The sequence below is a fragment of the Streptomyces sp. NPDC093795 genome (assembly GCF_044764665.1).
Classification (GTDB): Bacteria; Actinomycetota; Actinomycetes; order Streptomycetales; family Streptomycetaceae; genus Streptomyces.
In genome coordinates this window covers 996,922-1,042,145 of sequence record NZ_JBIWIO010000001.1, presented here as the reverse complement: position 1 = coordinate 1,042,145, position 45,224 = coordinate 996,922, and the positions used below count along the sequence as shown (strand labels likewise).

45 protein-coding genes, 1 rRNA gene and 1 pseudogene (1 of these 47 running past the window's edge) are annotated in these 45,224 nt (G+C 71.0%); 22 read left to right on the top strand and 25 right to left on the bottom strand.

Annotated elements, in window-relative coordinates; all coding sequences use genetic code 11:
• Nucleotides 1–93, top strand: a 5S ribosomal RNA gene (gene rrf / locus ACIRB7_RS05050); the annotation flags it as partial.
• A gap of 82 nt (nucleotides 94–175) precedes the next feature.
• Here rrf and ACIRB7_RS05045 read toward each other — a convergent pair.
• From ACIRB7_RS05045 to ACIRB7_RS05030, 4 genes are read right to left on the bottom strand one after another with little or no spacing between them, the layout of a single operon-like run.
• A complete protein-coding gene (locus ACIRB7_RS05045; RefSeq protein WP_403592409.1) occupies nucleotides 176–850 on the bottom strand; it encodes a response regulator in 675 nt (224 codons plus the stop codon).
• Nucleotides 847–2,091 (bottom strand): sensor histidine kinase, encoded by a 1,245-nt coding sequence (locus ACIRB7_RS05040; protein WP_403592406.1) that lies wholly within the window; start codon nucleotides 2,089–2,091, stop codon nucleotides 847–849. The genes ACIRB7_RS05045 and ACIRB7_RS05040 overlap by 4 nt, the downstream gene beginning before the upstream one ends.
• Nucleotides 2,092–2,104: 13 nt before the next feature.
• Nucleotides 2,105–2,890: an ABC transporter permease gene (locus tag ACIRB7_RS05035; protein ID WP_403592404.1), complete on the bottom strand. Its 786-nt coding sequence runs from the start codon at nucleotides 2,888–2,890 to the stop codon at nucleotides 2,105–2,107.
• Nucleotides 2,887–3,789, bottom strand: a complete 903-nt coding sequence (locus ACIRB7_RS05030) for an ATP-binding cassette domain-containing protein (RefSeq protein WP_403592401.1) — start codon at nucleotides 3,787–3,789, stop codon at nucleotides 2,887–2,889. Before ACIRB7_RS05030 ends, ACIRB7_RS05035 begins: the two co-directional genes overlap by 4 nt.
• A 136-nt stretch (nucleotides 3,790–3,925) precedes the next feature.
• Here ACIRB7_RS05030 and ACIRB7_RS05025 point away from each other — a divergent pair, with 136 nt between their 5' ends.
• Nucleotides 3,926–4,480, top strand: coding sequence for a GNAT family N-acetyltransferase (locus tag ACIRB7_RS05025; protein WP_403592398.1), 555 nt, complete (start codon nucleotides 3,926–3,928; stop codon nucleotides 4,478–4,480).
• Nucleotides 4,481–4,506: 26 nt separating this feature from the next.
• Here ACIRB7_RS05025 and ACIRB7_RS05020 read toward each other — a convergent pair whose 3' ends face one another.
• The 6 genes from ACIRB7_RS05020 to ACIRB7_RS04995 form a co-directional block, all read right to left on the bottom strand.
• Nucleotides 4,507–6,060, bottom strand: coding sequence for a type IV secretory system conjugative DNA transfer family protein (locus ACIRB7_RS05020; protein WP_403592395.1), 1,554 nt, complete (start codon nucleotides 6,058–6,060; stop codon nucleotides 4,507–4,509).
• Complete coding sequence (locus tag ACIRB7_RS05015) at nucleotides 6,061–7,455, bottom strand: ATP-binding protein (protein ID WP_403592392.1); 1,395 nt, start codon at nucleotides 7,453–7,455, stop codon at nucleotides 6,061–6,063.
• A 20-nt stretch (nucleotides 7,456–7,475) separates the two neighbouring features.
• The gene (locus tag ACIRB7_RS05010; protein WP_403592389.1) at nucleotides 7,476–9,029 is read right to left on the bottom strand and encodes an SCO6880 family protein; all 1,554 of its coding nucleotides are present in this window, start codon (nucleotides 9,027–9,029) and stop codon (nucleotides 7,476–7,478) included.
• A complete protein-coding gene (locus tag ACIRB7_RS05005; RefSeq protein WP_403592387.1) occupies nucleotides 9,026–10,333 on the bottom strand; it encodes a hypothetical protein in 1,308 nt (435 codons plus the stop codon). The genes ACIRB7_RS05010 and ACIRB7_RS05005 overlap by 4 nt, the downstream gene beginning before the upstream one ends.
• On the bottom strand, nucleotides 10,323–11,165 hold the full coding sequence (locus ACIRB7_RS05000) for a hypothetical protein (RefSeq protein ID WP_403592384.1): 843 nt from the start codon (nucleotides 11,163–11,165) through the stop codon (nucleotides 10,323–10,325). The genes ACIRB7_RS05005 and ACIRB7_RS05000 overlap by 11 nt, the downstream gene beginning before the upstream one ends.
• A 99-nt stretch (nucleotides 11,166–11,264) precedes the next feature.
• On the bottom strand, nucleotides 11,265–11,573 hold the full coding sequence (locus ACIRB7_RS04995; RefSeq protein WP_017242359.1) for a hypothetical protein: 309 nt from the start codon (nucleotides 11,571–11,573) through the stop codon (nucleotides 11,265–11,267).
• A 371-nt stretch (nucleotides 11,574–11,944) separates the two neighbouring features.
• On the opposite strand from ACIRB7_RS04995, the gene ACIRB7_RS04990 reads away from it, so the two are divergent.
• On the top strand, nucleotides 11,945–12,946 hold the full coding sequence (locus ACIRB7_RS04990) for an NlpC/P60 family protein (RefSeq protein WP_403592381.1): 1,002 nt from the start codon (nucleotides 11,945–11,947) through the stop codon (nucleotides 12,944–12,946).
• 238 nt (nucleotides 12,947–13,184) lie between these two features.
• Complete coding sequence (locus ACIRB7_RS04985) at nucleotides 13,185–13,907, top strand: phosphatase PAP2 family protein (protein WP_403592378.1); 723 nt, start codon at nucleotides 13,185–13,187, stop codon at nucleotides 13,905–13,907.
• Nucleotides 13,908–13,920: 13 nt separating this feature from the next.
• On the opposite strand, the gene ACIRB7_RS04980 is transcribed toward ACIRB7_RS04985, so the two are convergent.
• Nucleotides 13,921–14,085, bottom strand: coding sequence for a hypothetical protein (locus ACIRB7_RS04980; protein WP_351218687.1), 165 nt, complete (start codon nucleotides 14,083–14,085; stop codon nucleotides 13,921–13,923).
• Between the two features lie 133 nt (nucleotides 14,086–14,218).
• On the opposite strand from ACIRB7_RS04980, the gene ACIRB7_RS04975 reads away from it, so the two are divergent.
• Together ACIRB7_RS04975 and ACIRB7_RS04970 are read left to right on the top strand one after the other, a co-directional pair.
• Nucleotides 14,219–15,061, top strand: coding sequence for a hypothetical protein (locus ACIRB7_RS04975; RefSeq protein WP_403592375.1), 843 nt, complete (start codon nucleotides 14,219–14,221; stop codon nucleotides 15,059–15,061).
• 117 nt (nucleotides 15,062–15,178) lie between these two features.
• Nucleotides 15,179–15,364, top strand: a complete 186-nt coding sequence (locus ACIRB7_RS04970) for a hypothetical protein (RefSeq protein ID WP_403592372.1) — start codon at nucleotides 15,179–15,181, stop codon at nucleotides 15,362–15,364.
• 28 nt (nucleotides 15,365–15,392) lie between these two features.
• On the opposite strand, the gene ACIRB7_RS04965 is transcribed toward ACIRB7_RS04970, so the two are convergent.
• The gene (locus ACIRB7_RS04965) at nucleotides 15,393–15,749 is read right to left on the bottom strand and encodes a metal-sensitive transcriptional regulator (RefSeq protein WP_351218681.1); all 357 of its coding nucleotides are present in this window, start codon (nucleotides 15,747–15,749) and stop codon (nucleotides 15,393–15,395) included.
• A 193-nt stretch (nucleotides 15,750–15,942) separates the two neighbouring features.
• On the opposite strand from ACIRB7_RS04965, the gene ACIRB7_RS04960 reads away from it, so the two are divergent.
• Nucleotides 15,943–16,563 (top strand): DUF47 domain-containing protein, encoded by a 621-nt coding sequence (locus ACIRB7_RS04960; protein WP_403592369.1) that lies wholly within the window; start codon nucleotides 15,943–15,945, stop codon nucleotides 16,561–16,563.
• A 5-nt stretch (nucleotides 16,564–16,568) separates the two neighbouring features.
• Nucleotides 16,569–17,567 (top strand): anion permease, encoded by a 999-nt coding sequence (locus ACIRB7_RS04955; RefSeq protein ID WP_403592366.1) that lies wholly within the window; start codon nucleotides 16,569–16,571, stop codon nucleotides 17,565–17,567.
• A gap of 97 nt (nucleotides 17,568–17,664) precedes the next feature.
• Here the strand turns inward: ACIRB7_RS04955 and pstB are convergent, their stop codons facing one another.
• The 10 genes and pseudogenes from pstB to ACIRB7_RS04905 form a co-directional block, all read right to left on the bottom strand.
• Nucleotides 17,665–18,441: a phosphate ABC transporter ATP-binding protein PstB gene (gene pstB / locus ACIRB7_RS04950; RefSeq protein WP_403592363.1), complete on the bottom strand. Its 777-nt coding sequence runs from the start codon at nucleotides 18,439–18,441 to the stop codon at nucleotides 17,665–17,667.
• A 25-nt stretch (nucleotides 18,442–18,466) separates the two neighbouring features.
• Complete coding sequence (gene pstA / locus ACIRB7_RS04945; protein WP_351218673.1) at nucleotides 18,467–19,540, bottom strand: phosphate ABC transporter permease PstA; 1,074 nt, start codon at nucleotides 19,538–19,540, stop codon at nucleotides 18,467–18,469.
• On the bottom strand, nucleotides 19,537–20,511 hold the full coding sequence (pstC, locus tag ACIRB7_RS04940) for a phosphate ABC transporter permease subunit PstC (protein WP_351218671.1): 975 nt from the start codon (nucleotides 20,509–20,511) through the stop codon (nucleotides 19,537–19,539). The genes pstA and pstC overlap by 4 nt, the downstream gene beginning before the upstream one ends.
• 106 nt (nucleotides 20,512–20,617) lie before the next feature.
• Nucleotides 20,618–21,760, bottom strand: a complete 1,143-nt coding sequence (pstS, locus tag ACIRB7_RS04935; protein ID WP_403592358.1) for a phosphate ABC transporter substrate-binding protein PstS — start codon at nucleotides 21,758–21,760, stop codon at nucleotides 20,618–20,620.
• A gap of 234 nt (nucleotides 21,761–21,994) precedes the next feature.
• Entirely contained in the window at nucleotides 21,995–22,411 is a 417-nt protein-coding gene (locus tag ACIRB7_RS04930; protein ID WP_403592357.1) for an NUDIX hydrolase, read from the bottom strand.
• Nucleotides 22,408–23,412 (bottom strand): CHAD domain-containing protein, encoded by a 1,005-nt coding sequence (locus ACIRB7_RS04925; RefSeq protein ID WP_403592354.1) that lies wholly within the window; start codon nucleotides 23,410–23,412, stop codon nucleotides 22,408–22,410. Before ACIRB7_RS04925 ends, ACIRB7_RS04930 begins: the two co-directional genes overlap by 4 nt.
• Nucleotides 23,399–25,678: an RNA degradosome polyphosphate kinase gene (locus ACIRB7_RS04920; RefSeq protein ID WP_403592351.1), complete on the bottom strand. Its 2,280-nt coding sequence runs from the start codon at nucleotides 25,676–25,678 to the stop codon at nucleotides 23,399–23,401. Before ACIRB7_RS04920 ends, ACIRB7_RS04925 begins: the two co-directional genes overlap by 14 nt.
• Before the next feature lie 219 nt (nucleotides 25,679–25,897).
• Nucleotides 25,898–26,170 (bottom strand): hypothetical protein, encoded by a 273-nt coding sequence (locus ACIRB7_RS04915; RefSeq protein WP_403592523.1) that lies wholly within the window; start codon nucleotides 26,168–26,170, stop codon nucleotides 25,898–25,900.
• A 290-nt stretch (nucleotides 26,171–26,460) separates the two neighbouring features.
• Nucleotides 26,461–26,624, bottom strand: a pseudogene (locus ACIRB7_RS04910) (GntR family transcriptional regulator); the annotation flags it as partial.
• A 90-nt stretch (nucleotides 26,625–26,714) separates the two neighbouring features.
• A complete protein-coding gene (locus ACIRB7_RS04905; protein ID WP_403592348.1) occupies nucleotides 26,715–28,550 on the bottom strand; it encodes a bifunctional metallophosphatase/5'-nucleotidase in 1,836 nt (611 codons plus the stop codon).
• Nucleotides 28,551–28,831: 281 nt separating this feature from the next.
• Between ACIRB7_RS04905 and mshD the strand changes: the two genes are divergently transcribed.
• Nucleotides 28,832–29,767, top strand: coding sequence for a mycothiol synthase (gene mshD / locus ACIRB7_RS04900; RefSeq protein ID WP_403592345.1), 936 nt, complete (start codon nucleotides 28,832–28,834; stop codon nucleotides 29,765–29,767).
• 354 nt (nucleotides 29,768–30,121) lie between these two features.
• Entirely contained in the window at nucleotides 30,122–30,931 is an 810-nt protein-coding gene (locus ACIRB7_RS04895) for a BTAD domain-containing putative transcriptional regulator (RefSeq protein ID WP_403592342.1), read from the top strand.
• Nucleotides 30,932–31,035: 104 nt separating this feature from the next.
• Here ACIRB7_RS04895 and ACIRB7_RS04890 read toward each other — a convergent pair whose 3' ends face one another.
• Both ACIRB7_RS04890 and ACIRB7_RS04885 read right to left on the bottom strand, forming a co-directional pair.
• Entirely contained in the window at nucleotides 31,036–32,460 is a 1,425-nt protein-coding gene (locus ACIRB7_RS04890; protein WP_403592339.1) for an MFS transporter, read from the bottom strand.
• 11 nt (nucleotides 32,461–32,471) lie between these two features.
• Nucleotides 32,472–33,464 (bottom strand): bifunctional lysylphosphatidylglycerol flippase/synthetase MprF, encoded by a 993-nt coding sequence (locus ACIRB7_RS04885; protein ID WP_403592336.1) that lies wholly within the window; start codon nucleotides 33,462–33,464, stop codon nucleotides 32,472–32,474.
• 252 nt (nucleotides 33,465–33,716) lie between these two features.
• Between ACIRB7_RS04885 and ACIRB7_RS04880 the strand changes: the two genes are divergently transcribed.
• The 12 genes from ACIRB7_RS04880 (at nucleotide 33,717) to ACIRB7_RS04825 (ending at nucleotide 44,322) form a co-directional block, all read left to right on the top strand.
• Nucleotides 33,717–35,441: an aldehyde dehydrogenase family protein gene (locus ACIRB7_RS04880; RefSeq protein ID WP_403592333.1), complete on the top strand. Its 1,725-nt coding sequence runs from the start codon at nucleotides 33,717–33,719 to the stop codon at nucleotides 35,439–35,441.
• A gap of 28 nt (nucleotides 35,442–35,469) precedes the next feature.
• Nucleotides 35,470–36,606: an acyl-CoA dehydrogenase family protein gene (locus ACIRB7_RS04875; protein ID WP_403592332.1), complete on the top strand. Its 1,137-nt coding sequence runs from the start codon at nucleotides 35,470–35,472 to the stop codon at nucleotides 36,604–36,606.
• A 26-nt stretch (nucleotides 36,607–36,632) separates the two neighbouring features.
• Entirely contained in the window at nucleotides 36,633–37,886 is a 1,254-nt protein-coding gene (locus tag ACIRB7_RS04870; protein WP_403592330.1) for an aspartate aminotransferase family protein, read from the top strand.
• A 56-nt stretch (nucleotides 37,887–37,942) separates the two neighbouring features.
• Complete coding sequence (locus ACIRB7_RS04865; RefSeq protein WP_403592328.1) at nucleotides 37,943–38,452, top strand: type II toxin-antitoxin system RatA family toxin; 510 nt, start codon at nucleotides 37,943–37,945, stop codon at nucleotides 38,450–38,452.
• Complete coding sequence (locus ACIRB7_RS04860) at nucleotides 38,452–38,946, top strand: hypothetical protein (RefSeq protein WP_403592326.1); 495 nt, start codon at nucleotides 38,452–38,454, stop codon at nucleotides 38,944–38,946. Before ACIRB7_RS04865 ends, ACIRB7_RS04860 begins: the two co-directional genes overlap by 1 nt.
• Complete coding sequence (locus ACIRB7_RS04855) at nucleotides 38,943–39,503, top strand: flavin reductase family protein (protein WP_403592324.1); 561 nt, start codon at nucleotides 38,943–38,945, stop codon at nucleotides 39,501–39,503. Before ACIRB7_RS04860 ends, ACIRB7_RS04855 begins: the two co-directional genes overlap by 4 nt.
• Before the next feature lie 8 nt (nucleotides 39,504–39,511).
• Entirely contained in the window at nucleotides 39,512–40,477 is a 966-nt protein-coding gene (locus tag ACIRB7_RS04850) for a VlmB-like protein (protein WP_403592322.1), read from the top strand.
• Complete coding sequence (locus ACIRB7_RS04845) at nucleotides 40,474–41,475, top strand: beta-ketoacyl-ACP synthase III (RefSeq protein ID WP_403592320.1); 1,002 nt, start codon at nucleotides 40,474–40,476, stop codon at nucleotides 41,473–41,475. Before ACIRB7_RS04850 ends, ACIRB7_RS04845 begins: the two co-directional genes overlap by 4 nt.
• The gene (locus ACIRB7_RS04840) at nucleotides 41,472–41,660 is read left to right on the top strand and encodes a hypothetical protein (RefSeq protein ID WP_403592318.1); all 189 of its coding nucleotides are present in this window, start codon (nucleotides 41,472–41,474) and stop codon (nucleotides 41,658–41,660) included. Before ACIRB7_RS04845 ends, ACIRB7_RS04840 begins: the two co-directional genes overlap by 4 nt.
• Entirely contained in the window at nucleotides 41,657–41,905 is a 249-nt protein-coding gene (locus tag ACIRB7_RS04835; protein ID WP_403592317.1) for an acyl carrier protein, read from the top strand. The genes ACIRB7_RS04840 and ACIRB7_RS04835 overlap by 4 nt, the downstream gene beginning before the upstream one ends.
• Complete coding sequence (locus ACIRB7_RS04830) at nucleotides 41,905–43,143, top strand: beta-ketoacyl-[acyl-carrier-protein] synthase family protein (protein ID WP_403592316.1); 1,239 nt, start codon at nucleotides 41,905–41,907, stop codon at nucleotides 43,141–43,143. The genes ACIRB7_RS04835 and ACIRB7_RS04830 overlap by 1 nt, the downstream gene beginning before the upstream one ends.
• 63 nt (nucleotides 43,144–43,206) lie before the next feature.
• Nucleotides 43,207–44,322: a fatty acid desaturase family protein gene (locus ACIRB7_RS04825; RefSeq protein ID WP_403592314.1), complete on the top strand. Its 1,116-nt coding sequence runs from the start codon at nucleotides 43,207–43,209 to the stop codon at nucleotides 44,320–44,322.
• Nucleotides 44,323–44,496: 174 nt separating this feature from the next.
• Here the strand turns inward: ACIRB7_RS04825 and ACIRB7_RS04820 are convergent, their stop codons facing one another.
• Nucleotides 44,497–45,224, bottom strand: the 3' portion of a protein-coding gene (locus ACIRB7_RS04820) for a ScbA/BarX family gamma-butyrolactone biosynthesis protein (RefSeq protein WP_403592520.1). Its footprint extends 241 nt past the window's final position; 728 of the gene's 969 nt are visible here — the last part of the coding sequence; its start codon lies beyond the right edge, outside the window; its stop codon occupies nucleotides 44,497–44,499.

The following is a 45,224-nucleotide window of genomic DNA, read 5'->3' as shown; positions in this document are numbered from 1 at the left end:
ACGCCCGGTTACATTCCGAACCCGGAAGCTAAGCCTTTCAGCGCCGATGGTACTGCAGGGGGGACCCTGTGGGAGAGTAGGACGCCGCCGAACAATCATTGTGGGAAAGCCCCGCACCTTATGGTGCGGGGCTTTTCTGCGTTCACGGGCTCTTTTGAGCCCTTCCGGGCTTCTCTCAGGCCGGCGCCACCAGTTGGGTGTCGTACGCCAGGATGACCGCCTGGACGCGGTCGCGGGCGCCGGTTTTGGCGAGGATGCGGCCCACGTGGGTTTTCACCGTGGATTCCGCGAGGTGGAGGCGCTCGGCGATCTCCGTGTTCGTCCAGCCCTGGCCGATGACCGTGAGGATCTCGCGTTCCCGGTCCGTCAGGGAGGTGAGGCGGGGGTCCTCGGGGCTCGGGGTCGTCGCCGTCGCCGCCGACGGCGGCAGGTGGTGGATGTAGGCGTCCAGGAGGCGGCGGGTGAGGCTCGGGGCGACGACCGCGTCGCCGCTGGCGACCGCGCGGATGCCCGCGAGAAGCTCCTCCGGCTGGGCGTCCTTCACCAGGAAGCCGCTGGCGCCGGCGCGGAGGCCGTCGTACGCGTACTCGTCCAGGTCGAAGGTGGTGACGATCAGGATCCGGGTGCGGGCGCCGGTGGCGATGATGCGGCGGGTGGCCTCGATGCCGTCGAGACCGGGCATCCGGATGTCCATCAGGACGACGTCCGGGTGGAAGCGGTCGACCAGGCGGATCGCTTCGGCGCCGTTCGACGCCTCGCCGACGACGGTCATGTCGTCCTGGCTCTCCAACAGCATGCGGAAGCCGAAGCGTTGCATCGGCTGGTCGTCCGCGATGAGAACGGTCGTCACGAGGGGGAGTCCTCCCGGGGAAGTCGGAGCCGGACGGCCCAGCCGCCGGACGGCAGGGGGCCGCAGTCGAGTGTGCCGTCGTAGAGGGCCGCGCGTTCGCGCATGCCCGTGAGGCCCTGTCCCTGGCCGGGGGAAGGGGGTTGCTTCGCTGTTCCCGTGTCGGTGACCTCCGCTCGTACCTCCGTGGGGGTGTACGTGAGGAGCACGGTTGCTCTCGCGCCCTCGCCGGCGTGCTTCAGGGTGTTCGTCAGGGCTTCCTGCACCACCCGGTAGACCGTCAGTTGGGCTCCTGGGGCCAGTGGTTGGGCCGCTGGTTCGTCGCGGAGGTCGAAGCGTACCGGCAGGCCTGCGTTTCGTACGCCGGTGATCAGGGCGTCCAGGTCGGCCAGGGTGGGCTGGGGGTCCCGTACCGCCGCTTCCTCGTCGTCGCGCAGGACGCCGAGGAGGCGGCGGAGTTCTCCGAGGGCCTCGCGGCTCGTCGTGCCGATGGCGTCGAGGGCCTGGGCGGCGCGCTCGGGGTTCTTGGTGGCCGCGTAACGGCCGCCGTCCGCCAGGCCGGTGATGACCGAGAGGTTGTGGCCGATGATGTCGTGCATCTCGCGGGCGATACGGGTGCGTTCGGCCGCGGCCGCGAGGCGGACCTCCTGGTCGCGTTCGATCTCCAGGCGGCGGGCCCGGTCGACGAGGCCCGCCGTGTAGTCCCTGCGGGCGCGGACCGCGATGCCGAGGAGGGCGACCAGGGCGTACGCCCACAGGGCGGGGATCACGCGCTGGTCCCAGACCTCGCGGGAGAAACGGAGCGCTCCCGTCACCAACGGTGTCGCGACCAGCCCCAGGCACCACAGGAGTGCGCGGGGTGGCCGTATCAGCGCGATGTGGAAGACAGGGAGCAGCTGGAGGTACGAGGCCTGGAGGAAGGCGCCCGAGGCGTCGCTGACGAGTGCCGCGCAGGCCATCACGGCGAGGGCGGCCGTGGGGTGGCGGCGGCGCCAGTACAGGGGGAGGGTGAGGCCCAGGCTGAGGACGGTCACGAACCAGGTGGGCAGGGTCGGGTCGGGGGCGGTGTTCCGCCAGCCGCCGGCCGCGTCCACGAGCGCCGCCACCGTCCAGAGGATCGTCAGCGTGGCGTCCCACGGCCAGGGGTGCCGGGTGTCGAAGGCCCGGAGGCGGGTCAGCAGGCGCTGGACGTGGCGGCTCAGGCCCGTCGGGTCTGTCGGGTGCGGTATCTCCTCCGTGGTCACCCCGTCATCATCCTCATACGTCACGGCGCTTGAGCAACAGGGCGGGGACGGCGAGGGACGCGGCCGCCCAGAGGAGCAGGGCGAGCAGGGCGGCGCCGGGGGAGGCGGCGCCCGGCATGGGGGTCGCTGAGCCGAGGGCGCCTGCGGCCTGGGTGGGGAAGTACCGGACGGCGGTGTCCATGGCCTCGTACGGGAGCATGCCGAGGATCTCGGGGACGATCAGCACCCCGCCGACGAACGCGCCGATCGCGCCCGGGACCGAGCGGAGGGTGGCGCCGAGGCCGAGGGCGAGTACGCCGAGGAGGGTGACGCCTGCGGCGTTGCCCGCGAGGGCGGCGATGACGCCGTCGTCGGTGAGGGAGGCGGCCTGGTCGGTGTCGGAGAGGAAGAGCTGGGCGGTGAGGAAGGTCAGCAGGGCGGTGACGGAGGTGAGGGTGAACGTCACGGCGGTGAAGACGGCGGCCTTCGCCCAGAGGACCGGGAGGCGTCTCGGGACGGCGGTGAGGGAGGCGCGGACCATGCCCGTCGCGTACTCGCCGGCGGTGACGAGGATGCCGAGGACGGCGAGGGCGATGCCGCCGAGCTGGGAGCCGTAGAGGGAGAGGACGACGGTGTCGACGTCCGAGTCGCCGCCGTCGGAGGTGTAGGTGGCGCCCATGAGGATGCCGACGCCGAGGACGAGCGCGGTGGCGGTGACGACGGTGATCCAGGTGGAGCGGACCGTCCACAGTTTGTGCCACTCGGAGCGGAGTACGCGCGCGTGGGTGAGGGTCGGGGTGGTCGTCGACGTGGTGGTCATGCCGGGGCTCCCTGGTATTCGACGGAGTCGTGGGTGAGGGCCATGAACGCCTGCTCGAGGGAGGCGGCCTGGGGGGTGAGTTCGTGGAGGGGGAGGCCGTGGGCGGCGGCTGTGCGGCCGATCTCCGGGGCGTCCGGGCCGGTGACGAGGAGCGTGTCGGGGGCCTCCTCGGTGATGCCGGCGCCGGGCAGCAGGGTGCGCAGCCGGTCGGCCTCGGGGGTGACGACCTTGACGGTCGCGTGGCCGGAGGTGCGGACGAGCTCGTCGACGGTGGTGTCGGCGAGGAGCCGGCCCTTGCCGATGACGATGAGGTGGTCGGCGGTGAGGGCCATCTCGCTCATGAGGTGGGAGGAGACGAGGACGGTACGGCCCTCGGCGGCCAGGGACTTGAGGAGGGTGCGGATCCAGAGGACGCCCTCGGGGTCGAGGCCGTTGACCGGTTCGTCGAGGATGACGGTGGCCGGGTCGCCGAGGAGGGCGGCGGCGATGCCGAGGCGCTGGCCCATGCCGAGGGAGAAGCCCTTGACGCGTTTGTGGGCGACGTGGGTCAGGCCGGTGAGGGCGAGAACCCGCTCCACGCGGGCGCGGGGGATGCCGTGGGTGTGGGCGAGGGCCATGAGGTGGTGGTGGGCCGAGCGGCCGGGGTGCACCGAGCGGGCTTCGAGGAGGGCGCCGACCTGGGTGAGGGGCGCGCGGTGGGCGGCGTAGGGGCGGCCGCCGATGGTCGCGTGGCCGCGGGTGGGGGCGTCGAGGCCGAGGATCATGCGGAGGGTGGTGGACTTTCCGGCGCCGTTGGGGCCGAGGAAGCCGGTGACGGCGCCGGGGCGGACGGTGAAGCTGAGGTCCTGGACGACGGTGGTGGGTCCGTACCGCTTGGTGAGGTGCTCTGCTCGGATCATGCTTCGACGCTAGGGAGCGGGCGGCGGCGGGACGTCCGACCGGGGGCGGGAGCCGGGGCGGGGGCGTAGTACCGGGGTACGACGTACGGAGGAAACCCGCTTGTCACGCGGGAGGCGCCGTAGGGAGGATCCGGCCATGGACTTTTCGATACGTGTCATCCGCGCCGACGAGTGGGAGAAGGCCCGTGAGCTGCGGCTGACGGCGCTGCGGGACCCGGTCGCGCACCTCGCGTTCCTCGACACGTACGAGGCGGCGGTCGGACGGCCGGACGACTTCTGGCGGGAGCGGGCCGAGGGGGCGTCGGAGAGCGGTGACGGGAATGCGCGGCAGTTCGTGGCCGAGGCCTCGGACGGGAGTTGGGTGGGCACCATCTTGGTCCTGGTGGAGCGGCCGTCGGACGAGCTGCGCTTCGGGGAGCCGGCGAAGGTCGTACAGACGCACATCGTGGCCGTCTACGTGCGCCCCGAGGTGCGGGGGACGGGTGTGACGGAGGCGTTGTTCCGGGCCGGTGTGGAGTGGTCCTGGTCGATTCCGGTGTCGGTCGAGCGGGTGCGCCTGTACGTCCACGAGGAGAACGCGCGGGCTGCCGCCTTCTACCGCCGCTTCGGGTTCGTGGCGTCGGGGGCCCGGGTGGCGGTGCCGGGGCACGACACGGCGATGGAGGTCGAGTACGAGCTGCGGCGGGCCTGAGCGGCCGGTCTGGCCGGCGGGTCCCGTCAGTGGCTGAGGGAGGTCTCCGGCCAGCGGGTGCGTGCCTGTTCGCGGGAGCGGAGGAGCGCCAGGGTCGGGAGGCCCTGGTCGTGGCCGGTGGCGAGGAGCTGCGGGAGCTGGGGGAGCGGGGCCACGGCGGCGACGTCGTCGAGGACGAGCGTCAGTGGTGGGTCGAGCCGACCGTCGGATGACCGTGCGGCCATGCGGCGGCCGTGCTCGACCACGCTTGCGGCGAGCGCCGTCAGGAGCGGCATCGCGCCGGGGTGGGTGCGGGGATCCTCGATCGGTTCCCCCACCACGTAGAGGGTGCCCCCTTCGGGGAGGAAAGATGCCAGCGCCAGGGAATCCGTCCGATTCGGGGTGCAGGCCTCGCGGATGTGGATCGAGGACAGTGCCGCGAGCGCACGTGCCGTCAGTTCCTGGGCCAGGCGGCGGCTTTCGGGGTGGGCGGTCAGGGCCGATTCCAGGAGGCCCGCGTGGCCCGAGGCGGCCTTCGGGTGGCTGCGGAGGATCCGTACCGGCTCGTGGGCGCCGGTGCCCTGGGCCCAGCGGTGGACCTGGCGGAAGGGGCGCCCGTCGACGGCGGCGGCGTGCAGCCAGCAGCGCAGGAGCGTTTCCGCGGTGTCGGCGGTGGCCGCGTCGAGGCGGGAGTGCGGGCGTACGGGGGCGAGCAGGGCGACGGCCCGCTCCGTGGCCACGTCCGGGTCCTCGCAGTGTTCGGACGGTGACCAGTGGAGCCGCGCGGGGGTGTCGCAGAGGTGGCCGGGGTCGTGGACGAGGACCGGGCCGAGTTTGCCGCGCGCGTCCTTGGTGGCGGACCAGATGGCCGGGTCGGAGGTGACGACCAGGACCGGGCCCTCGGCGTCCTGGATCGCCTGGACGGCGGCGGGACGGCGGGCGTCCGGGGGGCCGTAGAAGGTGCGGGCCGGCGGGCCGGGGGCCACCGGGTGGGGAGCGGGCGCGGTCGGTGCGGGGACGACGGGGCCTGTGGCGGGCGCCGGGTGGCCGGTGGGCGGTGGCCAGGGGGCGGCCGGGGCCGGGGAGACGGGCGCCGGGGCCGGCGAGGCCGTCAGGGGCGTCTGGCCCGCTGGGGGCGCCGTGCTCTCCTCCGGCCGGGGCGGAGTGACCCGTACCGCCTCGGTGGGTGTCGACGGGGGCCGTTCCTCCCGTACTTGAGCGCCGAGGGCGTGTTCGTACGCTCCCGCCTTCCGGTTCGCCCTGACCGCTCGCCAGCGGGCCACCGTGCCGAGCGTGAAGATGGCGAGGACCAGCAGGATCATCGCCTCGCCGATCAGCAGGCCCCAGAAGAGCCCGTATCCCGAGAGCTGGCCCGGCGGGGTGGTGGGCCAGGCCGCCGGGAGGTCGGTCGGGGCGGTGACCAGGGAGCGCAGGGCGGACGGCGTGCCCGTGAGGGTGATGCCGTCCGGCCAGGCGCCGTGGGAGAACAGGCCGGCCAGGCCGGTCGCCGTCCACACCAGGACCGTGAGGCAGAGGAGGAGGCCGAACAGGCTGAGCAGCAGCCCGTCGGAGACTCCCCCGCCCTTCTGTGCCGTCTCCATCTACGCCACCGTCGACTGCGACGTGCCGTTCAGCTGCTGCTCGATGAGGATCGCGCGCTGTTCCGTCTCCCACTCCAGTTCCGGGTCGACGGCCGAGGACTCGGTCATGGCGCGGTCGGTGTAGACCAGCGGGCGTTCCTTCTCGGTGATGAGGTGTTTGACCACCTGCACGTTGCCGTTGACGTCCCAGACCGCGATGCCGGGGGTGAGGGTCGGGATGATCTCGACCGCCCAGCGTGGCAGGCCGAGGACCCGGCCCGTGTTGCGTGCCTCGTCGGCCTTCTGGGCGTAGATGGTCCGGGTGGAGGCCATCTTGAGGATCGCCGCGGCCTCCTTGGCGGCCGCTCCGTCGACGACGTCGGAGAGGTGGTGGACGACGGCGACGAAGGAGAGGCCGAGGCGGCGGCCGAACTTGAGCAGCCGCTGGAACAGCTGCGCCACGAACGGGCTGTTGATGATGTGCCAGGCCTCCTCGACGAGGAAGATGCGCTTCTTCCGGTCGGGGCGGATCCAGGTGTGTTCCAGCCAGACGCCGACGATCGCCATGAGGATCGGCATGGCGATGGAGTTGCGGTCGATGTGGGAGAGGTCGAAGACGATGAGGGGCGCGTCGAGGTCGATGCCGACGGTCGTCGGGCCGTCGAACATGCCGCGCAGGTCGCCGTCGACGAGCCGGTCCAACACCAGTGCCACATCGAGGCCCCAGGCCCGCACATCGTCTATGTCGACGTTCATCGCCTCCGCCGACTCCGCCTCGGGGTGGCGGAGGCGCTCCACGATGTCGGTGAGGATCGGCTGGCGGTCGGTGGTGTGGTCGATGACGTAGGCGTGGGCGACCTTGAGCGCGAAGCCGGAGCGCTCGTCGAGGCCGTGGCCCATCGCCACCTCGATGATCGTACGGAGCAGGGCGAGCTGCCCGGTCGTGGTGATCGACGGGTCGAGCGGGTTGAGGCGGATCCCCGAGTCGTTGGCGACCATCGGGTCCAGGCGGATGGGGGTTATCCCCAGCTCCTGGGCGATGAGGTTCCATTCGCCGACGCCGTCCTCGCCCTGGGCGTCGAGGACGACGACCTGCCGGTCCCGGAAACGGAGCTGGCGGAGCACGTACGTCTTCTCCAGGGCCGACTTGCCGTTGCCGGACTCGCCGAGGACCAGCCAGTGCGGGGCGGGGAGCTGCTGCCCGTACAGCTGGAAGGGGTCGTAGATGTACCCCTTGCCGCTGTAGACCTCGCGGCCGATGATGACGCCGGAGTCGCCGAGGCCGGGGGCGGCCGTCGGCAGGTAGACGGCCTGGGCCTGCCCGGTGGAGGTGCGGACGGGCAGGCGGGTCGTCTCCACCTTTCCGAAGACGAAGGAGGTGAAGGCGTCGGTGAGGACGGACAGCGGGTCTCGCATCGGTCTGTGCCCCTTAGGCCTTAGCGGCGGATACCGGTCGCGAACGGCAGGGTGTTCACAAAGGCCCGGTGGTGCTCGCGGTCGCACCACTCCAGCTTCAGGTACGACTTGCCGGCGGATGCCCTGATCGTGCGCTTGTCCCGGGCCAGGGCCTCGGGGGAACGCGACGACACCGTGATGTAGCCGACGAGGTTCACTCCGGCGGCGCCGCTGGCGAGGTCCTCGCCCCGCTGGTCGAGCCGGCCGTGGGCGGCGATGTCGCGCGGGTCGACCGTGCGGTTCATCTTGGCGGCGCGGCTGGCGTCGGCCTCGTCGTTGGTCTTCTCGGTGAGCATCCGCTCGATGGCGACCTCGGTGGGCTCCAGATCCATGGTCACGGCGACCGTACGGATCACGTCCGGGGTGTGGACGAGGAGAGGGGCGAGGAAGTTGACGCCGACGGGGGTCATCGGCCATTCCTTCACCCAGGCCGTGGCGTGGCACCAGGGGGCGCGGGTGGAGGACTCGCGGGTCTTGGCCTGGAGGTACGTCGGTTCCATCGCGTCGAGTTCGGCCGGCCAGGCGTTTCGCTTCGTCATGGCCTGGATGTGGTCGATGGGGTGGTCCGGGTCGTACATGGAGTGGACGAGGGAGGCGAGGCGGGACTGGCCGAGGGGCTGGCGTACGCGGATGTCGGCCTCGGCGAGACGGGCGCAGATGTCGGTGAGCTCACGGGCCATGACGACGGCGAGGCCCGCGTCGCGGTCGAGGCGGCGGGCGCCGGAGGCGTGCTTGGCGGCGCGGGCCATGGCGTTGGCCTCGGCGGCGAGTTCGCGCGTGTAGTGCATGCAGGCGACGAGGTAGGCGCGGTGCTGCTCGCTGGAGGTGGACACCATCGACTGGAGTTGGTCGTACGACTCCATGAGCCACGCGGGCGCGTGCGGGTCGCCGCGCTGGCCGACGTCCTTGGCGTGCGCGTCGGGGTCGGCGGGGAGGGTGCGGGCCAGCATCTGGAGGCGGGTGACGAAGCCGTCGCCGTTGGCGACGTGCTTGAGGAGGGTGCCGAAGCGGTCGACCAGGGCTTCCTGGTCCTCGCTGTCGCGCAGGCCGACGCCGGGGCCCTCGATCTCGATGGCGGCGGTGACGGTGCGGCGGTCGGCGTGCAGGAGGACGGCGATCTCGTCGGGGCCGAAGGGGGCGGCGAGCCAGCCGACGCGGCCGATGCCGGGCGGCGGGCCGACCTCGACCTCGCGGCCGTCGAGGCGGGTGCCGGCCTCGGTGACGACGGAGCGGTAGGCCGTGCCGCGCTTGAGCATCCGCTTGTAGCTGCGGTTGATCTCGAACCACTTGTAGAACGTGCGGTGCTTGTACGGGAGGTACACGGCGGCGATCGCGAGCATCGGCAGGCCGGCGAGGAGCCCGATCCGCAGGGGGAGGAGGGGGACGAGGAGTCCGCTCATCATGCCGAGGAAGGCACCGACGATGATCAGGGCGATCTCGCCGGTCTCGCGGTTCTTGCCGACGATCGCGTTCGGCCGGGCACGGCCGACGAGATACGTACGGCGGGGCGCGACCGGCTGGGACTGGGTCGTCAACGCCCTGCACCTCCAGAGTTCTTGCGGTTGCTGTGCGGGGTTCCCGCGGTGGGGCTGCTGCTACGGGGCGGGGGTGGGGGAGTCGCACCGCCGCCGCTGCCGCCGCGGCTGCTGTGGGCGGCCATGCCGCCGGAGACGGGGTTGGCGGGGCGGGCGGGCTGGGAGCCCTGGCCGCCGCCGTCGCCGCGGGAGCTGTGGGTCTTGATGCCCTGGGAGACGAGGGAGGCGGGGGAGGAGATGACGGCGGCGGCCGCGTTCTCGCCGGCGCGGTGGAGGCGATTGTTGCGGGAGGCGGCGATCTCGTCGCCGAAGCCGGGGACGAAGCGGTAGATCATCGCGGAGGCGAAGATCGCGAGCAGGATGATCGCGAGGCCGGAGACGACGGCGGAGAACGCGTCGGGGCCGGTGCCGGAGGAGAGCGCGCCGGCCAGGCCCAGGACGATCACGATGACCGGCTTCACGAGGATGATCGCGATCATGATGCCGGCCCAGCGGCGGACGTGGCCCCACATGTTCTTGTCGACGAGCCCGGAGTAGACGACGACGCCGAGGAGCGCGCCGACGTACAGCATGACGGCGCGGAGGAACAGCTCCAGGTAGAGGACGCCCGCGGCGATGACGGTCACCAGGGACACGATGATCAGCATGATGGGGCCGCCACCGATGCTGTCGCCCTTCTGCAGGGCCTGCTTGAAGCTGCCGAAGAAGACGTCGGTCTGCTGGCCGGTGCCGGAGGCGATGACCTCGGTGACGGCGTCGGTGGCGTTGACGACGGTGTAGAGGATCAGGGGGGTGAAGGCGGAGGCGAGGACCGTCAGCCAGAGGAAGCCGATGGCTTCGGAGAGGGCGGTGGTGAGGGGGACGCCGCGGATGGCTCGCTTGGCGACGGCGAGGAGCCAGAGGAGGAGGGTGAGGACGGTGGAGGCGGCGAAGACGATGGCGTACCGGCCGAGGAACTCCGTGTTGGTGAAGTCGACGTCGGCGGTTTCTTTGACGGCTTTGGAGAGGTAGTCGATGGTGGCGATGGCGGCGTCGGCGCAGCCGCGGGAGAGCGAGGCGAGGGGGTCCAGGGCCGTGGCGGGGTCGTTCACCGAAGGGGTGGAGCCGCCGCCTCCGCCGCTTCCGCCGCCACCCTCGCAGTAGTCCCGCGCGGAGTCGCGGAGGAGTTCGCAGGGGTTGTTGCTGGGGCTCGGGGTGGGCGTGGGAGCCGCGGAGGCACGGTCGGCGAACAGCATGACGGCCGCCTGGGCCAGACCGAGTACGGCGGTGATCCCGGCGCTGCGGACGAGGGGCTTACCGGGCATAGGTGAAGCCTCCGAACTGACCGACGGCGTCCGCCATGTCCTGGGCACCGGAGGCCCTCTGGTCGCGGCCGACGGGCACGGGGCCGTCCTTCTGGGTGGACTTGGTGACCTTCCAGTCGCCGTCGGCCCACCGAAGCTCGATCGTGTCGGTGTACCAGGCCTCGGAGACGGGGTTCTTCGAGCCCTCGCCCGCGAGCCCGAACAGCGACGTGTACCAGACGGACACCGTGGCCCGGTCCTCGGTGTAGTCCTCCATCTTGGCGCCCACCGGAACGGCCCGGGAGACGAACGTCATGCCCCGTGGTGCCGTGCCGTCCTCCTGCAGCCCGATGCGGGCGAGGATCTCCTTGTCGCCGTACGCCTTGTCGAGGTCGTCCTGGAGGGCGGCCGCGGCGTCGGAGGCGTAGACCGTGCTGACGATCTCGCCGCGCCCGGCGAGTGTGAACATCTCGGCCGAGCCCAGCGCCACCGCGTAGTTGGACGCCGCGCTCTGTGCTCCCTGTTCGTCGTGGGCGTAGCCCGTGGGGATCGTGCCGGTCTTGGCCTTGACCGGGCGGACGCCCGTCGCCGCTGTGGGGTCGCTCGCCGACGCGCCCTTGCGGGGTGGGGTGCCCGCCGTGTCCGCCGGGGCGCCGCCGCCTCGGTTGGCGAAGGCGATGGCCGCGACGAGGAGGACCACCACGCCCACGACCGTGATGAGGGAGCGGGAGCTGCGGACGGGGCGGCGGGCGCCTCCGTAGACGTCGCCGCTGTTGCCTTCGGGCAGGCGGGTCCGGGTCTGGCCCGAGCCGCCCACGCCGCCGAAGCTGTCGTGCTCGTCACCGGGACTCATGCCGGGTACGCCCCCTCACTGGTTCGCGGTACGGGCAGTGCTGCAACGTGACTGGACATCAGGGAACGCAATCTCAGGTGGACGGGGTCCGACGGGGTATCAGACGGCCATCCCGTACACGATCGTGAACAGCGTCCCCAGCGATCCGATGATGAAGACGCCGGTCAGTCCGGCCACGATCAGACCCTTGCCCTGTTCCGCGCTGAACGTGTCGCGGAGGGCGGTCGCGCCGATGCGCTGCTTGGCCGCGCCCCAGATGGCGATGCCGAGGCAGAGCAGGATGGCCACGGCCATCACGACCTCGATCATGATCTTGGCTTCGGCGCCCAGACTGCCGAAAGGCCCCCAGTTCGGGGCGATTCCACCGATGATGGTGGTGATGTCGCCCTTCTCTGCCGCCAGGTACATGTAACTCACCGCCCCTGTTGGGTAGTTAGTTGCCCCTGCCGGACGGCATGGGTCATCGCCCTATCTTCGCTGATGAAACCGCCCGTGTGCGACGGCTTGACGGGTCTCTTTACCCGATCCCCGCACACTTGACCGGTCTGACCGTCTTGACCTGCGGTGGTGTGGCCGGTTTCCATGCGAAGACGCGTATGGTCACTCTGTGTATCACGGAGAGTGACTCCGGGCAATGATTGTCGTTGTTGCACTCTTGGGGCCGCGTCGAACCGGTGGACGTCCCCACGGGGCCCCCGCCGCCTAGACTCGGTCGGCGGGGCGTACTGCCATGAGCCGAGGGGTGGTTGACGGTGCGTAGGGCTGGCAAGGGGTGGCTGGTGGCCGGGGGGTCCCTCGGGGTCTGTCTCGGGTTCGTCGCACTGCTCGTCGTCGGCACGTTCTCCGCCGCGGCCGGTCTCGTCGGCGGCGCCGGGAGCTCCAAGAACGGCACCGTGGCGCTGGCCAAGGGTGCGGTGCCCACGCTGTACCAGGGGCTCGTGCAACGGTGGGGGAACCTCTGCCCCGCCATCAACCCGGCGCTGCTCGCCGCCCAGCTCTACCAGGAGAGCGGCTGGAACCCGCGGGCCGTCTCCCCTGCCGACGCCCGGGGCATCGCCCAGTTCATCCCCGGCACCTGGGCCGGTCACGGCGTGGACGGCGACGGGGACGGCGACCGGGACATCTGGGATCCCAAGGACGCGATCCCGTCGGCCGCCTCGTACGACTGCGAGCTCGCCGGCTATGTGAAGAAGGCGCCGGGCGACCCGACGAACAACATGCTGGCCGCGTACAACGCGGGCGCGTACGCGGTCATCAAGCATGGCGGGATTCCGCCGTACACCGAGACGCAGAACTACGTGCGCATCATCCGGTCCCTGGAGAAGAGCTTCGCCCGGCCCCTGGGCCGCGTCGAGCCCTCCCGGCAGGCGGCGGGCGCGATCCACTACGCGCAGCAGAAGCTCGGCACCCCGTACCTGTGGGGCGGTACGGGCACGGCCGCGCAGAACGGCCGGTTCGACTGCTCCGGGCTGACGCAGGCGGCGTACGAGAGTGTCGGCATCGATCTGCCGCGCGTCGCCAACGACCAGTACAACGCCGGTCCGCACCCGAGCAGGGACGAGTTGCTCCCCGGGGACCTGGTCTTCTTCTCCGACGACCTGACCAACTCCCGGACCATCCGGCACGTCGGCATCTACGTCGGCGGCGGGTACATGATCGACGCGCCGCGCACCGGGGCGGTGATCCGCTTCGACCGGATCGACACCCCGGACTACTTCGGCGCGACCCGGGTCACCGCGGAGGGCGCGGCGGCGCTGCCGACCCATCTCCCGGGGGCCTGAGCCGAGCAGACGGACCGTCGGGTCGCCGGGGCGCCGGGCCGTGGGTCGTACCGGACATGGCCGGAACTCTCCGTCATGCAGAGGCCCTGAGCTGCGGTACGCCGTCACTCTTCGATAACGTCATCATGATCCACCGGAGAGAGCGGAACGTACGCCTCAGGCGGTTCGTTCCCTGATCCGACCACGCTGACCACGGGGGTTGGAAACCACCAGACACGAGAGCAAGGGGCCGCAGCAGATGGCTGGACTCGCATCGGACGGTTCGAACCCCGATGTCAGCCTGCTCTACGACATCAACGGGCTGGCCAAGGCCGCACCGCCGTGGTTCGACCGCGTCATGGAGTTCGTCGGCGAGTACGGGATCATGCTCGCGATGGCTCTCGTCTGCCTGTGGTGCTGGTGGAGCGTCCGCCGCCGCGGCACCCTCGCCGACTCCGTCTCGGCCGTCGCCGGGCTCGTCTGGGCCCCGCTGGCCGCCGGCATCGCCCTCCTGGTGAACATCCCCATCCGCGGTTTCGTCGAGCGGCCCCGGCCGTTCAAGGAGCACCAGGGGCTCGACGTGCTCATCGAGGGGAAGACCGACTTCTCCTTCGTCAGCGACCACGCCACCCTGGCGATGGCCCTCGGCGTCGCCGTCTTCGTCGCCCACCGCAGGTTCGGGCTCGCGGCCATCGGCCTCGCGCTCGCCGAGGGCTTCGCGCGGGTCTACATGGGCGTCCACTACCCGACCGACGTGATCGGCGGCTTCGCCCTCGGTACGGCGGTCGCGCTGCTCCTCGCCCCGCTCGCGCTCGCCCTGCTCACCCCGGTGGTCTCCGCCGTCGCCCGCTCGGGCCTCGGCGCCCGGCTCGTCCGCTCCGGCCGGGCCGAGGGGCCGCGGCGCCCGGAGGCGGTCGGCATCCCCGAGCCCCGTATCGGCGGCCCGGCCCCCGGGACGGACCGGAACGACCTCGCGGCCTGATCGGGCAGAAGCCCTAGGCCTCCGCGCCGGAGGTCGTACGGACGTGGTCCGCCGCGTCCGTACGGGCGCGGTCCCGGGACCGGCGGGCCGGGCCCGTCCAGCCGCAACTGCACCGTGCCAGCGCGAACGAGCCGCGCTCCGTCGTCGTGGCGGTGTGGGGGCTGGACTGCGCGTGCACACCACCACCGTACTGCGCGTGACGGCACGCCTCGGCCGTCGTTATGCGGATCGGGTGTCCCCCCGGGACCCGCAGCGCCGGGGAAGGGCGGGACCCGGGCGGACAGCGGTGAGGCGTTGGGGGTTGGCAGGCGATGGTGGTGCAGCGGTACGGGCGTCCGCACGGTCGCGGAGGCGGGGCGTTCGCCGTCACCGCCGTCCTGGTCGGCTCCCTCGTCGGGACCGCGGCGGTCACGGGGTGCGCGGCCCCCGAGGACCCGAAGCCCACGGTCGATCCCGCGCTCGCCGTACGCAGCGCCGCCGACGTCCTGACGAAGGCCGGCACCGCCAAGGCGAGCACCTCCATGGAGATGGCCACGGGCGGGACCCGGGTCACCATCCGGGGCGAGGGCGGCTACGACTTCCGGCGCCGCACCGGCCGGCTCCAGGTGGTGCTGCCGAAGGACCCCGCGGGGTCCAGCGGGCACCGGCCGATCACCGAGCTCCTCACCCCCGGCGCCCTCTACATGAAGAACCGGGGGGCCGGGGTGCCCGCCGACAAATGGGTCCGCGTCGACACCACGACGCTCGACGACGGCAACCTCGTCACGGGCGGGGCCACCGACCCGGCCGCCGCGGCGGAGCTGCTCCGGGGCGCCCGGAAGGTCACGTACCTCGGCGAGATCGAGCTGGCAGGGGTGAAAGTCAGCCACTACCGGGGGGTCGCGGACATGGCGCAGGCCGCCCGGGCCGCCTCGCCGCAGCTGCGCGGGGCGCTCGCCGCGGCGGCGAAAGGGTTCGCCGAGGACACGGTGCCCTTCGACGCGTATCTCGACGGGGAGGGGCGGCTGCGGAAGGTCCGCCACCAGTTCAGCTTCAGCAACCAGGGCCGTACCGTCGCGGTCGCGTCGACGACCCTGTTGTACGGGTTCGGGGTCCGCGTCGAGGTGGTGCTGCCGGACCGCCGGGACATCTACGCCGGGAAGATCAAGGCCTGACCTGGCCCGCTGCCGCGGGGGCCATCGGCAAATGGTCCGGACGTGTCATGCGCGGTCCGTGTCGTCCTCCCTACGCTGGGAGACCGCTGGGAGACCGACGCCGGCAGGAAGAGGTGGATGCGTGTGGCCCCGCCCGGTACAGCAACCGTGCCCGCAGACCCGGACTGCGTCGCCCTCGCCGAGATCGAACTCTGCGGCGAACTGATCATCGCCGCCTCGACCGCCGACGGGGAACGGCTCAGCGCCGACCGGATCGACGAGGTGCTGCGGGTGGCGGCGGAGCGGGCCGTGGAGGATCGCTGACGGTACGGCTCCGTCGGCCGGCCCGGCGTCAGGTGCGCAGCATGCGGGCGATGGCCTTCGTGGCCTCCTCGACCTTGGCGTCGATGCCGTCGCCCCCCTTGGCCGCCGCGTCCGCGACGCAGTGCCGCAGGTGCTCCTCGAGGAGCTGGAGCGCGAAGGACTGGAGTGCCTTCGTCGAGGCGGAGACCTGGGTGAGTATGTCGATGCAGTAGACGTCCTCGTCGACCATCCGCTGGAGGCCGCGGATCTGGCCCTCGATCCGGCGGAGCCGCTTGAGGTGCTCGTCCTTCTGCTTGTGGTAGCCGTGCACGCCGTGCTCGTGGTCGGCCGGCCCGACGGCCTCGACGGCCTCGGGGGTGACCTGGTCCGTCTCGGTGGTCGTCATGGCGTCCTCCCGTTGTCCATTAAGGGGGTGTATACCCCTCGTGGGTATATGGTACCGATCCCCGCCGATCCGGGCGGGGGTCCGTGCAGTTCACTGTGCCTGATGGGCGACACTGAGAGGACGCCGGTTAGCCGTGGCCGGATGATGCGCCTAGCATCAGCCTGACCGAAACCCAGCACCCCGAGGACCTCACGTGCGATTTCGTCTGACCCCCAGGGAGACGAGCTTCTACGACATGTTCGCCGCCTCCGCGGACAACATCGTCACGGGCTCCAAGCTCCTGATGGAACTGCTCGGAGCGGAGCCTTCCGCCCGGGCCGAGATCGCGGAGCGGATGCGGGCAGCGGAGCACGCCGGCGACGACGCCACCCACGCGATCTTCCACCAGCTGAACTCCTCCTTCATCACACCCTTCGACCGCGAGGACATCTACAACCTCGCGTCGTCCCTCGACGACATCATGGACTTCATGGAGGAGGCCGTCGACCTGGTCGTCCTCTACAACGTCGAGGAACTTCCCAAGGGTGTCGAGCAGCAGATCGAGGTTCTGAACCGGGCGGCCGAGCTGACCGCCGAGGCCATGCCGAACCTGCGGACGATGTCCAACCTGACCGAGTACTGGATCGAGGTCAACCGGCTGGAGAACCAGGCCGACCAGATCCACCGCAAGCTGCTCGCCCAGCTCTTCAACGGCAAGTACGACGCCATGGAGGTGCTCAAGCTCAAGCAGATCGTCGACGTGCTGGAAGAGGCGGCCGACGCGTTCGAGCACGTGGCCAACACGGTGGAGACCATCGCGGTCAAGGAGTCCTGAGCTTCGTGGACACCTTCGCTCTGATCGTGACCATCGGTGTCGCGCTCGGCTTCACGTATACGAACGGCTTTCACGACTCCGCCAACGCCATCGCCACCTCGGTGTCGACCCGGGCGCTGACCCCCCGGGCCGCGCTGGCGATGGCGGCGGTCATGAACCTCGCCGGTGCCTTCATGGGCAGCGGGGTCGCCAAGACGGTCAGTGAGGGTCTGATCGAGACGCCGCACGGCGACAAGGGGATGGGCATCCTCTTCGCCGCGCTCGTCGGCGCGATCATCTGGAACCTGGTCACCTGGTACTTCGGTCTGCCCTCCTCATCCTCCCACGCGCTGTTCGGCGGCATGGTGGGCGCGGCGCTCGCCGGTGGCACGGAGGTCATCTGGGGCGGGGTGCTCGACAAGGTCATCATCCCGATGTTCATCTCGCCGGTGGTCGGTCTCGTGGCCGGTTACCTGGTGATGTGCGCGATCATGTGGATGTTCCGCAAGGCCAACCCGCACAAGGCCAAGCGCGGTTTCCGTATCGCGCAGACGGTCTCGGCGGCCGGCATGGCGCTCGGTCACGGTCTGCAGGACGCGCAGAAGACGATGGGCATCGTGGTGATGGCCCTGGTCATCGCCGACGTGCAGCAAGCGGGCGACGACATCCCGGTGTGGGTGAAGATCGCGTGCGCCGTGATGCTCTCGCTCGGTACGTACGCGGGCGGCTGGCGCATCATGCGGACGCTCGGCCGGAAGATCATCGAGCTGGACCCGCCGCAGGGCTTCGCGGCGGAGACCACCGGCGCGTCGATCATGTTCGGCTCGGCGTTCCTCTTCCACGCGCCGATCTCGACGACCCATGTCATCACCTCCGCGATCATGGGCGTGGGTGCGACCAAGCGGGTCAACGCGGTGCGGTGGGGTGTCGCCAAGAACATCATCCTGGGCTGGTTCATCACCATGCCTGCGGCTGCTCTGGTCGCCGCCACGAGTTTCTACGTGGTGCAGCTGTTCTTCGGCTGAGACCACTTCTCGTACGGAAACGGGCCCGGCTCCCTGGTGGGGGAGCCGGGCCCTTCGTCTTACGGTGGCACCGCCATGCAGCACCGTAGGACGTTCCTTATCCGAAGCGGCCGGAGATGTAGTCCTCGGTCGCCTGGATGCTCGGGTTGGAGAAGATGCGCTCGGTGTCGTCCAGCTCGATCAGCTTGCCGGGCTGGCCGACGGCCGCCAGGTTGAAGAAGGCCGTGCGGTCCGAGACGCGGGCGGCCTGCTGCATGTTGTGCGTCACGATGACGATCGTGAAGCGCTCCTTCAGCTCGCCGATCAGGTCCTCGATCGCGAGGGTCGAGATCGGGTCCAGGGCCGAGCAGGGCTCGTCCATCAGCAGGACGTCGGGCTCGACCGCGATGGCGCGGGCGATGCACAGACGCTGCTGCTGACCGCCGGAGAGGCCGGAGCCCGGCTTGTTGAGGCGGTCCTTGACCTCGTTCCAGAGGTTGGCGCCCTTGAGGGACCTCTCGACGATCTCGCTCAGCTGGGCCTTCTTGTAGTTGCCGTTGAGGCGCAGGCCCGCCGCCACGTTGTCGAAGATCGACATGGTGGGGAAGGGGTTGGGGCGCTGGAACACCATGCCGACCGTACGGCGCACGGCGACCGGGTCGACGTTCGTCCCGTACAGGTTCTCGTCGTCCAGCATCACCTTGCCCTCGACGCGGCCGCCGGGGGTGACCTCGTGCATCCGGTTCAGGGTGCGCAGGAAGGTGGACTTGCCGCAGCCGGACGGGCCGATGAAGGCCGTCACGGAGCGGGGCTCGACGGTCATCGAGATGTCGTCGATCGCCTTGTGGGCGCCGTAGTACGCGGAGAGGCCGCTGACGTCGATTCGCTTGGCCATGTGAATCACTTCCAATTGCCGCTGGTCAGCGGGCGGTCTTCGGGGCCTTCCAGCGGGCGATGCCGCGGGCCACCAGGTTGAGGATCATGACGAAGGCGATCAGGACGAGCGCGGCGCCCCAGGCACGGGCCATCGCGGCGTCGGTGCCGACCGCGAACTGCTCGTACACGTAGAGCGGCAGGGAGGACTGCGCGCCTTCGAAGGGGTTCGGGTTGATGAGCTTCGTACCGAACACGAGGAGCAGGACCGGGGCCGTCTCGCCGGTGATACGGGCGACCGCGAGCATGACGCCCGTGGTGATGCCGCCGATCGCGGTGGGCAGGACCACCTTCAGGATGGTGCGCCACTTCGGGATGCCGAGGGCGAGGGAGGCCTCGCGGAGCTCGTTCGGGACGAGCTTGAGCATCTCCTCGGTGGAGCGGACCACGACCGGCATCATCAGGATGGACAGGGCCATCGCGCCGGCGAAACCGGAGGGGCCGAAGCCCAGGATCAGGTTCCAGGTGGCGAGGACGAAGAGGCCGGCGACGATCGACGGGATGCCCGTCATGACGTCGACGAAGAAGGTGACGGCCTGGGCGAGCTTCCCGCCGCCGTACTCGACGAGGTAGACGGCGGTGAGCAGACCGATCGGCGCGGCGATCACGGTCGCGATGCCGACCTGCTCGATGGTGCCGAGCAGCGCGTGGTAGACGCCTCCGCCGGCCTCGGCGTCGAGGACGCCGTTCATCGAGTGGCTCAGGAAGTAGCCGTCGAGGACGCCCATGCCCTTGCTGATCGTGACCCAGGCGAGGGAGAGCAGCGGGACGACGGCGAGGATGAAGCACACCCAGACGAGGCTGGTGGCGACGCGGTCCTTGGCCTGGCGGCTGCCCTCGACCTTGGTGGTCACGGCGTACGTGGCGATGACGAAGATCAGCGCGGCGATCATGCCCCACTGGACCTTGCTGTGCCAGCCGGCGGCGAGGCCGATGCCGATCGCCGCGGCGATCGAGCCGGCGGCGACGGCGGCCGGCGTCCAGCGGGGGAGCCGGGCGTGGGAGAGGGACCCCGGGCGGGGGGCCGCGGTGACCGGACGATCCTGAATGGCGTGGCTCATGCCGCTGCCCCCGAGTACTCCTTGCGGCGGCCGATGATCCAGCGTGCGGCGCCGTTGACCAGCAGGGTGATGGCGAAGAGGACGAGACCGGAGGCGATCAGCGCGTCCCGGCCGTACTCGTTGGCCTCGTTGAACTTGGCGGCGATGTTCTGCGCGAAGGTGCCGCCGCCCGGGTCGAGCAGGTGGCCCGAGATCAGGAAGCTGGGGGAGAGCACCACGGCGACGGCCATGGTCTCGCCGAGCGCGCGGCCGAGGCCCAGCATGGAGGCGGAGATGATGCCGGAGCGGCCGAAGGGCAGCACCGACATGCGGATGACCTCCCAGCGCGTGGCGCCGAGGGCGAGGGCGGCTTCCTCGTGCATCTTCGGGGCCTGGAGGAAGACCTCACGGGTGACGTTGGTGATGATCGGCAGGATCATGATCGCCAGCAGGATGCCCACGGTGAAGAGCGACCGGGCGGGGCCCTCGTTGGCCTTGTCGAAGAGGTACGTCCAGCCCAGGTACTCGTCGAGCCAGAGGTTCAGGCCGTCGAGGTACGGGACGAGGAAGATCGCGCCCCAGAGGCCGTAGATGATGCTGGGCACGGCGGCGAGCAGGTCGACGACGTACGCGAGCGGCTTGGCCAGCCTGCGCGGCGCGTAGTGCGAGATGAAGAGCGCGATCCCGATCGCGACGGGCACGGCGATGAGCATCGCGATGATCGACGAGACGACGGTGCCGAAGGCGAGGACGGCGATGCCGAAGACCGGCGGGCTGCCCGCCGGGTTCCACTCGAAGGTGGTGAAGAAGTTGGTGCTGTCCTTGGAGATGGCGAGGACGGCACGGTAGGTGAGGAAGCCGGCGATCGCGGCCATGATCACGAGGAGGGTGATGCCGGAGCCTCGGGACAGACCGCTGAAGATGCGGTCCCCGGGGCGGGACGCGCTCTTGGCGCGCCGGCTCCTCTGTATGTCTGGTGTGGTGGTAGCCATCTGCTTCTCCGGTCTGCGGTGCCCTTACGGGTGTGAGGGCTCCTGGCGGCGGTGCACCGGATGCCGGGCCGGCCCCCCTGGAGGAGGGGCCGGGCCCGGCCGGGGGTCAGGACAGGGTGGGGACGATCGCGCGGACCTTCGCGGCGATCTCGGCCGGGAGCGGGGCGTAGCCGGCGTCGGCGAGGACCTTCTGGCCCTCCTCGCTCACGGTGTAGTTGAGGAACGCCTTCAGGGTCGGCAGGGTCTCCGCCTTGTTGCCCTTGTCGCAGGCGATCTCGTAGGTGACGAGGACGATCGGGTAGGCACCCTCGGCCTTCGTCGCGTAGTCGAGGGAGAGGGCGACGTCGTTGCCGGTGCCCTTGACCTTGGCGGCGGCGATGGCCTTGGAGGCGTTCTCCGAGGTGGCGGCGACCGGGGCGGCCGCGCCGGTGTTGATGCTGACGGTGGAGATCTTGTTCGCGGTGGCGTACGAGAGCTCGAAGTAGCCGATGGAGCCCTCGGCGTCCTTGACGGCGGTCGCGACGCCGGAGGAACCGTTGGCGGCCTGGCCGCCCTGGGCGGGCCACGACTTCGACTTCGGGTCGTGCTTCCAGTCTGCCGCGGCGGCGGTCGAGAGGTACTTGCCCAGGTTCTGGGTGGTGCCGGACTCGTCCGAGCGGTGGAAGGCCTGGATCGTGCTGTCCGGGAGCTTGGCGCCCGGGTTCAGCTTGGCGATCGCCGGGTCGTTCCACTTGGTGATCTTGTTGTCGAAGATCTTGGCGATCGTGGAGGCGTCCAGGACGAGGTTGTCCACGCCCTCCAGCTTGTAGCCGACGGCGATGGGGCCGCCGACCATCGGGAGGTTGACACCCTTGCCGCCCTTGCAGATCTTCTGCGACTCGGCGACCTCTTCCTCCTTCAGGGCGGAGTCGGAGCCCGCGAAGGCGACCTGGCCCTGGTTGAACTTGGTGATGCCACCACCGGAGCCGATGCCCTGGTAGTTGATCTCGACGCCCTCACAGGCGGCCTGGAAGTTCTTGACCCACAGGTCCATCGCGTTCTTCTGCGCGCTGGAGCCGGCGGCGAGGAGCTGGCCCTTGGCGCCCTCGCACGCGATGCTCGACGCGGCGGTGGCGGACTTGGTGCCGCCCTCCTTGGCCGGGGTCTCCGTGTTGTCGTCCGAGCCACACGCCGAGAGGACGAGCGCACCGGAGACGACGAGGGCACCGATCGCAGAGGCGCGAAGCCCGTTCTTGCGCGAAAGCTTCACTTTCGGGTGTTCCTTCCAGAAGCCGCCTTGTCGCGGACCGAGTGTCCTGAACGTTCTACGGCGGCGTGTGTCGGTTGGTGGTGCGTCGCTGTGCTCCGAGCACCGTGTACGTCCGAAATTAGGCAGAACAGGTGAAGCCGTCGACCGAAGAGGGTGAACGGGAAGTGAACCGTGCCGTAAGCCCGGGTGCGGGGCCCCTTTGGGCGGGCTGCGGCGGGGTGCGGCGGGGTGCGCTCAGTGGCGTGAAGTCGCCACTGCCGCGTCCAGGAGTTCCCGGTCTCTCGGCTGGGTGAGGCGGGCTCTGGCCGCGGTGGGCTTCAGCCAGAGCACCGCGTCGACCTCTTTCGTCGGGGTGAACGTGCCGCCCAGGGCGCGGGCCGCCCAGTAGGTGATCTCCTTGGGGCGCCCGTCCACCGTGTAGTGGACCGTCGGCAGACGGGCGCCGGGCTCGCAGCGCTGACCCGTCTCCTCCAGGACCTCGCGCAGCGCGCACGCCTCCGCCGTCTCGTCGCGCTTCCGCTTGCCCTTGGGATGCGACCAGTCGTCGTATTTCGGCCGATGGACGAGCGCGATCTCGATGCCGTGGCCGGAAGGCGCCGGGCGCCACAGGACGCAGCCCGCCGCGAGGATCGGGCCTCGGGGGTCGGTCATGGGACCGGGGCCGTCGTTCTGCGCCAGGCGCGCTGGAAGGCGAAGCGGGACGCCTCGACCTCGTGGCGCTGGTCGGCGTGGAGGACGCCCAGGGCGTACGCGGTCGCCGGGGCGATGCGGGGGGTGCGGGCGGCGGTGGCGGCGGCGGTCGCGGCCTCGGCGGCGTCGCGGTGCCGGTCCAGGGCGCGGGCCGCCTCGTACAGGACGGGTTCGGGTTCGCCGCCGGTGTGCAGGGCTTCGGTGGCGTACCGGTGCAGGCGGAGGAGGAGCCGGGTCTGGTGCCAGGGCGCGTCCTGGCCCTCCCCCGCGGCGAGTCCGAGGGCGTCCGCGTTGTACGGGTGGGCCGCCCGCGTCAGGGGCAGCGTGGCCACCGCGTCCAGGAGGCGGCGCTCCGCGACCTCGGCGGGGCCGTCCAGGACCTCGACGGCGGGGGCCGTGCCGACCGGGCCGAGCGGGACCTCGGACGCGAGGAGGGCGACGGCGTCGGCGACGGCGTGGAAGCGGGCCGAGCCGAGGGCCTGGAGGGACGCCGAGTGGGCGCGCGTACGGGCCAGGGTCAGCTGGCGTTCGAGGAGGGCGCCGGCCCGGGCGGCGCCGACGCTGAGCCCGGCCGCGTCGCCGCCCCGGGCGGCGGGGACCGGCCCGCCCCCGCCGTTGGCGCCGTTCGATCCGTTCGACAGGCGGGACAGGGCGTCCACCAGGCGGACGAGGCGGGACGTGCAGGCGTGCTCGAGGGCCAGGGTGCCGGAGAGCCAGGCGAGCTCCGTGCGCAGCTGGTCCGCCCAGGCCTGGTCGAGCAGCGGCCGGAACGTGTGGAGCGTGCCGCTGATCCGGCGGGCGGCGCCCCGCAGCGTACGGGCCGCCTCCTCCGACCCGGCCGTGTCCGAGCCGCTCTCGGCGTGGAGCCGGAGGCCGCGGAGGAAGTCCGCGGCACGGGCGTGCAGGTAGGGGGCGAGGACCTCGCCCGCCGTGACGTCCTGCGAAAGGTCAGGGTTGTGCACGCCGGCGCCTCCGCGCGTCGATGAGCATCTCCTGGACGTGCCGCAGCGGCCGTCCGTCGGGGTCGGCCGCGTGCCGCGTCCAGTTCCCGTCGGGGCCGAGGTGCCAGGATGAGGTGGTGTCGGACATCCCGGTCTCCAGGAGCCGGGTGAGCGCGGCCCGGTGGGCCGGGTCCGAGACCCGTACGAGGGCCTCGATCCGGCGGTCCAGGTTGCGGTGCATCATGTCGGCGCTGCCGAACCACACCTCGGGTTCGCCGCCGTTGCCGAAGGCGAAGACCCGGGAGTGCTCCAGGAAGCGGCCGAGGATGGAACGGACCCGGATGTTCTCCGAGAGGCCGGTGACCCCGGGGCGTACGGCGCATATCCCGCGAACCCAGATGTCGACGGGCACGCCGGCCTTCGAGGCCTGGTAGCAGGCGTCGATGACGGCCTCGTCGACCAGCGAGTTGACCTTGATCCGTACGTACGCGGGCCGTCCCGCGCGGTGGTGCACGATCTCCTTGGTGATCCGGGAGACCAGACCGTCCCGCAGCGACTTGGGGGCCGTGAGCAGCCGCCGGTACGTCTCGCGGCGGGAGTAGCCGGAGAGCCGGTTGAACAGGTCGGAGAGGTCCGCGCCGACCTGCGGGTCGGCCGTGAGCAGGCCGAGGTCCTCGTAGAGACGGGCCGTCTTCGGGTGGTAGTTGCCGGTGCCGACGTGCGAGTAGCGGCGCAGGAGCTCGCCCTCCTGCCGTACGACGAGCGACAGCTTGCAGTGGGTCTTCAGGCCGACGAGGCCGTACACGACGTGGCAGCCGGCCTCCTCCAGCTTCCGCGCCCACTTGATGTTGGCCTGCTCGTCGAACCGGGCCTTGATCTCGACGAGGACGAGGACCTGCTTGCCGGACTCGGCGGCGTCGATGAGGGCGTCCACTATCGGCGAGTCGCCCGAGGTCCGGTACAGCGTCTGCTTGATCGCCAGGACGTCCGGGTCGGCGGCCGCCTGCTCCAGGAAGGCCTGCACGGACGTCGAGAACGAGTCGTACGGGTGGTGGAGCAGCACGTCCCGCTCGCGCAGCGCGGCGAATATGTCCGGCGGCGACGCCGACTCGACCTCGGCCAGGTCCCGGTGGGTGCCGGCGATGAACTTCGGGAACTTCAGCTCGGGCCGGTCCTGCCCGGCGATCCCGAAGAGCCCGGTCAGGTCGAGCGGACCCGGCAGCGGGTAGACCTCGGCGTCGGAGACCTTCAGCTCGCGCACGAGGAGATCGAGGACGTACGGGTCGATGGACTCCTCGACCTCCAGGCGCACCGGGGGGCCGAAGCGGCGCCGCATGAGCTCCTTCTCCAGGGCCTGGAGCAGGTTCTCGGTGTCGTCCTCCTCGACCTCCAGGTCCTCGTTCCTGGTCACCCGGAACATGTGGTGCGCGAGCACCTCCATGCCGGGGAACAGCTCCTCCAGGTGCGCCGCGATCACGTCCTCCAGGGGCACGTACCGCTGCGGGGAGGCCTCCAGGAAACGGGTGAGGAGCGGCGGCACCTTCACGCGCGCGAAGTGGCGGTGGCCGCTGACCGGATTGCGTACGACCACGGCGAGGTTGAGGCTCAGGCCGGAGATGTACGGGAAGGGGTGCGCCGGGTCCACGGCCAGCGGGGTGAGGACCGGGAAGATCTGCTGCCGGAACATGGTGAAGAGCCGCGCCTGCTCCTTCTCCGTGAGCTCGGGCCAGCGGATCATGTGGATGCCCTCGTCGGCCAGGGCGGGGGCGACGTCCTGCTGGAAGCAGGCGGCGTGCCGGGCCATGAGCTCGCGCGACCGGGTCCAGATCAGTTCGAGGACCTCGCGGGGCTGGAGACCGGAGGCGGAGCGGGTGGCGACGCCGGTGGCGATACGGCGCTTGAGTCCCGCGACCCGGACCATGAAGAACTCGTCGAGGTTCGAGGCGAAGATCGCGAGGAAGTTCGCTCGTTCGAGGAGGGGGGTCGTCGGGTCCTCGGCGAGCTCGAGGACGCGCTCGTTGAACGCGAGCCAGCTGCGCTCCCGGTCGAGGAAACGGCCCTGCGGCAGCTCGTCGCCGAGTGCGCCGTCGTCCTCGTACGTGTCGGGGTCGGCGTCCAGGTCGGGGTCGAGGTCGGTCACGACGGTGCCGTTGACCACCTGCGCTCGGTGTGCGGCGATGGAACCGACGGACGGCTGGACGGACGGCGCGGCGCCGGGCGTGGCGGACGACTGGGCGTTCGACGTGGCGGAGGACTGGACCGGGACCTCGGCGGGCTGCTGGCTCATGCCCCCATTCTTCCGCGCGGGGGGCCGCTCAGGCGCGTCGGAGCGGGCCGTGGGGGAGGGAAGTCTCCCTTTGGGGAGAGCGGACACGGAGCGCTTCATTGCGTGAGCGTCGCAAGCGCGTCTGAATGGCCGGTAACGGGGACGTGTCGTGAGGGAATCGGGGGCGGGGCCCTTGGTCAGGATCCCGCCCCCGATTCACCCTTACGGGCGATGGGCTTCCTACGGGTGCTGGGCGCGCAGGACGCGGAACGCGGCGAAAGCCGCGAGGGCGGCGAGGGCGAGGACGATGCCGGTCTCGATGAGTTGGGTGGGCCAGAAATGGGTCTCGGGGTGGTAGTCGAGGTACTGGGCCGCGATCGGCTCGTCGATGCGGCAGCCGCCGTCAGGGACCGAGTCGGAGTAGCAGAACCAGCCCGGCAGCCGCTGCCCTGAGGCGGTGATCAGCCCCTGGTCGACGAGCATGCCGTTCTCGGGCGCGTGAAGGGGGGACACACCCTCGTACGCCCGGTCGGTGGTCGCACGGTCCCCTGTCCGACCAGTGGAAGTTCCAGGTGCCCGAGACCCGCACCCAGCCGAGCAGGTAGACCGCCATGAGGGCGAGTGTGGCCGCGAGGGTGGCGGTCGCGGTGACGAGCTTGGCGCGGAGCCAGGCCTTCGGGCTGATCGACTGGGTGAGGGACAGCTTGTACAGGGAGGGTTCCGTCGTCTCCCAGGGGCCTTCGACCGGGGCCTCGCGGCGGATGAGGGCGGTGAGTTGACGGCCCGTCGTGCGGGATTCGACGACCTGCTCGGCGAGGGACGAGGCCTTCGCGTTCGAGCTCGCGGTAGGCCTTGAGGACCGTGTGGGGTTGATGGCCGTCGCTTCGATGACCTCGCGTGCGGTGGGCAGTCGGTCGCCGGGCTCCAGGAGGCCCATCCGGAGGGCCTGCTTCGTCTGCTGGACCACCCGCTGTCAATCCACAAAAGAAAGGGGGCGGCGCGTCCCGAAGGACCCGCCGCCCCGTCTCCCTGCAACAGGAGAGAGCAACCGTTACTGCTACTGCACGAGGGTGATCCGCCCCGCCGCCGGGGGCGCCAGCGGTGCGCCGGCCGTGGCGTGGGTCTCCAGGTAGTCGAGCAGGACGTCCAGGTCGGAGGCGCCGACCAGCTTGTTCGTGCCCTGGGTGAAGACCGGGAAGCCGTCGCCGCCGCCCGCGAGGAACTCGTTCATGGCGACGCGGTACGTGGCGGCCGGGTCGAGCGGCTGTCCGTTCAGCTTCACGGACGCGGCGTCGATCCGGGCGGCGCCGGTCTTGGTGAGGTCCAGGGTGTACGTGAAGCCCTCCGACACCTGGAGGATCTTCGGGGACGCCTCGTTGCGGCCGCTGACCTGCTGCTGGAGCGCGGTCACGATCTGCGCGCCGGTGAGGCTCTGGACGGTCATCATGTTGGTGAACGGCTGGACGGTGTACACCTCGCCGTACGTCAGGACGCCGTCGGCCTCGCCCCCGACCGGGCCCTCGTGCACGAAGTCGGAGCGGATGCCGCCCGGGTTCATGAAGGCGATCTGCGCGCCGCCCTTGTCGGCCGGGGCCATGCCCTCCCGCTGGGCGTCGGCGATCACGCTGCCGAGCGGCTTCTCGAGCGCCTTCGAGCCGCGGCCCTCGATGTCGGCGGTGATGTGGCCGACCGGGCGGTTGGCGATGGGCGCGGCCAGGGCGCCCCAGTACTTGATGAGGTCCTCCATGTCCCGCGCCCGGCCGACGTCACGGGTCACCACGTGGTTGGCGGACGTCACGGCCGTACGGACGATGTCCTTCGTCCTCCGGTCGTAGGTCAGCGTCGTGTCGGTGTAGATCCGCCCGTAGGACGCCGCGGAGGTCACCGTGCGGGGCTTGCCGGACGGGTCGGGGATGGTGCAGGCGTACGCCTGGTGGGTGTGGCCGGTGACCAGCGCGTCGACCCGGGAGTCGATGTTCTTGGCGATGTCGACGATCGGGCCGGAGATGCCGTCGCCGGGGCCCGGGCTGTCGCAGTCGTAGTTGTACGAGCCGGAGGCCGGGAGTCCGCCCTCGTGGATGAGCGCGACGACGGACTTGACGCCCTTGCGCTCCAGCTCCTTGGCGTACTTGTTGATCGTCTCGACCTCGTCGCCGAACTTCAGGCCCTTGATGCCCTCGGCGTTGACGATGTTCGGCGTGCCCTCCAGGGTCACGCCGATGAAACCGATCTTGACGCCGTTCCTCTGCCAGATGAAGTACGGGTCGAGAATCGGCTTGCCGGTCTTCTCACGGGTCACGTTCGCGGCGAGGAACGGGAAGTCGGCGCCGCCGAAGGTCCCGCCCTCCGTCGCGCAGCCGTCCGTCGGGTGGCAGCCGCCGTTCTGGAGGCGGGCGAGCTCGGCCGCGCCCTCGTCGAACTCGTGGTTGCCGACGGAGGTGACGTCGAGCTTGAGCTTGTTGAGCGCCTCGATGGTGGGCTCGTCGTGGAAGAGGCCGGAGATCAGCGGGGAGGCGCCGACCATGTCGCCGGCGGCTGCGGTGATCGAGTACGGGTTGCCCTTGCGGGCGCCCCGCAGGTGGGTGGCCAGGTACTCGACGCCGCCGGCCTTGATGCCCTCGGTGGCGCCGTGCGCGAAGACCTCGCCGGAGGAGCCGGCCGGCGGCTCCAGGTTGCCGTGCAGGTCGTTGAAGGAGAGAAGCTGCACGTCGACGGTACGGCCGTGGCCGTACCCCCAGCCGTTGCCGTTGCCCGGCCCGTTGCCGTTGCTCGGCCCGCTGCTCGGCGCCGCGCCGGCGGGTATGGCGGCCAGGAGAGCGCCGGCGGTGGCGAGCCCGGCGGCGGTGGCGAGTATCCGCCGCCCCGCACGCTTCTTGTGACGAGTCTCTGACATCTGTCCCCTTTTTCCCTGCATGCCCGACGGATCCGGCGATGCCACTGTCGTGGCGAGAAGAGCGGCGATGCGCGTTTGTTGACACTTCATCACCCCGCCCGTCGCCACCCCTCCCCGGGAGGCTCCAGGCGGTGAGGCCATGGCCGCTGGTCTGCCGAGGGCAGCCTAGAGTCAACGCGCGTAGCGCAACAGGGGGATACGGGTTACGACCTGGTTGCCATCACTCGACGGCGCCCCCGAGGACACCCGCTGAACGGCCCATGGCCCCGTAGGCTCGGCGTATGACGACTGAAGCTCCCGCAACAGCCTTCGAGTCGGGCCGCCGTTTCGACATCGTCGACGAGCTCACCCCGGAGCAGGTCCAGGAGGTCCTCGCCCTGATCGCCTCCGCCGCCGAGACGGACGGCATGCAGGCGGTCTCCGAGCAGGGACGCCTCCAGCTCCGTGGGGGGCGTCGCGAGGGCATCCGGCACTTCCTCCTCACCGTCTCCGGCCGACTCGTGGGGTACGCCCAGCTGGAGGACACCGACCCGGTCGAGGCCCCGGCCGCCGAACTGGTCGTCGACCCGACGCAGCGGGGCCGCGGCCACGGCCGGGCGCTCGGCTCGGCCCTGCTGACCCAGTCCGGCAAGCGCCTGCGCGTCTGGGCCCACGGCGGCAAGTCGGCGGCCCGCCATCTGGCGCAGGTGCTCGGCCTGACCCTCTTCCGCGAGCTCCGCCAGCTCCGCCGCCCGCTGACGCCCCTGGACATCCCCGAGCCGGCCGTCTCGCCCGGCATCAGGATCCGTACGTTCGTTCCCGGCCAGGACGACGCGGCCTGGCTCGCGGTGAACGCGGCGGCGTTCGCCCATCACCCGGAGCAGGGTGCCCTGGCCCAGCGGGACCTGGACGACCGCAAGGCCGAGCCGTGGTTCGACCCGAAGGGCTTCTTCCTGGCGGAACGCGAGTCGGACGGGGCGCTGCTGGGCTTCCACTGGACGAAGGTCCACGCCGAGGAACAGCTCGGCGAGGTGTACGTCCTCGGCATCTCCCCCGACGCCCAGGGCATGGGCCTCGGCAAGGCCCTCACCGCGATCGGCCTGCGCCACCTGGCCGCCCAGGGCCTCCCCGTGGCCATGCTCTACGTCGACGCCGACAACACGGCGGCACTGCGCGTGTACGAGGGCATGGGCTTCACGACCCACGAGGTGGACCTGATGTACCGCACGGAGACGTGAGCGGCGACGTCGCAGGTGGCGGCGGCGCGAGGGGCGCCGCCGCCCGGTACTCCCGGGGCGAGAAGTCGTGTCGCGACGAGCGCCGCCGCCCGGGGCTGACGGCGCGTGCGTCTGCGAGAAGTTGACGCGCTTCTGACGAACATTTTCAGCCGCTTGCCCTCGATCCGGTCGGGGCGGGGCACCCGCTCTCACAGGGCTTTCACAGGCCCCACGCACCTCTGCACCGATCGTTTACAGCCTTTGGACTCTTGTTCGAGGATTGACAAACCGGTCCGTCGGTTTTCTACTGACGATGCACCGACGGTCGCATGCTCGCTACTGTCGGTCGGCTTCGGTAGAAGGGTGGCAATTGTGGTGCGCTTCAACTTGCTCGGTCCCCTGGAGGTCCGGGTGCAGGGTCGGCCGGCGAACATCAGAGGGGGACGCCAGCGCATCCTCCTGGTGCTGCTTCTGCTCGGTGAAGGCGCCTCCGTCTCCAAGGACCAACTCATCGGGGAGATATGGGGCGACGCCCTACCAGCCCAGGTCGACAACGCCCTGCAGGCCGTCGTCACCCGGCTGAGACGGTCTCTGGACGCCTGGTGCGGACCGGGCTTCGCCCGCGAGCGGCTGGTCTCCGAGCAGTCGGGGTACAGCCTCTGGCTGGACGACCAGACGGTCGACCTCCGGGAGTTCGAGTCGCTGCGCTCCGAGGCGCACCGGCTGATGGCCAAGGATCCAGCCCGGTCCGCCGCCGTTCTCGAGGAGGCGCTGGGGCTCTGGCGTGGCTCCGCGCTCGAGGGCGTCGGCGGCGGTGTGCTGTGCGGCAGCGCCGCCGCCCGCCTCGACGAGGAGCGGCTGCTCGCCCTGGAGGACAAGATCCAACTGGAGCATTACGGCGGCCGGCACGCCGGTACGGTCGCGGAGCTGCGGCGGCTCACCATGCTGTATCCGCTGCACGAGCGGCTCTCCGAGCAGCTCATGGTCGCTCTGTACCGCTCCGGCCGGCCGGCCGAGGCGCTCGACGTGTACTGGCGGCTGCGGACCGCTCTGCGCGGTGAGCTCGGCCTGGATCCGACGCCGACCGTCCAGTCGCGGATGCAGTCGATCCTCCAGCACGACATGGCGGACGTGATCCCCCACGACAGGGGGCGGGGCATGCCGCACCGGCCCGCCGTGGCGTGACCGTAGGCGGTCGTCGGGTACGGGGTCGGGTACGGCGCCGGGGGTGAGGGGGGCGTCGGGGGTGGTGCCGGGTACGGCGCCGGGGGTGGTGCCGGGGGTCGTGCTCACACGCCGCTCGCCACTCCGGCGGCCTGCTCCACCCCCCGCGCGTCGGCGGCACCCGCCTCCCCGCGTCGCCGCAGCAGCACCAGGGCGAGCAGGGCGGCCGTCAGCGCCAGACCCGCGGCCAGGAACAGCGCGGAGGTGGTACCGGACACGAGCCCCTGGGCGGACACCGTCGCCCCTGAGGCCGCCACCCCGAGGACGCTGCCCAGTTGGCGGAAGGTGTTGGACACCCCCGAGGCGGTGCCCGCCCAGGCCACCGGTACGGCGCCGAGGAGGGCCACCGTGGCAGGCGCCGCGGCCAGCGAGATGCCCGTACCGAGGAGGGCGAGCAGCCACCAGTAGGCGCCGTAACCCTCCGCGGGTCCCAGCAGGGCGAGGCCCAGGAGCGCCGCTCCCGAGCCGAGGGTGCCGGTGACGACCGGGATGCGCGGGCCGGTCCGTACGACCATGACGGCCGCCACGCAGGAGGCCACCGCGATCGCCCCGTTGAGCACCAGGAACCGGACCGCGATCTGGGTCGCGGTCAGCTGCTCCAGCTCGTACATGCGCTGTGCCACCAGGGACATGGCGGCGTACAGGCCGAAGAGGCTGAGCAGATTGACCGTGCAGGCGGTCACGACCACCGGGTTGCGGAAGAGCCCGAGCGGCAGCATGGGCTCCCCGGCCCGGGCCTCCCACCACAGGAAGCCCGGCAGGGCCACGGCGGCCAGCGCGTACGAGACGGCCACCGGCGTCGAGGTCCAGCCCTGGTCGTTGCCCTCGGCGAGGGCGAACACCGTCGCGGCGGCGGCCACGATGAAGAGCAGCTGGCCCGTCACGTCGAGCCGGCGGGCGCGGCGCGGCTGTCCGTCCGGCAGGGAGAAACGCAGGCCCACCAGGGCGGCTGCCGTCACCGGGACGTTCAGCCAGAAGATGGCGCGCCAGCCCCAGCCATCCACCACAAGGCCGCCGAGCACCGGCCCCATGCCGAGGGCGAGTCCGCAGAAACCGGCGCCGATGCCGATGGCCCGGGCGCGGGCGGCCGGGTCGGGGAAGAGAGCCGCGACCAGGGCGAGGCTGACCGGGATCAGTACGGAACCGAATGCCCCCTGGGCGGCCCGTGCGACGAGCAGCATCTCGATCGAAGAGGCCGAGGCGCACCACGCGGACGTGGCACCGAACCCGGTGAGACCGACGAGGAAGACACGCTTGCGGCCCAGGACGTCGCCGAGGGTGCCCGCGCTGAGCAGCAGACAGGCGGAGGCCAGGACGTAGACGCTCGCGACCCAGCGCAGCTGTGCGGGTGTGGCGGGCAGCTCGTCCCGGACCGCGGGCAGGGCGACGTCGGCCATCGTGGTTCCCGCGTACACCACGAAGACGGCCAAGCCGAGGAAGAGCAGCGACAGGCCGTTCCCGCCCCGGCTCGGGGGCTTCTCGGAAAGCATGGTCCGCCTCCCTACACGGCGTTCGACGCGCGCATGATGTGGAGGAATCCGTTGAGTCGCGCGCGGCCCTGGAATCCCACGTACTCCGGGATCACCAGATGGGGGTCCCACTTCTCCTTGTAGGCGAGCTGGGTCTTGGCCGGGTAGATCGAGTCGCCGCGTTGTGCCAGCTGCTGCACGAACCAGCCGAAAGCCCGGCTGGAGCCTTTCTGTTCCAGTTCGGGATTCAGTCCGGTGAAGGGGGTGAATCCGAAGTGGAGCCAGTCGGCGCCCTCTTCCTGGAATGCCAGGATGGCCGCCTTGTTGATGGCCTCCATCACTCCGGGCGGGCTGTCGGGATTGCGTCGGCTGAGGTCGTGCAGCCAGCCGGAACGCGAGCCGTAGGAAGGGGAGTAGGAGATATAGCCGATCGGCTTTCCCTCGATGTATCCGACGAAGAGGCGACGGCTGCTCTGGAACGGGCCGCCGGTCTCGCCGACCAGGAACTCCAGCTCCTTGGTGTGCTTCCCCTTGGAGCGCAGCCAGACGCCGTCGATCTCGGTCAGCGCCTCCTCGACCTTGTCGTGCTGGGCCTCGATCACTTCGAGCCCGGCCCGGTGTGCCCGGGAGACCTTGTTCCTGAGCTGCACGAATTTCTTGCCGGCGAGGGTGAACTTCGACAGGTCGACCGCGTAGGAGGCGCCGATCTGGTTGACCGTGTAGCCGTGCTCGATGTAGCGGCGGGCGTCCTCGGTCTGCAGCTGGACGGCGACCACGCGCCGACGGCGGCTGCGTGCGTACGCCGAGAACGCCTTCAGCAGGGGTATGTAGTCCTGCTCCGACGCGAAGGGCCCGCCGAACTGCACGAGATACCGGCCGGATTCACGGTAGGAGACGAATCCGTCGAGTCCGGGAGCGGTGAAGTGGAGATTTCCCTTGTTGAGTGCGAGAAACGCGCTCGGGTTGTCACTGAAGGAGTCGAGCGATCCCAGCAGTGAGTCCTGGGAAACGGTTCCCTCGGTCATATTCTCCACTCTCTCCCTGTCGTGGAAACGCCTGAGCCGCAGCAGTCAAGCCGACGTCAAGCCCCCTGTCCATGCGCCTCGTTGCGTATCGGGCCGTCCGTCCGCGTGGCGCAGCCGGAACGTCAGGAGGCCGTCAGGGTCAGGAATTCGTCAGGTGAAGATCAGGCGCACCTCGCAGAATCCTGTTTCGACAGGGCGCGCAGTGACAGGGCGGCCGCCGTGCAGGAACACCCGAGAAGCGAGCAGGGAAAAATGAACCGACACGCAAGCGTGCTGACCCGCGGAGGGGAGGCACCCGCGTCCGCGGACCGGCCGACCGCGCTGCGGGGCGCGCGTCATGCGGTCCGCGAACCCATCCCCACCTACCTCTCCTACGTCGGTGGCAAGGACATCGACGCGGAGAAGTACGTCTACACCGTCACCACGAGGTCGATCCTCGACGACGTCTTCGAGAGCCTCACCCTCAAGCGCCGTCTGGAGCAGGGCCGGGTGCGTCCCGAGGACGCCGGCGACCTGGTCGTCGGGCGGGTCGCGCTCGCCGACCAGGAGACGGTGGAGGAGGCCTCCCGCGCCGCCGCCGAGGCGTTCCGCGAGTGGTCCCGGTGGCCGCAGGAACGGCGCATGGAGCTCGGGGCGGTCCTCCGGCGCAGGATCGTCGAGGGCTGCGACGACATGGTCGACGTCCTCATCGCCGAGGGCAATCCGCGGGCACTCGCCGAGTGGCAGGTCGCCGGCCTCCTTGAGACGTTCAGCGAGGAGACCCTCTCCTGGGTCGGCGAGCTGATGCACCGCGAGTTCGAGCACGGCGGGCGCCGGCTGCTGGTGCGCCGCAGGCCCGACGGCGTCGTCTGCGTCAACCCGCCGCAGAACGCCCCCGCGTCCAGCGCGCTCTTCGGCATCACGGCTCTCATGGCGGGCAACGCCGTGGTGGTCCGCGCGCCGCGCAGCGCCCCCTTCGGGGTGATGTACGCACTGCGCGAGTTCGTCGTCCCCGCCCTGGAGGAGATCGGCGCCCCGCCCGGCGTGCTCAACGTCGTGTGCGGCCGTCCCGGTCCGATGATGCGGTCCTGGCTGGAGAGCCCGTACATCAACGACATCCTCTACATCGGCTCCACCGAGAACGGCCTCACGTTCCAGGAGGAGTGCGTACGCCACGGGAAGAAGCCGGTCCTCGAACTCGCGGGGAACGACTGCGTGGTCGTCTGGCGCGACGCCGACCTGGACCTGGCGGTGGAGGCTCTCACCGAGTGCTTCTACGGCTCCGGCCAGATCTGCATGGTGCCCAACCAGGTCCTGGCCCATCCGGCGATCGCCGACGAGCTGCTCGAGCGGCTGTCCGTCGCCGTGGCGAAGCTGCGCCCCGGCTATCCGGACGAGGAGGGCGTGCTGCTCTCGCCCGTCCTGCGCAGCGAGCGCTTCTTCACCGTGGTCAAGGACGCCCTGGACAAGGGCGCCAGCCTGGTCCACGGAGCCCGCAGGCTGGAGGCCGACGGATCGCCCTCGGACACCGGGCTGTTCCTGGAGCCCACCGTGCTCCGGGTCGACGGCATGGAGAAGTGCCGGGAGATCGAGGCGGTGCGCCGCGAGACCTTCTTCCCGCTGCTGCCCGTGATCGTGCCCGAGGCGGACACCGACGAGGCGCTCCTCGAGCGCTTCCTCGACTACGTCAACAGCAACCCCTACGGGCTGCGCAACTCGGTCTGGGCGAGCGACGAGCACGTGCTCGGCCGCTTCGAGCGGGAGATCGACAACGGCGGACTGCTCAAGATCAACGACTCGCACATCGGGTTCCTGCCGTACCTGCCCACCCACGGCGGCACCGGCCTGACGGGCGGAGTGTTCGGCGAGGCCAACTACCCGATGCTGCGCACCTCCCACCTCCAGGGTGTCTCGATCGCCCGCGGCATCCGTCCGCACCAGGCCGTCTTCGGCGCGTACGACGCCGTCCGTGCGGCCCGCGCCGGGGCGACCGACTGAAACCCCTCATCTCACCAAGGAGTTCGACGTGCGCTACTTCCGCCAAGCGGACGAGACCTGTGACACCTTCCTGCCCGGACTGCGCAAGGCTCTGGGGGACGTGCCGCTCTCGGTCCTGGAGTCCCCCGACAGCCCGGCCATCCGGATCTTCCGCGAAGCGGGCGGCCCCAACCTGCTGGTGCCGGCCGAGCACGGCGGCGCAGGCGTGAACGCGCTGGAGGCCACCCGGGTCATCCGCGCGCTCGGCGCCGTCGCCCCCTCGATGACGGTCGGCACGATGATGCACCACTTCTCGCTCGGCACCCTCTACGCCGTCGCGGACTCCGTCGCCGGGGACAGCGACCTGAAGACCATGCTCGGCCAGGTCGTCTCCGAGCGGCTCCTCGTCGCCTCCGGCTTCGCCGAGGGCCGTACGAACCAGGGCATCCTCTCCCCGACCCTGATGGCGCGCCCGGTGGACGGCGGCTACCTGCTGACCGGCTCGAAGAAGCCGTGCAGCCTGAGCCGGTCCATGAACCTGCTCACCGCCTCGGTCGGCATGCCGCAGGAGGACGGCTCCACCGCGATGGGCTTCCTGCTGCTGCCCGCCGACACCGAGGGCGTCTCGGTGCGCCCCTTCTGGTCGAACCCGGCTCTGGCCGGAGCCGAGAGCGACGAGGTCCGCCTCGAGGACGTCTTCGTCACCGACGAGCAGATCGTCCAGCCCGAGCCGGGCCAGGAGGAGGCTCTCGACGAGCTGCAGACCGTCGGCCTGATCTGGTTCCAGATGATGATCGCGGCCGGCTACACCGGTATCACCTCCGCGCTGGTCCGCCAGGTGCTGGAGCAGCGTCGCGGCAGTGCCACCGACCGGGCCACGCTCGGTATCCGGCTCGGCGGAGCGGTCGGCCTGGTCGAGAGCCTCGCCCGGACCGTGGACGCCGGCGAGGTGGACAACGACGCCCTGGGCAACGCCCTGGTGGTCCGGTTCGCGGTGCAGGACGCGCTGGCCGACATCGTGCGGCTCGCGGTCGAACTCCTCGGCGGCATGGCCTACATCACCTCGGCGGACAGCTCCTGCCTCGCCACGGCCGCGCAGGCCATCGCCTTCCACCCGCCGTCGCGCACCAGCATGGCCGAGGGCCTGACGGAGCACTGGTCCGGCCAGCCCGTCATGGTCGGCTGACCGGACATCGAAAGGGAATCCTCGAAATGACGACCACCCCGGTCGCACCGGCGGACACCTCCGCCGAGATCCTCGACCGCTACCGCGCCCACCTCAGCAAGGGCCGCGCCTCGCTCGGCGAGATGTTCGGCGGTGACATCGAGACCGGCTCCGAGGGAGCCTGGGTGTACACCGCCGCGGGCCGCAAGCTGCTCAACTGCGGTGGCTACGGCGTGCTGATCGCCGGCGCCCGCCACCCCACGGTGGTCGCCGAGGTCGAGCGTCAGCTGCACACCAACCCGGTGGCCACCCGGCTGCTGCTCGAACCCCAGGCGGCGCTGGCCGCCGAGGCGCTGACCGCCGTCACCCCGGCCGGGCTCGACAAGGTGCACTTCGCCGGCTCCGGGGCGGAGGCCGTCGAGGCCGCCCTGAAGATGGCCCGCACCCACGGCAAGCGCCATCTGATCTCGACCGTCAACGGCTACCACGGCAAGACCTTCGGCGCGCTCAGCGTGACGGCGAAGGACCTGTTCCAGGAGCCCTTCCGCCCGCTCCTCCCCGATGTCTCCCATGTGCCGTTCGGCGACGCCGAGGCACTGCGCGAGATGCTCGCCGCCCACCGTGGCAACGCCTGCTTCATCGTCGAACCGGTGCAGGGCGAGGCCGGGGTGATCATGCCGCCGGAGGGCTACCTGCGGGACGTCGAGGCGCTGTGCCGGGAGTACGAGGCCTTCTTCGTCCTCGACGAGGTGCAGACGGGCCTCGGGCGCCTGGGCCAGTGGTGGGGCGCGGACCGCGAGGGAGTCACCCCGGACGTCCTGCTCGTCGGCAAGGGGCTCAGCGGCGGCGTGGTGCCGGTGTCGGCCGCGGTGGCCACGAAGGAGGCCTTCACCGCCTTCGACAAGGACCCGTTCATCCACACCTCGACCTTCTCCGCCAGCCCCCTCGCCATGGCCGCCGCCCAGGGCGCGCTCCGGGCGATCCAGGAGGACGACCTGGTCGAGCGGTCCCGGGTGCTGGGCGAGCGGCTGATCGCGGAGCTGGGCCGGATCGCCCGCGCCGCCCTCGGCGACCTGCTCCTGGAGGTGCGCGGCGCCGGACTGCTGATCGGCATCGAGTTCACCGAGCCCGGCCTCGCCGGCGACCTGCTCCTGGAGCTCCTCCACGAGGGCGTCGTCGCCAACCACTCCCTCAACTCGCACATGGTGCTCCGGCTCACCCCGCCGGCCGTGCTCACCGAGGACGACGTGGCCTTCCTGCTGGCCGCCTTCGAGCGTTCGGTGACGGCGATCGCGTACTGACCCGCCGGCCGTTCCCACCCCACCCAGAGAGCTTCCAGAGAGCGAGACTCCACCGCATGCGCAGCATCGAACTGCGGGTCCTGGTCCCCGCCGACGACCCGGCCCGCGCCTACACGCAGATCACCGAATTCGCCCGTTACGCCGATCTGGCCGAGGACGTCCACGAGGTCGTGGTCCACCCCGGCGGCGCCGACGACCGGGGCAGCAGCAGCTGGCGGGTCAACTTCCGCCGCGGGATCATGAGCTGGGACGAGGAGGAGCACTTCCGCCGGGACGAGCTCCACATCGCCTTCCACCAGACCGACGGGGACTTCGACGACTTCCACGGAAGCTGGCAGCTGACCCCGCGCGAGGACGGCACCTGCGAGGTGCTGTTCGAGGTCACGTACGACTTCGGGATCCCCAGCCTCAGCGGCATCATGGACCCGATCGCGGAGCGCGTGATCAAGCGTGCCATCAGCGCGGCGCTGACGGGGATCTTCGGCGAGGCCACCGTCCTGGAGGGCGGCGAGGCGCTCACCGACCTGGACCGGACGGCCCCGGCGGCCGGGGTGGGGGTCCGCTGATGGCCGACGCCGCCAATCTCTTCGAGACGAAGACCACCGCCCGGCTGTTGCGCCTGGAGTACCTGGTGGCGCTGGGCGTCAGCCTGGAACTCTTCGTCACCCACCTGGACGAGGTGCGCTGGCTGCCGGCCGTGGCGCTCTTCCTCTACATCGATCTGATCGGTTACATACCCGGCGCCATCGCCTTCAGACGCAGCCCGGACGGCCAGATCCACAAGGGTTACTACGTCGCCTACAACATCATGCACAGCCTGGTCACGCAGGCGGCCGTCATCGGCCTGTGGGTCCTTCTGTTCGGCTTCGAGTGGGCGCTGCTGGCGATCCCGATCCACCTCTTCGGTGACCGGGCGCTGTTCGGCAACGCGCTGAAGCCGTTCGCGCTGTCCTTCGAGCCCAAGACCCACCCGGCGTACGCCCGGCTCCGCGACGAGGTGGAGGGTGTGGACCCGGCCGCCGCGCCGACCGCACGGCAGCCCGGGAAGGTCCCGGCGTGAGCGCCGGTCCGGCCGCGGCCCTGGGGCTGCCGCCTCCCGGCGACGAGCTGACGGAGCCCGATCCGGAGGTCTTCTGGGACAGCGCACGGCAGTTCCCGACCGGTGTCGCCGTTCTCACCGCCGATCACCACCTCGGACCGCACGGCACCACGGTGTCGTCGTTCGCCTTCGTCTCACGCCGGCCGCCCCTGATCTCGGTGTGCCTGAAGCGGCCCAGCAGTTTCCTCTCCCTGGTCCGTTCCGGCGGGGAGTTCGGGGTCAACGTCCTGGTGCACGAGCAGGCGGTGCTCGCCCGCAGGTTCGCCACCCCCGGCCGGTCGCCCGGCGCCACCCAGTTCGAAGGAGTGCCGTACGCGGCGGGGGACGCCTCCGGGGCGCCGCTGCTCGACGGGTCCGCCGCCTGGCTGGAGTGCCGGGTCGACCGGGTCCTGGCCGCCGGCGACCACGACCTCGTCCTGGCGCGGGTCCTCTTCGCCCGGCGCGCGGCCGCTTCCACGCAGTGCAGTCCGCTCGTCTACCACGCGGGCCGGTTCGCCACCACACAGACACAGGAGTGACGACGAAGATGACGTCGACGACCGACACCTTTCCCGCCGAGGCCGGCTGGGACACCGCGCCCGACCTGATCGAGGGCGCCAAGACCCTGGAGCTCACCCCGGCGAGCGCGAACCTCGCGTACTGGCTGAAGGCGATGCCCGCCACCCTGCGCGGCCACATCGCCGGACACGCCCCGGAGGTGACCATCCCGGACTACATGCGCGAGGAGGGGCCGCTGCGCGAGGCGATCACCCAGGAGCTGTCCTTCCGCGCCATCGCCGAGGAGAAGGCCACCCGGGCGCTGGGCTACCTCGTGCCGATCGCGCCCACCGTCGACACCATGGAGTTCTACGCCACCCAGGTGATCGACGAGGCCCGCCACTCCATGGTCTTCCGCAACCACCTCGTCGAACTGGGCGTCCCCCGCGAGGAGTTGTGGCAGCGGATCCACGAGATCGCCGCCAAGGACCGGGCGGAGGTCCTCGACCCGCTGGAGGAGTACGCCCTCAAGGTCATGCGGGACCAGCGCGACTTCCTCGGTGGCGTACTGATCCTCACCATCATCGTCGAGGGTGTCCTCGCGCCCGCAGCCGAGCTCAGCGAGCGCAAGTGGCGTCCGCTCAACCCGGCCGCCGCGGACATCGAGCGCGGTGCCGGAATCGACGAGATCCGTCACCTCACCGTCGGCGCCGCCGCCGCCCGCGAGTACCTGGAGGCCCACCCCGAGGAGCGCGAGCGCGCCGTCGCGCTGATCCGCGAGGGCATGGGGCTGTGGGACGTGCTCCCCGGCCACGCGATGGTCCACCGGCGCGAGGTCATCTTCCAGAAGGGCCTGGAGCAGCACGCCGACGTCGTCGGGGACTACGAGATCTGGCCCGGCCGCCGGCTCGTCGACACGACGCCCGAGGAGCGCCAGGCCCAGGCCGAGAAGTGGACCGAGGAGATGCAGGAGAGCCGGCTGAAGTACATGGGCCTGGAAGAGGCCTTGGCATGAGTCGCGCGGCCGTCCTCGCGGGCATCGGCGGCTGGCTGCCGCCACGGGTGGTCACCAACGAGGACCTCGCCCGGCGCTTCGACACCAGCGACGAGTGGATCCGGTCCCGTACCGGCATCGGGCAGCGGCACGTGGTCGACCAGGGCACCTCCACCGGCGACCTCGCCTTCGAGGCCGGGGCCCGCGCGCTGAAGTCGGCCGGGGTGGACGAGGTGGACGCGGTCGTCGTGGCGACCACCACCCCCGACCACCTGAGCCCGGCAACCGCCCCCCAGGTCGCGGACCGTCTCGGCCTGGGCGGCCGGGCGGCCTTCGACGTCGCCGCCGTCTGCACCGGCTTCCTCTACGGGCTCGCCACCGCCACCGGACTCATCGCCTCCGGCACCGCCGACAGCGTGCTGCTCATCGGTGCCGAGTCCTTCACCACCATCGTCGACCCGGCGGACCGCTCCACCTCGGCGATCTTCGGCGACGGCGCCGGGGCGTTCGTCCTGCGCGCCGGGGAGCCGGACGAGCTTGGTGCGATCGGCCCCTTCGACCTCGGCAGCGACGGCTCCCTCGCCGAGCTGCTGATGATCCCGGCGGGCGGCTCCCGGCAGCGCTCCAGCGGCCGGCCGGCCGCCCCCGGCGAGGAGTACTTCCTCATGCAGGGCAAGCAGGTCTACCGGCACGCCGTGCTCCGCATGACCGAGTCCGCGCAGCGGGTGCTCGCCAAAGCCGGGCACGGTACGGACCGGATCGACCGGTTCGTCGGCCACCAGGCCAACCTGCGGATCCTGGACGCGGTCGCCGACCGGCTCGGCGTCCCGCCGGAGCGCCGTATCAGCAACATCGACCGCGTCGGCAACACCGCGGCCGCCTCCATTCCGCTCGCCCTCGCGGACGCGGCGGCCGCCGGGGAGCTCAGCCCCGGCGACCGGGTGCTGGCCAGTGCCTTCGGCGGTGGTCTCACCTGGGGGTCGTGCCTGCTCCGGTGGCCCGACATCACCCCCGCATGAGCGCCCTGGCGGCGCGGGCGGCCGGCGATGCCTTCGCCAGGCAGCTGGCCTCCCTGCTCGGGCTCTCCCCTGCCGGCGACCTCTCCCGCGACGGCCGCCCGTCACCCGTCACCCGTACCCGTTCCGTCTCCGCAGTCCGTGCGGACATCTCCACCCCACCCCATGGAAGGACACCCACACCATGAGCACCACCGTCACCACCTACGACCGCATCGCCGCCATCCTCGTCGAGCGTTTCGGCGTCACCGACGACGAGGTCACGCCCGAGGCCACCTTCGAGCAGCTCGACCTCGACTCGCTCGCGCTGGTCGAGTTCACCCTGGTCGTCCAGTCGGAGATGTCCGTCGAGATCCCGGACGACGAGCTCTCGCCGCGCCAGACGGTGGCCGAGGTCGCCGTGATCGTCGACGCCAAGGTCGCGGCCGCCTGATGACCAGGCCCGCGACACACCGGTTCGACGCCGCCGTCACCGGTCTGGGGATCGTCTCCCCGGCCGGTGTCGGCGTCCCCGGCAGCTGGGAACGCGTCTGCTCCGGCATACCCACCGCCACGACCGACCCGGCGCTCACCGGTGTCCCGGTCGACTTCAGCTGCCGGGTCCCCGGCTTCGACGCCGACGCCCTGATCGGCCGGCGCAAGGCCTGGCGCCTCGACCGCTTCGTCCAGCTCGCGATGGTCGCGGCCAAGGAGGCCCTGGAGGACGCCGGGCTCGACCCGGCCACCTGGGACGGCACCCGCGTCGGCGTGGTCCTCGGCAGCGCCGTCGGCGGCACCGCCACCTGGGAGCAACAGCACCGCACGCTCCTGGACAAGGGAGCCGAGCAGGTCTCCGGGATGCTCATCCCCATGCTGATCACCAACATGGTGGCCGGCCAGCTCGCCATCGAGCACCGGGCGCTCGGCCCCAACCTGGTGGTCTCCACCGCCTGCGCCGCCTCGGCCACCGCCATCGGCACGGCCCGTGAACTGCTGCGCTCCGGCACCTGCGACGTGGTGATCACCGGCGGTACGGAGGCGTGCCTGACCCCCTCGATCATCTCGGGCTTCGCCCGGATGGGCGCCCTCTCCCGGCGCACCGAGGACCCGGCCGCCGCCTCCCGGCCGTTCGACGTCGACCGCGACGGCTTCGTCGCCGCGGAGGGCGCCGGAATCCTCGTACTGGAGACGCCCGAGCACGCCGCCGCCCGCGGCGCCCGGGTACGCGCCAGGATCAGCGGCTACGGAGCGACCGCGGACGGCCACCACCCGACCGCACCCGACCCCTCGGGCCAGGGCGTGGAACGGGCGCTGCGCGCGGCCCTCGCCGACGCCCACCTGACGCCCGAGGACATCGACCACGTCAACGCCCACGGCACCTCCACCCCGCTCAACGACGCGGCCGAGGCCAAGGTGCTGCGGCGGCTGTTCGGCGACCGGCCGGCCGTGACCTCCACCAAGGGCGTCACCGGCCATGCGCTGGGCGCGGCCGGCGCGCTGGAGGCGGTCTTCACCGTCCTCGCGGTGGAGCAGCAACTGGTGCCGCCCACCGCCAACGTGGTCAAGCAGGACCCCGAGGTGGAGCTGGACGTGGTCACGGAAGCGCCGCGGGCCGTCCCCGTCCGGGCCGCCGTCTCCAACTCGTTCGGCTTCGGAGGCCAGAACGCCGTACTGGTGGTGACGCAGGCCTGAGCCGACCCCCCCTGCCGCGCCGCACCCCCTCCCCGAGGACACCGAACCAGGAGTTCCGCACGCATGTCACCCAAGACCCAGGACCTCGCGGCGGCCATGGCCGCCGCCGAATTCCCCGCTGACGGGCAGGATCTGCGGATCTCGCCCAGTGCCAGCTTCGACGAACTGCTCAAGAAGGTACGAGCCGCCGGGCTCATGGACTACCGGCCCGGATACTTCGCCGTGAAGATCGTGCTCAATCTGGTCCTCACCGTCGCCGGCTGGACGGTCTTCGCCCTGCTCGGCAACTCGTGGTGGCAGCTCGCCGTCGCGGTCTTCCTGGCCTTCTGCTTCGTCCAGGCGGGGTTCATCGCCCACGACACCGGCCACAAGCAGGTCAGCCGCGCCCGAAAGACCCAGGACGTGCTCGGCTGGATCCACATGAACGTCCTGCTCGGTGTCAGCTACGGCTGGTGGGTCAACCACCACAACCGCCACCACAGCAACCCGAACAACCTCGACAAGGACCCGGACACCATGCGGCGCCAGGTGATCTTCGCGCCGTCCGAGTACGCCGCCAAGGCCCGCTCGCCCTTCCACCGCTTCGTCATCCGGCACCAGTCGGTGATGTTCTTCGTCCTGCTGGTGCAGGAGGCCTTCCGGATGCACAAGGCCGGCTTCTCGGCCGCCAAGGCCGGTCTGCTGCGCATCCCCGTCATGGAACTCGGCCTGCTGCTCGTGCACTTCGCCGCGTACCTGACCGCCGTCTTCTACGTCCTCGACCCGGGCCTCGGCATCCTCTTCGTCCTGGTCAACCAGGCCGTCTTCGGCATCTACCTCGGTGCCGTCTTCGCCCCCAACCACAAGGGCATGGTCGTCCACCGCGACGACGTGGAGGTCGACTGGCTGCACCGCCAGGTGCTCACCTCGCGCAACATCTACTCGACGAGGTTCACGGACTTCATGTACGGCGGTCTGAACTACCAGATCGAGCACCACCTCTTCCCGTCCATGCCGCGGGTCAACCTGCGCCGCGCCCGGCCGCTGGTCATGGAGTACTGCAAGGAGCACGACGTCTCCTACCACGAGGTGTCGCAGGCCCGTTCGTACCTGGAGGTGGCCCAGCACCTGCGCGAGGTCAGCGTCACCACCAGGGCCAGGCTCGCGGAGGTCTTCCAGACGATGGAGGCGCGTGCCTGACCGGTGGGCGAGCCGGGCCGGGCGCGCGGCCCGGCGCACCACACGAGAACGGCGACGGCGGTGCGTGCCGGCGCGCTGCCGCGGGCCCCTGACACAGGGGCCCGCGTCTTTCGTGCAGCCGCCTTCGTGCAGCCGCCTTCGTGCCTCCGCCGCCGGCTCACGAGGTCATGGCGCTCAGTTCCGCTCGACGACGGTGAGCGTGCCCTCGGCGGCGGTGCGTCCGGACTGCTCGACGGTCACCCGTACCTGGTGGTTGCGGTCCTGCGACTCCTCCGCGACGGCGCGGACCGTGCACGGGATGTGCAGTTCGACGTAGCGCTCGTATCTCATGCTCAGCCCGACCGGGAGCACGTCCCGGGGCTGAAGCACATGGTGGGCCGCCTGGCGCACGGCCTCCGAAAGCAGCATGCCCGGCACGTGGTCCACGGGGTGGTCGAAGAGCACGGGGTGCGTGCGGTCCGCGCGCAGCAGGAACGTGCCCGCCTGGTCGCCCGGCGAGAGCACCACGTCCCGCGCGCGGTCGCGGTCCACCAGCGCCGCGTCGACGGGCGGCAGCAGGGCGAGGGAGGTGAGCGGCGACGGCACGGTGTCCTGCCGCGGCAGCTCGCCGAGCGCGCTGCGCACCCGCGCGTAGGCGTTGGGGTTGATGCAGCTGAGGCTTCCTCCGCCGGTGCCTATGACCACGCCGTCGCGCTGGAAGGTGATCTCGGTGCGCATCCCCGCGAACCTCGAACCGGTGCGGCGGACGGAGTGGCACCGGATGTGCAGGGTGACGTCGGCCGGCGCCCCTTCGAGGCACAGGCCCTCCGGGGTGATCCGGAAGAACTTGTCCCCCATCAGGAACTGATGGCCCGCCGGCACGCCGTACTCGGCGTGCGCGATGAGCAGCAGGGCCTGCCGCA

Excerpts from the sequence above, each read along its gene's own strand:
- ACIRB7_RS05035 (WP_403592404.1), bottom strand. The coding sequence starts at position 2,890 with ATGACCACCACGTCGACGACCACCCCGACCCTCACCCACGCGCGCGTA.
- ACIRB7_RS05030 (WP_403592401.1), bottom strand. The coding sequence starts at position 3,789 with ATGATCCGAGCAGAGCACCTCACCAAGCGGTACGGACCCACCACCGTC.
- ACIRB7_RS05025 (WP_403592398.1), top strand. The coding sequence starts at position 3,926 with ATGGACTTTTCGATACGTGTCATCCGCGCCGACGAGTGGGAGAAGGCC.
- ACIRB7_RS05020 (WP_403592395.1), bottom strand. The coding sequence starts at position 6,060 with ATGGAGACGGCACAGAAGGGCGGGGGAGTCTCCGACGGGCTGCTGCTC.
- ACIRB7_RS05015 (WP_403592392.1), bottom strand. The coding sequence starts at position 7,455 with ATGCGAGACCCGCTGTCCGTCCTCACCGACGCCTTCACCTCCTTCGTC.
- ACIRB7_RS05005 (WP_403592387.1), bottom strand. The coding sequence starts at position 10,333 with ATGCCCGGTAAGCCCCTCGTCCGCAGCGCCGGGATCACCGCCGTACTC.
- ACIRB7_RS05000 (WP_403592384.1), bottom strand. The coding sequence starts at position 11,165 with ATGAGTCCCGGTGACGAGCACGACAGCTTCGGCGGCGTGGGCGGCTCG.
- ACIRB7_RS04995 (WP_017242359.1), bottom strand. The coding sequence starts at position 11,573 with ATGTACCTGGCGGCAGAGAAGGGCGACATCACCACCATCATCGGTGGA.
- ACIRB7_RS04985 (WP_403592378.1), top strand. The coding sequence starts at position 13,185 with ATGGCTGGACTCGCATCGGACGGTTCGAACCCCGATGTCAGCCTGCTC.
- ACIRB7_RS04975 (WP_403592375.1), top strand. The coding sequence starts at position 14,219 with ATGGTGGTGCAGCGGTACGGGCGTCCGCACGGTCGCGGAGGCGGGGCG.
- ACIRB7_RS04970 (WP_403592372.1), top strand. The coding sequence starts at position 15,179 with ATGCGTGTGGCCCCGCCCGGTACAGCAACCGTGCCCGCAGACCCGGAC.
- ACIRB7_RS04965 (WP_351218681.1), bottom strand. The coding sequence starts at position 15,749 with ATGACGACCACCGAGACGGACCAGGTCACCCCCGAGGCCGTCGAGGCC.
- pstB (WP_403592363.1), bottom strand. The coding sequence starts at position 18,441 with ATGGCCAAGCGAATCGACGTCAGCGGCCTCTCCGCGTACTACGGCGCC.
- pstA (WP_351218673.1), bottom strand. The coding sequence starts at position 19,540 with ATGAGCCACGCCATTCAGGATCGTCCGGTCACCGCGGCCCCCCGCCCG.
- pstC (WP_351218671.1), bottom strand. The coding sequence starts at position 20,511 with ATGGCTACCACCACACCAGACATACAGAGGAGCCGGCGCGCCAAGAGC.
- ACIRB7_RS04930 (WP_403592357.1), bottom strand. The coding sequence starts at position 22,411 with ATGACCGACCCCCGAGGCCCGATCCTCGCGGCGGGCTGCGTCCTGTGG.
- ACIRB7_RS04920 (WP_403592351.1), bottom strand. The coding sequence starts at position 25,678 with ATGAGCCAGCAGCCCGCCGAGGTCCCGGTCCAGTCCTCCGCCACGTCG.
- ACIRB7_RS04905 (WP_403592348.1), bottom strand. The coding sequence starts at position 28,550 with ATGTCAGAGACTCGTCACAAGAAGCGTGCGGGGCGGCGGATACTCGCC.
- mshD (WP_403592345.1), top strand. The coding sequence starts at position 28,832 with ATGACGACTGAAGCTCCCGCAACAGCCTTCGAGTCGGGCCGCCGTTTC.
- ACIRB7_RS04890 (WP_403592339.1), bottom strand. The coding sequence starts at position 32,460 with ATGCTTTCCGAGAAGCCCCCGAGCCGGGGCGGGAACGGCCTGTCGCTG.
- ACIRB7_RS04885 (WP_403592336.1), bottom strand. The coding sequence starts at position 33,464 with ATGACCGAGGGAACCGTTTCCCAGGACTCACTGCTGGGATCGCTCGAC.
- ACIRB7_RS04880 (WP_403592333.1), top strand. The coding sequence starts at position 33,717 with ATGAACCGACACGCAAGCGTGCTGACCCGCGGAGGGGAGGCACCCGCG.
- ACIRB7_RS04870 (WP_403592330.1), top strand. The coding sequence starts at position 36,633 with ATGACGACCACCCCGGTCGCACCGGCGGACACCTCCGCCGAGATCCTC.
- ACIRB7_RS04865 (WP_403592328.1), top strand. The coding sequence starts at position 37,943 with ATGCGCAGCATCGAACTGCGGGTCCTGGTCCCCGCCGACGACCCGGCC.
- ACIRB7_RS04860 (WP_403592326.1), top strand. The coding sequence starts at position 38,452 with ATGGCCGACGCCGCCAATCTCTTCGAGACGAAGACCACCGCCCGGCTG.
- ACIRB7_RS04850 (WP_403592322.1), top strand. The coding sequence starts at position 39,512 with ATGACGTCGACGACCGACACCTTTCCCGCCGAGGCCGGCTGGGACACC.
- ACIRB7_RS04845 (WP_403592320.1), top strand. The coding sequence starts at position 40,474 with ATGAGTCGCGCGGCCGTCCTCGCGGGCATCGGCGGCTGGCTGCCGCCA.
- ACIRB7_RS04840 (WP_403592318.1), top strand. The coding sequence starts at position 41,472 with ATGAGCGCCCTGGCGGCGCGGGCGGCCGGCGATGCCTTCGCCAGGCAG.
- ACIRB7_RS04835 (WP_403592317.1), top strand. The coding sequence starts at position 41,657 with ATGAGCACCACCGTCACCACCTACGACCGCATCGCCGCCATCCTCGTC.
- ACIRB7_RS04830 (WP_403592316.1), top strand. The coding sequence starts at position 41,905 with ATGACCAGGCCCGCGACACACCGGTTCGACGCCGCCGTCACCGGTCTG.
- ACIRB7_RS04825 (WP_403592314.1), top strand. The coding sequence starts at position 43,207 with ATGTCACCCAAGACCCAGGACCTCGCGGCGGCCATGGCCGCCGCCGAA.